The organism is Fusibacter sp. 3D3 (assembly GCF_001748365.1).
Classification (GTDB): domain Bacteria; phylum Bacillota; class Clostridia; order Peptostreptococcales; family Acidaminobacteraceae; genus Fusibacter_A.
On record NZ_BDHH01000007.1, the window covers coordinates 57,672 to 115,342 of the forward strand.

General features: G+C 37.1%; 57 protein-coding genes and 2 tRNA genes (2 of these 59 cut by a window edge). 56 read left to right on the forward strand and 3 right to left on the reverse strand.

Annotation, left to right across the window (positions count from 1 at the left end; translation table 11 throughout):
- From F3D3_RS09745 to F3D3_RS09805, 13 genes are all read left to right on the forward strand, one after another.
- A protein-coding gene (locus F3D3_RS09745) for a chemotaxis protein CheW (protein ID WP_069873439.1) crosses the window boundary here: on the forward strand, positions 1–197 show its 3' end. Its footprint begins 253 nt before the window's first position; the window shows 197 of its 450 coding nt (coding positions 254–450); its start codon lies off the left edge, out of view; it ends in the stop codon at positions 195–197.
- 112 nt (positions 198–309) lie between these two features.
- Positions 310–1,443: a sensor histidine kinase gene (locus F3D3_RS09750; RefSeq protein ID WP_069873441.1), complete on the forward strand. Its 1,134-nt coding sequence runs from the start codon at positions 310–312 to the stop codon at positions 1,441–1,443.
- A 25-nt stretch (positions 1,444–1,468) separates the two neighbouring features.
- On the forward strand, positions 1,469–2,119 hold the full coding sequence (locus tag F3D3_RS09755) for a response regulator transcription factor (RefSeq protein WP_069873443.1): 651 nt from the start codon (positions 1,469–1,471) through the stop codon (positions 2,117–2,119).
- Between the two features lie 81 nt (positions 2,120–2,200).
- On the forward strand, positions 2,201–3,628 hold the full coding sequence (locus tag F3D3_RS09760; protein ID WP_069873445.1) for an aminopeptidase: 1,428 nt from the start codon (positions 2,201–2,203) through the stop codon (positions 3,626–3,628).
- A gap of 194 nt (positions 3,629–3,822) precedes the next feature.
- Positions 3,823–4,509, forward strand: coding sequence for a response regulator transcription factor (locus F3D3_RS09765; RefSeq protein WP_069873447.1), 687 nt, complete (start codon positions 3,823–3,825; stop codon positions 4,507–4,509).
- 15 nt (positions 4,510–4,524) lie between these two features.
- The gene (locus F3D3_RS09770; RefSeq protein WP_069873449.1) at positions 4,525–5,940 is read left to right on the forward strand and encodes a HAMP domain-containing sensor histidine kinase; all 1,416 of its coding nucleotides are present in this window, start codon (positions 4,525–4,527) and stop codon (positions 5,938–5,940) included.
- 135 nt (positions 5,941–6,075) lie between these two features.
- Entirely contained in the window at positions 6,076–6,477 is a 402-nt protein-coding gene (locus tag F3D3_RS09775; protein WP_069873450.1) for an Hsp20/alpha crystallin family protein, read from the forward strand.
- 22 nt (positions 6,478–6,499) lie between these two features.
- Complete coding sequence (locus F3D3_RS09780) at positions 6,500–7,942, forward strand: S1C family serine protease (protein ID WP_069873452.1); 1,443 nt, start codon at positions 6,500–6,502, stop codon at positions 7,940–7,942.
- 112 nt (positions 7,943–8,054) lie between these two features.
- Positions 8,055–9,509: an AmmeMemoRadiSam system protein A gene (amrA, locus tag F3D3_RS09785; protein ID WP_069873454.1), complete on the forward strand. Its 1,455-nt coding sequence runs from the start codon at positions 8,055–8,057 to the stop codon at positions 9,507–9,509.
- Positions 9,510–9,728: 219 nt separating this feature from the next.
- Positions 9,729–12,131: a WG repeat-containing protein gene (locus tag F3D3_RS09790; protein ID WP_069873456.1), complete on the forward strand. Its 2,403-nt coding sequence runs from the start codon at positions 9,729–9,731 to the stop codon at positions 12,129–12,131.
- A 246-nt stretch (positions 12,132–12,377) separates the two neighbouring features.
- Positions 12,378–13,256 carry a chemotaxis protein CheX gene (locus tag F3D3_RS09795; protein WP_069873457.1) on the forward strand — a complete coding sequence of 293 codons (879 nt, stop codon included), beginning with the start codon at positions 12,378–12,380 and terminating at the stop codon, positions 13,254–13,256.
- 17 nt (positions 13,257–13,273) lie between these two features.
- Complete coding sequence (locus F3D3_RS09800; protein WP_069873702.1) at positions 13,274–13,639, forward strand: response regulator; 366 nt, start codon at positions 13,274–13,276, stop codon at positions 13,637–13,639.
- A 25-nt stretch (positions 13,640–13,664) separates the two neighbouring features.
- A complete protein-coding gene (locus F3D3_RS09805; RefSeq protein WP_069873459.1) occupies positions 13,665–15,626 on the forward strand; it encodes an ATP-binding protein in 1,962 nt (653 codons plus the stop codon).
- Between the two features lie 170 nt (positions 15,627–15,796).
- On the opposite strand, the gene F3D3_RS09810 is transcribed toward F3D3_RS09805, so the two are convergent.
- Positions 15,797–15,883 (reverse strand) — tRNA-Leu (locus tag F3D3_RS09810).
- Positions 15,884–16,058: 175 nt separating this feature from the next.
- Between F3D3_RS09810 and F3D3_RS09815 the strand changes: the two genes are divergently transcribed.
- The 7 genes from F3D3_RS09815 to F3D3_RS09845 all read left to right on the forward strand — a co-directional run bounded on the left by F3D3_RS09815 (position 16,059) and on the right by F3D3_RS09845 (position 24,534).
- The gene (locus F3D3_RS09815; RefSeq protein WP_069873461.1) at positions 16,059–17,171 is read left to right on the forward strand and encodes a Xaa-Pro peptidase family protein; all 1,113 of its coding nucleotides are present in this window, start codon (positions 16,059–16,061) and stop codon (positions 17,169–17,171) included.
- A 159-nt stretch (positions 17,172–17,330) separates the two neighbouring features.
- Entirely contained in the window at positions 17,331–17,894 is a 564-nt protein-coding gene (locus F3D3_RS09820; protein WP_069873463.1) for an RNA polymerase sigma factor, read from the forward strand.
- A 15-nt stretch (positions 17,895–17,909) separates the two neighbouring features.
- Positions 17,910–19,229 (forward strand): DUF4349 domain-containing protein, encoded by a 1,320-nt coding sequence (locus F3D3_RS09825; RefSeq protein ID WP_069873465.1) that lies wholly within the window; start codon positions 17,910–17,912, stop codon positions 19,227–19,229.
- Positions 19,230–19,305: 76 nt separating this feature from the next.
- The gene (locus F3D3_RS09830; protein ID WP_069873467.1) at positions 19,306–20,040 is read left to right on the forward strand and encodes an SIMPL domain-containing protein; all 735 of its coding nucleotides are present in this window, start codon (positions 19,306–19,308) and stop codon (positions 20,038–20,040) included.
- 162 nt (positions 20,041–20,202) lie between these two features.
- Complete coding sequence (polA, locus tag F3D3_RS09835) at positions 20,203–22,830, forward strand: DNA polymerase I (protein ID WP_175438340.1); 2,628 nt, start codon at positions 20,203–20,205, stop codon at positions 22,828–22,830.
- Positions 22,820–23,422 carry a dephospho-CoA kinase gene (gene coaE / locus F3D3_RS09840; RefSeq protein WP_084388936.1) on the forward strand — a complete coding sequence of 201 codons (603 nt, stop codon included), beginning with the start codon at positions 22,820–22,822 and terminating at the stop codon, positions 23,420–23,422. The genes polA and coaE overlap by 11 nt, the downstream gene beginning before the upstream one ends.
- 68 nt (positions 23,423–23,490) lie before the next feature.
- The gene (locus F3D3_RS09845) at positions 23,491–24,534 is read left to right on the forward strand and encodes a nicotinate phosphoribosyltransferase (protein ID WP_069873469.1); all 1,044 of its coding nucleotides are present in this window, start codon (positions 23,491–23,493) and stop codon (positions 24,532–24,534) included.
- A 93-nt stretch (positions 24,535–24,627) separates the two neighbouring features.
- On the opposite strand, the gene F3D3_RS09850 is transcribed toward F3D3_RS09845, so the two are convergent.
- A tRNA-Leu gene (locus F3D3_RS09850) sits at positions 24,628–24,712 on the reverse strand.
- A gap of 428 nt (positions 24,713–25,140) precedes the next feature.
- On the opposite strand from F3D3_RS09850, the gene F3D3_RS09855 reads away from it, so the two are divergent.
- From F3D3_RS09855 to F3D3_RS10030, 36 genes are all read left to right on the forward strand, one after another.
- Complete coding sequence (locus F3D3_RS09855; protein ID WP_069873471.1) at positions 25,141–26,553, forward strand: glycoside hydrolase family 1 protein; 1,413 nt, start codon at positions 25,141–25,143, stop codon at positions 26,551–26,553.
- A gap of 70 nt (positions 26,554–26,623) precedes the next feature.
- Positions 26,624–28,525: a beta-glucoside-specific PTS transporter subunit IIABC gene (locus tag F3D3_RS09860; protein ID WP_069873473.1), complete on the forward strand. Its 1,902-nt coding sequence runs from the start codon at positions 26,624–26,626 to the stop codon at positions 28,523–28,525.
- A gap of 160 nt (positions 28,526–28,685) precedes the next feature.
- Positions 28,686–29,525, forward strand: coding sequence for a BglG family transcription antiterminator LicT (gene licT, locus F3D3_RS09865; RefSeq protein WP_069873475.1), 840 nt, complete (start codon positions 28,686–28,688; stop codon positions 29,523–29,525).
- 73 nt (positions 29,526–29,598) lie between these two features.
- On the forward strand, positions 29,599–31,038 hold the full coding sequence (locus tag F3D3_RS09870) for a 6-phospho-beta-glucosidase (RefSeq protein ID WP_069873477.1): 1,440 nt from the start codon (positions 29,599–29,601) through the stop codon (positions 31,036–31,038).
- Between the two features lie 19 nt (positions 31,039–31,057).
- Positions 31,058–31,312, forward strand: a complete 255-nt coding sequence (locus F3D3_RS09875) for an HPr family phosphocarrier protein (RefSeq protein WP_069873479.1) — start codon at positions 31,058–31,060, stop codon at positions 31,310–31,312.
- A gap of 320 nt (positions 31,313–31,632) precedes the next feature.
- Positions 31,633–31,995 carry a response regulator gene (locus F3D3_RS09880; protein WP_069873481.1) on the forward strand — a complete coding sequence of 121 codons (363 nt, stop codon included), beginning with the start codon at positions 31,633–31,635 and terminating at the stop codon, positions 31,993–31,995.
- 432 nt (positions 31,996–32,427) lie between these two features.
- On the forward strand, positions 32,428–33,741 hold the full coding sequence (gene rsxC, locus F3D3_RS09885; protein WP_069873483.1) for an electron transport complex subunit RsxC: 1,314 nt from the start codon (positions 32,428–32,430) through the stop codon (positions 33,739–33,741).
- A gap of 13 nt (positions 33,742–33,754) precedes the next feature.
- On the forward strand, positions 33,755–34,690 hold the full coding sequence (locus tag F3D3_RS09890; RefSeq protein WP_069873485.1) for an RnfABCDGE type electron transport complex subunit D: 936 nt from the start codon (positions 33,755–33,757) through the stop codon (positions 34,688–34,690).
- The gene (locus F3D3_RS09895; protein WP_069873487.1) at positions 34,690–35,268 is read left to right on the forward strand and encodes an RnfABCDGE type electron transport complex subunit G; all 579 of its coding nucleotides are present in this window, start codon (positions 34,690–34,692) and stop codon (positions 35,266–35,268) included. Before F3D3_RS09890 ends, F3D3_RS09895 begins: the two co-directional genes overlap by 1 nt.
- Before the next feature lie 11 nt (positions 35,269–35,279).
- On the forward strand, positions 35,280–35,873 hold the full coding sequence (rsxE, locus tag F3D3_RS09900; protein WP_069873489.1) for an electron transport complex subunit RsxE: 594 nt from the start codon (positions 35,280–35,282) through the stop codon (positions 35,871–35,873).
- Between the two features lie 12 nt (positions 35,874–35,885).
- Positions 35,886–36,467, forward strand: a complete 582-nt coding sequence (gene rsxA / locus F3D3_RS09905; RefSeq protein ID WP_069873490.1) for an electron transport complex subunit RsxA — start codon at positions 35,886–35,888, stop codon at positions 36,465–36,467.
- A gap of 16 nt (positions 36,468–36,483) precedes the next feature.
- A complete protein-coding gene (locus F3D3_RS09910) occupies positions 36,484–37,467 on the forward strand; it encodes an RnfABCDGE type electron transport complex subunit B (RefSeq protein WP_139132061.1) in 984 nt (327 codons plus the stop codon).
- Positions 37,468–37,703: 236 nt separating this feature from the next.
- Positions 37,704–37,952: a DUF4321 domain-containing protein gene (locus F3D3_RS09915; RefSeq protein ID WP_069873492.1), complete on the forward strand. Its 249-nt coding sequence runs from the start codon at positions 37,704–37,706 to the stop codon at positions 37,950–37,952.
- Positions 37,949–38,536: a nucleoside triphosphate pyrophosphatase gene (locus tag F3D3_RS09920; protein ID WP_069873494.1), complete on the forward strand. Its 588-nt coding sequence runs from the start codon at positions 37,949–37,951 to the stop codon at positions 38,534–38,536. The genes F3D3_RS09915 and F3D3_RS09920 overlap by 4 nt, the downstream gene beginning before the upstream one ends.
- A gap of 3 nt (positions 38,537–38,539) precedes the next feature.
- Positions 38,540–39,214: a DNA repair protein RadC gene (gene radC, locus F3D3_RS09925; RefSeq protein ID WP_069873496.1), complete on the forward strand. Its 675-nt coding sequence runs from the start codon at positions 38,540–38,542 to the stop codon at positions 39,212–39,214.
- A gap of 38 nt (positions 39,215–39,252) precedes the next feature.
- Complete coding sequence (locus F3D3_RS09930; RefSeq protein WP_069873499.1) at positions 39,253–40,278, forward strand: rod shape-determining protein; 1,026 nt, start codon at positions 39,253–39,255, stop codon at positions 40,276–40,278.
- A 17-nt stretch (positions 40,279–40,295) separates the two neighbouring features.
- Positions 40,296–41,216, forward strand: a complete 921-nt coding sequence (mreC, locus tag F3D3_RS09935) for a rod shape-determining protein MreC (RefSeq protein ID WP_069873500.1) — start codon at positions 40,296–40,298, stop codon at positions 41,214–41,216.
- The gene (gene mreD / locus F3D3_RS09940) at positions 41,217–41,714 is read left to right on the forward strand and encodes a rod shape-determining protein MreD (protein WP_069873502.1); all 498 of its coding nucleotides are present in this window, start codon (positions 41,217–41,219) and stop codon (positions 41,712–41,714) included.
- Complete coding sequence (locus F3D3_RS09945) at positions 41,707–44,556, forward strand: penicillin-binding transpeptidase domain-containing protein (protein WP_069873504.1); 2,850 nt, start codon at positions 41,707–41,709, stop codon at positions 44,554–44,556. The genes mreD and F3D3_RS09945 overlap by 8 nt, the downstream gene beginning before the upstream one ends.
- Before the next feature lie 92 nt (positions 44,557–44,648).
- Positions 44,649–45,395: a septum site-determining protein MinC gene (gene minC / locus F3D3_RS09950; protein WP_069873506.1), complete on the forward strand. Its 747-nt coding sequence runs from the start codon at positions 44,649–44,651 to the stop codon at positions 45,393–45,395.
- 36 nt (positions 45,396–45,431) lie between these two features.
- Entirely contained in the window at positions 45,432–46,229 is a 798-nt protein-coding gene (gene minD, locus F3D3_RS09955) for a septum site-determining protein MinD (protein ID WP_069873508.1), read from the forward strand.
- A gap of 12 nt (positions 46,230–46,241) precedes the next feature.
- Positions 46,242–46,508 carry a cell division topological specificity factor MinE gene (gene minE / locus F3D3_RS09960; RefSeq protein ID WP_069873510.1) on the forward strand — a complete coding sequence of 89 codons (267 nt, stop codon included), beginning with the start codon at positions 46,242–46,244 and terminating at the stop codon, positions 46,506–46,508.
- A gap of 71 nt (positions 46,509–46,579) precedes the next feature.
- On the forward strand, positions 46,580–47,689 hold the full coding sequence (gene rodA / locus F3D3_RS09965) for a rod shape-determining protein RodA (protein WP_084388937.1): 1,110 nt from the start codon (positions 46,580–46,582) through the stop codon (positions 47,687–47,689).
- A 46-nt stretch (positions 47,690–47,735) separates the two neighbouring features.
- Positions 47,736–49,562: a TIGR03960 family B12-binding radical SAM protein gene (locus tag F3D3_RS09970; protein ID WP_069873512.1), complete on the forward strand. Its 1,827-nt coding sequence runs from the start codon at positions 47,736–47,738 to the stop codon at positions 49,560–49,562.
- The gene (locus F3D3_RS09975) at positions 49,562–50,254 is read left to right on the forward strand and encodes a TIGR03936 family radical SAM-associated protein (RefSeq protein ID WP_069873514.1); all 693 of its coding nucleotides are present in this window, start codon (positions 49,562–49,564) and stop codon (positions 50,252–50,254) included. Before F3D3_RS09970 ends, F3D3_RS09975 begins: the two co-directional genes overlap by 1 nt.
- Positions 50,255–50,261: 7 nt before the next feature.
- Positions 50,262–51,659: a ribonuclease E/G gene (locus F3D3_RS09980; RefSeq protein ID WP_069873516.1), complete on the forward strand. Its 1,398-nt coding sequence runs from the start codon at positions 50,262–50,264 to the stop codon at positions 51,657–51,659.
- A gap of 128 nt (positions 51,660–51,787) precedes the next feature.
- Complete coding sequence (gene rplU, locus F3D3_RS09985) at positions 51,788–52,096, forward strand: 50S ribosomal protein L21 (RefSeq protein WP_069873519.1); 309 nt, start codon at positions 51,788–51,790, stop codon at positions 52,094–52,096.
- 5 nt (positions 52,097–52,101) lie between these two features.
- Positions 52,102–52,431, forward strand: a complete 330-nt coding sequence (locus F3D3_RS09990; RefSeq protein WP_069873521.1) for a ribosomal-processing cysteine protease Prp — start codon at positions 52,102–52,104, stop codon at positions 52,429–52,431.
- 4 nt (positions 52,432–52,435) lie between these two features.
- On the forward strand, positions 52,436–52,717 hold the full coding sequence (rpmA, locus tag F3D3_RS09995; RefSeq protein ID WP_069873522.1) for a 50S ribosomal protein L27: 282 nt from the start codon (positions 52,436–52,438) through the stop codon (positions 52,715–52,717).
- 394 nt (positions 52,718–53,111) lie between these two features.
- Positions 53,112–54,389: a GTPase ObgE gene (gene obgE / locus F3D3_RS10000; protein WP_069873523.1), complete on the forward strand. Its 1,278-nt coding sequence runs from the start codon at positions 53,112–53,114 to the stop codon at positions 54,387–54,389.
- Positions 54,390–54,398: 9 nt separating this feature from the next.
- Positions 54,399–54,827, forward strand: a complete 429-nt coding sequence (gene yhbY / locus F3D3_RS10005; RefSeq protein WP_069873524.1) for a ribosome assembly RNA-binding protein YhbY — start codon at positions 54,399–54,401, stop codon at positions 54,825–54,827.
- A 116-nt stretch (positions 54,828–54,943) separates the two neighbouring features.
- On the forward strand, positions 54,944–55,561 hold the full coding sequence (gene nadD, locus F3D3_RS10010) for a nicotinate-nucleotide adenylyltransferase (RefSeq protein ID WP_069873525.1): 618 nt from the start codon (positions 54,944–54,946) through the stop codon (positions 55,559–55,561).
- Positions 55,555–56,124: a bis(5'-nucleosyl)-tetraphosphatase (symmetrical) YqeK gene (gene yqeK / locus F3D3_RS10015; protein WP_069873526.1), complete on the forward strand. Its 570-nt coding sequence runs from the start codon at positions 55,555–55,557 to the stop codon at positions 56,122–56,124. Before nadD ends, yqeK begins: the two co-directional genes overlap by 7 nt.
- Before the next feature lie 93 nt (positions 56,125–56,217).
- Positions 56,218–56,550, forward strand: a complete 333-nt coding sequence (gene rsfS / locus F3D3_RS10020) for a ribosome silencing factor (protein ID WP_069873527.1) — start codon at positions 56,218–56,220, stop codon at positions 56,548–56,550.
- An 11-nt stretch (positions 56,551–56,561) separates the two neighbouring features.
- Positions 56,562–57,194 (forward strand): transcriptional regulator, encoded by a 633-nt coding sequence (locus F3D3_RS10025; protein WP_069873529.1) that lies wholly within the window; start codon positions 56,562–56,564, stop codon positions 57,192–57,194.
- A gap of 9 nt (positions 57,195–57,203) precedes the next feature.
- Complete coding sequence (locus tag F3D3_RS10030; protein ID WP_069873531.1) at positions 57,204–57,584, forward strand: RidA family protein; 381 nt, start codon at positions 57,204–57,206, stop codon at positions 57,582–57,584.
- A gap of 70 nt (positions 57,585–57,654) precedes the next feature.
- On the opposite strand, the gene F3D3_RS10035 is transcribed toward F3D3_RS10030, so the two are convergent.
- Positions 57,655–57,671: the end of a D-alanyl-D-alanine carboxypeptidase family protein gene (locus tag F3D3_RS10035; protein ID WP_069873533.1), read on the reverse strand. It continues 1,360 nt past the right edge of the window; the window shows 17 of its 1,377 coding nt (coding positions 1,361–1,377); the start codon falls outside the window, past its right edge; it ends in the stop codon at positions 57,655–57,657.

Here is a 57,671-nt window from a genome sequence, read left to right on the forward strand (position 1 = left end):
GATTTTTAGTGGACGATGCCTCTCAGTCTATGTCTGTAGATGAAAAAGACGTGCTACCGCCTCCTAAAATTGCAATTAAAAAGGAGAATGCTTATATCTCAGAAGTGTGCATTCATAATAATGAATTGATAATCGTCATCGACCTAGATAAAGTCTTATCAGAAGATGAAATTAGTGAAATATTGGAAATCAATTAGTTAACAAATGTAAATTAAATAGGACCTATTTACTAAAAAAGCTCGCGTTATGTATATACGTGAGCTTTTATGATATAATAATCATTAGTCAAAACGTAGTGGAGTGTGTATTTTGAAGAATTTCATCGAGATAAAAGAATTGGATCAGATTATTAATAAAACAGCCGTCTCCATAGAAGACGGGAAGAAGGAGATTTTTGAGATCTCTGAGAAATCAAGACAAGATTACAATCACTATGAACAGGAACTTTTAAATATAAAAACGAAATTGACTTTAATTGTTAATGAGATTGACAAACTCGAAATTCGAGCTAAAATGGCCAAAAATATGATTGCTACGATTAACGCACATTTTGATGAATTTACAGAAAAGGACATCAAAGATGCCTATGAACTCTCTCAAAAAGTTCAAATTGAACTCTCTGTAAAGCGGCAAGAGGAAAGAGAGCTCCAAGATCGTAAAACAGAACTGGAAAGGCTTCTGATTGCCTCTAAAGATGTTATGAAGCGTTCTGAAGCACTTGAGACTAAAGTGAGTGTAGCTTTAGATTATTTGACCAATAGTATCTTTGAACAGTTAGAGGACCATAAACATAAAAAAGAAGTGAGCATAAAAATTATAGAAGCTCAAGAAAATGAAAAAAAGCGCATCTCTAGAGATATTCATGATGGGCCGGCCCAATCACTTGCCAATATCATTTTTAAAGCAGAGTATTTATCTAAGATTATTGATGTGGCACCTCATAAGGCTAAAAAAGAAATTTCAGAATTACAAGAAGATATTAGAGATACTCTGAAAGATATTCGGAAAATTATATATGATTTAATGCCTATGTCGCTCGATGATTTGGGTCTTATTCCAACACTCAATAAATTGATTTCAAATTTGATGGAAAGCCATCCCTTACAAATTGAAATGAAAATTAAAAATCTAGCACCCATTAACGATCCCCTGATCAACCTTACGGTTTTCAGAGTGGTGCAGGAGAGTTTTAACAACATCGTCAAGCATTCCAAATGTAAAAATGCATTATTATTGATAGATTGTACTGAGAAAAAAATTGAGGTGGAAATTATTGACGATGGTATTGGGTTTGATGCTAATGGGATGCTTAAGAAACCTAGCGGTTATGGCCTATACAATATGAGAGAAAGGATTGAGATGCTCAGTGGTATTTTTTCATTAAAGTCTCAAAATGGCAATGGCACCAAAATAAAAATTGTAATACCTAATAAAATATCTTGATGAGAGATGAATTTGGAGGAACTATATGAAGCCAATAAAAGTTGCAATTGTCGATGACCACGCACTAATTCGTGAAGGTATTAAAAAATTGCTTGAACTTGAGGAGAGCTTGGAAATTGTATTTTTAGCAGGTGATGGAGAAGAAGCTATAGCAATGCTTGATAAGCATATGCCAGATGTTATACTTCTTGATATCAATATGCCCAATTTGAACGGCATCGATACACTGCGTATTTTAAAAGATCAATTTAGTGAAATTAAGGTTATTATGCTCACGATTCATGAAGATGCGCAATACTTAATTGAGACCATCAATATTGGCGCAGAAGGTTATGTACTTAAAGATGCGGATGTGTCGTCACTCGTTAAAGCGATTCATAAAGTCACATTGGGTGAACTTTACATCCACCCAACACTTTCTGGTATTTTAGTAAAAGAATACAAGAAGAAGGATAAATCCATCGATGAAATGATTGGAACGAATTTGACAAAGCGTGAATATGAAGTCATTAGATTGATTTCTCAGGGGTACAATAACAAGGAAATTGCAACGGAACTGTTTATCAGCGAAAAAACTGTAAAAAATCACGTTTCCAATATTTTTAAAAAAATTAAAGTAACGGATCGTACTCAAGCGGCGCTTTATGCAATTAAGCACAATATTACAAAAATTTAATTCACTTGAACCTCAAATAATATTTCGGTATCCTATATATGTTAACTAAAGTATATTAACTGTAGTTGAAAGGGGATATTTATGGAAAACAATACAAATTTCGAAGCGTTATCCGAGGCACTGACACATAATTTCAGAAATGCTTGGGAAGCACTTGATGAATCTGAGACGAAGGCATGTTTTGAACTCAGTGAAAAGTATAAGGTGTTTTTGGATTTGGGGAAAACGGAAAGAGAAAGTGCAAGAGAGATTTTAAAACAAGCGGTATCTAAGGGTTATAAATCTGTTGAAGATTTTATTTCTGGAAAAGAAAGTTTAAAGGCGGGTTCAAAAGTTTATGCGATGAACCGTGATAAGTCGATTATACTCTTTGTGATTGGCAAAAAACCTTTAAAAGAGGGAATGAACGTTGTAGGAGCTCACATAGATGTGCCCAGAATTGATTTGAAACCATTTCCTTTATATGAAGAGAGCGATATGGCGTTTTTTAAAACACATTATTATGGTGGCATTAAAAAATACCAGTGGACGGCAATACCACTTGCTTTACATGGTGTTGTTTTTAATAAGCATAATGAAAAAATAGAGGTTGTAATCGGCGAAGATGATCAAGACCCCGTTTTGGCAATTACAGATTTGTTACCGCATTTAGCGAAAGATCAAACGAGTAAAACTTTAGCAGAAGGCATTGCAGGAGAGACGCTCAACGTTCTTGTGGGCAATATGCCCATTGGCGATGATAAGACGAAAAACAAAGTCAAACTCAATGTCCTTAAAATTTTAGATGAAAAATATGGCATCAAAGAAGAGGATTTTTTATCCGCTGAGTTCGAAATTGTACCAGCAGGTAAAGCAAAAGACTTAGGCTTTGATAGAAGTATGATATCCGCTTATGGTCATGATGACAGAGTTTGTTCGTATGCAGGACTGGCTTCAATACTGGAACTCTCTGATGTGGAAATGACTGCATGTGCTATGTTTATGGATAAAGAAGAAGTGGGGAGTCAGGGCAATACCGGTTCTCAATCCAGATATTTTGAAAATATGGTATCAGAACTTATCGCTTTACAAGAACCCAACTTTAGTGATTTGTACATTAAGAGATGTATTTCAAACACTGCTGTTTTATCAGGCGATGTGGGTGCAGCTTTTGATCCTAATTATGCTGGCGCTTATGATAAAAGCAATTCAGCACATATTGGTAAAGGTGTGCAACTTGTTAAATACACAGGTGCTAGAGGCAAATCTGGCTGTAATGATGCCAATGCAGAGTTCTTAGGTTCTGTTAGAAAACTCTTTAACGATAATAATATCGTTTGGCAAATCGGCGAACTTGGAAAAGTAGATCAAGGCGGTGGAGGCACAATTGCTTATATTCTTGCAAATTCAAATGCAGAGGTAGTGGATTGTGGTGTGCCAGTCTTGAGTATGCATGCCCCTTATGAGATTGTCAGTAAAGTTGACGTCTATATGACTTATAAAGCTTATAAAGCGTTTTTGAAGCGTTAAATGTGGTGTAGATTAATAAAGCTATAGTGACATAAACTGTTTACAACTGATTCACAAAGAGCATTGGAATAGTATTTCAAAATGTTGTATAATAAATGATAGAGTATGTAAAAGAGCATTCGTTTAATGCTCTTTTTTTTTAAAAATTTAAGGTATGAAAGATCCGTGAGGATGATTTAAATGGGAGGTCACTTATGAATAAAAAGGTTTTTATTGTAGATGATGAAGAAAATATAAGAGAGTTGATCTCGTTATATTTGACAAAAGAAGGTTATTCAGTTGAAACTTATGGTTCTGGCGAAGCTTGTCTTGAAGCTTTTAAATCCAATATACCAGATTTGGTATTGCTTGACATTATGATGCCAGGAATTGATGGCTATGACACTTTAAAAGAAATCAGAAAACTGGGTACGGTACCTGTCATTATGATTACTGCAAAAGAAGAAACTTTTGATAAAGTGCTTGGACTTGAACTTGGCGCTGACGACTATATTGTTAAACCGTTTGATCCTAAAGAATTAACAGCTCGGGTAAAAGCGGTTATAAGAAGATTTCAAAATACAGATAAGGCAGATACGGAAGGCATTGTATCAGTGCCGAATTTAACGATAAATATGGTGGATTATAACATTATTTACTTTGGAAATACTTTAGAGTTACCCCCAAAGGAAATTGAACTCTTGAATTATCTTGTGAATCATCCAAATCGTGTGTTCACAAGAGAGCAGCTTTTGGATCACATTTGGGGTTATGACTTCTTTGGTGAAACGAGAACAGTGGATGTGCATATTAAACGCCTTAGAGAAAAGTTTGAAAAACCGGATAATGGTTGGGAAATCAAAACGGTTTGGGGTGTTGGCTATAAATTTAAATTGGATTAGAGTTGAGGTGTATTCATGAAAACAATTTTTCATAAATTTGCCTTTATCTATATTTTAATTTTTTTGATATCCTTTATATTGATTATCATTGGCGTGAGGAGTGTTCTGGATTATTATTTTGTCAGCAATGAATCCGATCTGATCACTCAAAGAGCACAGAACTTTGAAAAAATTGTCAATAGTAAGTATGTCAATAGTATTAGTTTAGATCTTTTACAAGAACAGATTATGCTCCTCGATGGTTATACAGGTGCTAACATATGGCTGTTTACTGAAGAGGGTGCTTTTTATTCGACGTCTAATTCGACTTATGATATGCAGCTTGGTAAGTATCCTTATCTGGCGGATGATATTAAGTCTGTTTTTGAAGGGCGAGAAACAAGTCGAGAAGTCTTGTATGAAGGTATTTCGCAAGATCGCGTTTTAAGAGTGGGCTACCCCTTTCATGTGGGGGATAAGATTTATGCCATGTTCATAAATGTACCAATGCCTGAACTTGAAGATACCATTTCAAAAGTTTCAGTCATTATTTTTATATCTTTGTCAATATCGGGGTTTTTAGCGGTGACTTTGATTTTTATGATCACAAGAAGAATGGGACATGAAATCAAGGTTATTAATGATGCCGCTAAGTTCATCGCACAAGGGAACTTTGAAAAGAAGATTATTATTAACCGAAAAGATGAACTTGGTGAGCTCGCCGAAAGTTTTAATGCCATGGCAGCGGAACTCAATAAGCAAGAAAATACGAAGAGGATGTTTATCTCTAGTCTGTCTCATGATTTAAGAACACCACTTACAACCATTAAAGGATATACACATGGAATGCTTGATGGGACCATAGAGGCAGATAAACAGGAAAGATATCTTAAAATTGTATCTACGGAAAGCGATCGATTAATTAAAATGATTAATGATTTACTGGATTTATCTAAGATGGAAAGTGGTGCTTTGATCCTCAATAAAACAGACTTTGATATGAATGATGTGATTGTAAATGTTTTAGATAGTTTTGAGCAAAAAATAATTGATAAGCGTATTAAGTTGACCATAGATTTAACGAAAGAAAAAATATTGGCGCATGGAGATATGGCTTCAATCCAAAGGGTAATTTACAATCTCATGGATAATGCGACTAAATTTGTGAATATGGACGGTGAGATCAGCATTAGAACTGAACTTAAAAATGATAAGTTTTATGTCGGCATTAGTAATTCAGGCAATGTACTCAGTCCTAAAGAATTGAGTGTCATATGGGATCGGTTTACGAAACTGGACAAATCAAGAGGCCTTGAAAAAAAATCTTCTGGGTTAGGGCTTTCAATTGTCAAGGAAATCGTCAAAGCACATCATGAAAAGATAGAAGTATATAGCAATGAAGACATTGGTGTTGCCTTTATTTTCACTGTTGCAACACAGATTTTTAAATAGGCACGAATTAATAGGTGTACGGTGTACCTCGTGTCATGCGCATTATAGATCCCAAAGTTTTTTATAAGTTTTCAAAATTGTTCACAAAAACTTAAAAATGATATTGTAAGATAGCATAGTGGGAGGTGTATAGAATTGTTCAAAATCAATCCTGAAAAAAGACATAAGAATGCACTAGACCAACTTTTTTATGACGTTATGGAAGAAAAAGTAAGTTGTGCCGTGAAAAAAGGTGAAAATGTGATCAATACTTTTGATGTAGATGTCAGTGAGACTGACAGAGGTTACATCATTGAAGCAGAACTACCGGGGTTTTCAATTGATCAGATCACCATTATTTACGAAGATAATTATTTGAGCATTATTGCTCAAAAACAGGAATCCAATAAAAGTGATTTTATACGCCGCGAAAGAAGAAATGGTTTGTTTAGACGTAATTTTTTTGTTGAAGATGTTGAAAGAGAAAATATAAAAGCGACTCTTAAACATGGCGTTTTGACAATTGAACTTCCAAAAAGCACACATACAGTTTTTTAAATTTTTAGTGAGGTGATGACGAATGAATGAAAAAAAAGAGTCTAATATTCATGAGACAAATGCAGACTCATCAAAGGACCCGAAAACACTGGAAAATATGTATGTTGAAACTGAGGGCAATGTAGAAGGCAGTGAAGCTGAAATAAGCTTAGACGCAGGTGATGCAAAGCAAGAGCCAAGTGAAGTTCTCGAGCTGCAGGCGGAATTAAGTGAAAAAAGTGTATTCGTTGGTGGTGCTGAGTCACATATCATCAACGTGACTCAACAGGGTGCTTCGGAGAAAGTTAAAGTTAAGACTGCGCCTAAAGTCAAAAATGTATTAGCGGTATTACTTGCAATTGTGTTAGTGGGTTCAACTACTTTTACGGTAGGTTACTACCAAGGACAGATTAATCTTCAAGATGAAAAGATTAATGATCGTGTCAATGAGATTCTCGACAAAAATATCAATGATAAGGTCTATAATTCGGTTGTTAAGTATTTAGATGAGAAAGGTAATCCGATTACAGTAGGCGATGTGAACATTGCGAGTATTTTCAAAAATGTAAGTCATTCTGTAGTGGGACTAACCAGTAAATTGAAATATTTTGATTGGTTTAACAACGAACGCTATACAGAGGGTACAGGATCGGGTGTTATCGTCAAAGAAGAATCAGATCGTTATTATATTGTTACTAATTTTCATGTTGTTGACGGTGCCACAGAGGTTGTTGCTGAAATTGTAAGTGAGCAAATCGTACCCGCAACTCTGATTGGTTACGATGAAGATTCTGATTTAGCAGTGGTTTCTATCCTAAAATCGGACATTCCAGATGCCTATAAGAATCTGATTAAACCCATTCAGGTGGGGTCATCAAGTGATTTAGATGTTGGCGAACCCGCAATAGCGATCGGCAATCCACTGGGTTATAACAACACTGTAACTTATGGTGTCGTAAGTGCTCTTGAGCGCAAAGTGACGTCGGATCAATCCAATGCGTATATTCAGACAGATGCTGCGATCAATCCAGGAAATTCTGGTGGTGCACTGGTCAATAAAAAAGGTGAACTTATCGGCATTAATACGTCTAAGATTTCTGAAACGAGTGTTGAAGGCATTGGCTTTGCAATTCCAACGGATACGATAATGCCAATTGTTGCAGAGCTCATAAAAAATGGTTATATATCAAAGCCTTATATGGGCATCGGTGGTGTCGATATTGATGAAGAGACTTCCAAATTATACGAGATGCCTATCGGCGTACTGGTAAAATATATTTATGAGGATTCGCCTGCACTTAAAGCAGGATTGAAAGAAATGGACGTGATCATAGGCATAGATGATCAAAAGATCTTTACGATGGATGATCTTACGACCACTTTATCAAGTTATAAGCCTGGAGACACCGTTACAATAAAAGTCATTAGAGAAGGCAAAGATAAACTTGAATTACCGCTTGTCTTGGGCGATCGCAATAAAAAATAAAGGATAGAATGAATTCAACCCATATAACAAAAAGTGTATAATTTATTTATACACTTTTTTGACGTATAATAGGATTAATAAATGGAGCAGAGTCAAAAGGAGGCGTTAAACGATGGCTATCCAAAATATATATTTTGTACCTCATCCTCCCATTATTATGCAAGAGATTGGTGGGAGAGATGTTGAAAAAGTTGAGGAGACTGTATCGGCATATCACAAGGTAGCAAAGCAGATTGCTGAAGATAAACCCAAAACAATCGTATTTATCTCCCCACATGGACTATCTTTTGATAATGGCACTTGTCTCTACGACGCGATTTCTCTCAAAGGCGATTTTGAAATGTTCGGCGAATCTACAATAATTTTTCAAAAAAATATAGATCAAGAGCTGACAAGGTCTATCGAATCTTTTATGGATGAAAGTGATTTTACGAGTATTTTGATGACGCATGAACTTGTGAAAAGCTACAATCGATCTTTAAAATTAGATCATGGCGTCATGGTGCCAATGTATTTTATAGATCAGTACTATAGGGACTATCGGGTGGTTCATATAACACCGGGCGGAACATCTTTGTTAGAAAATTACAGAATAGGAATGCAGATTCGAAAGGCAACAGAACAAGCAAATGACTGCGTGCTTGTGTGCAGTGGGGATTTATCGCATGCACTCAAAAATTCTGGACCCTATGCTTTTCATAAAGAGGGACCGATATTGGATCGTGCGATATGTAATGCTGTAAAAAATCAGGATGTCGAGACGTTGCTTACCATAGAAGATACATGCCTTGAAAATGCAGCTCAATGTGGTCTTAAATCATTTTTAATGGGTTTTGGTGCACTTGATGGCTACGCGTATGAATCTGCCTTATACAGCTATGAGGGGCCTTTTGGAGTGGGATATATGGTGGCAAGGCTGACGCCACTTGCAAAATCGGATTCTTTTTATGGCACTTTTACTACAAAAAGAGCGCAACTGTTTGATGAACGCGTTGGTAGAGAAAGCTTATATGTATCTCTTGCCAGATTAACGATAGCGCATTATTTTAAAACAAGGCGAATGCTTAAGCAAGCCGAGTTTAAAAAGATAATTTTAGAATCAGATTTGTATCCTTTTACGGTAGAAGATGTCGCGACTTTTTTAGAGGCTCTATCAGATGAGCGCAAAGGCAGTTTTGTTTCGATTCATAAAAAGCATGCTCTCAGAGGGTGTATGGGCACGATTGAACCGGCGTTTTCGGATCTATACGATGAAATCACATACAATGCGATCGTTGCCGCCACAGAAGATCCAAGATTTAATGAAATTGGTCTGGATGAGATGGCAGATTTAGAGATTACAGTAGATGTGCTCATGCCAAAAGAGTCGGTTCAAAGCCTAGAGGCATTCGATGTTAAGCGCTATGGCATGATCGTTGAAAAAGGCCGTAAACAGGGGTTGTTGCTCCCCAATATAGACACCGTGACCAATGTCAAAGAACAATATCGGATTTGTCTTGATAAAGCGGGGATTTATATGGATCAAGAGGTAAAGCTCTATAGATTTGAAGTGATTCGATTTGAGTAGAAGGCAAGTCAAACAAAATGGCCTTTTCGGATAAATTAATAAAAATGAGAATATAGACCTAGTGGTGTTCAATGCTTTGAAATTACAAGGGTATGATGATTTGATTCAAATTGCCAACAGCCCAGAATCTTAAAAAAATCTAAACTGAATGTAATTTGGTCAAGAATAGTGTAAAATATTAGGTATACAGTCTACAAGTAACTTATAAGGAGCGTAATTGTGAAAGCAAAAATTAAATCGATGTTTAAAGTGGTAATAGTATTACAAATCGTTTCTATGATGATTTTTGGATCTTTTTTGAGTCAACCACTATTTGCAGCAAGTGAAGGGATACATGTTGTTGAAAATGAAGTGTTTGATCGTGTAACACTTATGTCAGCTTCTGAGGGCAGAATTCTGTTTTCAGATGATGCGGGTTATGGCTACCTTGATTATGAAGGGCATATTGTAATTCCTGCACAGTTTGAAGAGGCTGAAGCTTTTAATTCTGGTATCGCTCGAGTGACAACAGCAGAGGGCGTAGCTTACATTGATTCATTGGGTAAGACGGTCTTTACGCTGAAGGCACTTGCGACAGAACTGGATGTCAATATTGAAGATTTTTATATCTATGAATTCAGTAATGGTTTGGCTATGGTTGATAATTATGAGAGCATTGGATATATCAATACAACTGGAAAAATGGTAATTCCTTTTGGAACTTACTACGATGGCAATGTTTTTGGCAATCCTTTAGCACTGGTTTACAACGATGATTATGATCACTTTTTTATAAAAGCGGATGGTAGTAAAGCGTTTGAGACCAAAGCGGACTATGATTATTATGCATTTTCAAGTGGCAGAGCTGTGGTTTATGATTCTGCTAGTAGCCAATATGGTTATGTGGATGAATTAGGAAAGTTAGTGGTGCCCTTTACTTTAGACGATGCCTTTGATTATATAGGAGATATCGCGATTTTTGAAGAAGATGGCAGATATGGTGTTCTTAATAAAAAAGGAACGGTTATTATCAAGCCGACTTTTAAAAGTGCTCAGATTTCGGATGATGGCTATTTAATTGGTGATGACGGTTTTTTTACAATGATTTTAAGTGACCAAATGAAACCCATTGGCAAATTTTTAAGCGATTTGAACCCTGATTTTTATGAAAATCTCTATGTTGAAGATGAGGGCATCCATTATGTGTTTAAGGATTTTTCGGGTAATGCATTGACCACTTGCACTGAATATGCGTATTTAGGCGATCATATTTTTTCAGTGGACGGCGGTAAAATAATAGATACACATGATGTAAAAGCTAATCCTACACAAGCAAATGCTTTTAATGTAAATGTGGATTATGATTTTAAGTTCGTTGATAATACAGGCAAAGTTGTTCTGGATCTATCTGATTATGATAGTGTTGAACCTTTTAGTGAAGGCCGTGCAGTTGTTGAAAAGGATGGAAAATATGGTTATATCGATAAAACAGGAACAGTTGTTATCTCCATTCAGTACGAAAGTGCGGGCAATTTTAGTGCGGGTAAAGCATCAGTCTACCATAATGACAACAGTTATACTCTAGATTTAAATGGAAATATAATAAGTGATGAAGATGACTATGGGAATGGCAATTCTAACCCTGCTTTCTATACGATTTCAAAAGAGGGCGATGGCTATGTAGGGATTGCAAGTACTGAAACTGATCAAATTGTGTTGCAACCTAAGTATTCCAGTATTGAAGATATGGGAAACGATGTGTTTTTATTAGAATCTGATGGACTCTATGGCTATTACGATGCCCAAAAGAACAGATTAGTGGATCCAGCTTATGAAGATATGGCTATTTTTCCAACAGATAATGTGATTATAGCAGAGTCTAAAGCGCATTTATATGGTATGACAGATTTGAGCGGTAATGTGCTCGTCGAGTCAAAATATGAGTACATCAGTGCCCTAGATAATGGTTTATATGAAATATCAGATGAAAATCAGCTGTCGGGTGTGGTGGATCATAAAGGCAATGTGATCGTTGATGCTGCATACGATTATGTTGAGGCTTACGTTACAGATCAGGTGCTCGTTTTGGGATTAGAAAAGGGGATTGTTTATTCTACCTTGATCTATGATATGAAGCGTAAGACGGTGATCAATCGGAATTTAAGTGGTTACCCAATGGCATTAGGAGATCATAGTGTCGTTTTAGAATCAGAAGATGGCGAAGTGAATGTAGTGGGTTTTAATGGCAATGTTATTTATAGAACGACAGATGTTTTTGTAGAGACTTATGGGGATTACCATCAGTTCATGGATGAGCATGATGTGTACTACATTGTCGATAAAGCTGGAAAAACTTATCTTGAAAATAATACTTTTGATGATCTATACCTACCAGTGGATTCAGATCATATGATCTTTATGGAAGCGGATAAATTTGGGATAGTGGCGCTGGATGGTACAGTAAAGACAAAGGCTTTATACAGTCAAGTCAGTTATTTAAATGATGGTGTTATGGCTGTTTTAGATAATGGTCAATTCGGATATATCCATGTTGACGGTCAATACATTGTCAAACTGGGTGAATACGACTATCTTTATAATTTTACCGATGGATTGGGGCTTGTGATTAAAGTGAATGATTAGTCAACGATTAACGGGATGAGTTCAAATCTATATTCTATTTAAAATGTAAGAGGTTTCTTAGATCATGCGTATCTTCCTTATCTAAGAAACCTCTTTTTTTATGTAGCGGATGAGTTTGATGCGCACAATTTATTGAGAATTTAACGTTGACTTAACAACAATTTGTTCTTAAAGTGATAGAATCCAGAGTATGGTAGCCTTATATATAAAATTTGACTTTGCTTAGGGCAATGGAGGAGATTGAAGATGTTTAATAAATATTTTGGCCATTATTTACTTTCAAAACATATTATCACGAAAGAACAACTGATCATTGTGTTATCGGACAAAAACAAGTCGCGTGTAAAATTGGGCGTGTTGGCAATTGACGCGGGTTATATGACTGCAGCTCAAGTTACTGAAGTTCATAATCTTCAGGCTAAAAAGGATCGTCGATTTGGGGATCTCGCTATTGAAAATGGATTTCTTACAGAAGAACAACTTGAAGTCCTGTTATCTAAACAGCAAGAATCTCATACGACTCTTGGTCAGGTTTTAATGGATGAGCAAATAATGAGTTATGATGATTATGAGCAATTGCTTGTTCAATATAAGATAGACTCAGGTTTTTCAGATGATGAGATAGAGATTCTTAAATCCAATGACACGGATGCCATTTTGGAATTGTTTCTGGACATGGGGAATACTGAAGAAGTCAAATTGTTTAAGGCGTACGTTGAGCTTTTCATTAGGAATATAATTCGATTTGTCGATAGAGATGTGGTGATCGGGAAACCTTATTTGACTGAAGTATATGCCTATCAAAACTACGCTTCTCAAGATATCGTGGGCTCTTATTCGATGGAAACAGGCTTGTCCGCAAGTGATGATGTCATTATAAAATTTGCAATGGCATATACGAATATGTCTATAACAGAAGTTAATGCGATGGCTAAAGATGCAATCGGTGAATTTATGAATTGTCAAAATGGACTGTTTATTTCAAACTTATATCATAAAGGCATAAACTGTAATATCGAACCACAAGTGTTTAGAGAAAAAGGCGAAATAACAGCGCAGATGAAACTGTTCGTGTTGCCGTGTGATCTACCGTTTGGGAACGTCGATATTTTATTTAGTATATAGAGGGAGTGGTGAAAGGTATGGCTAGAATTTTAATTGTGGATGATTCGGCAATCTCACGGATAAAACTTAAAGATATTTTCGAATTAGATTGTCATGAAATCGTTGGTATGGCAGAAGATGGTTTAGAAGGTGTTGAAAAATTTAAAGCCTTAAAACCAGATCTCGTAACACTAGATGTCACAATGCCTAAGATGAAAGGGCTCGATTGTTTAAAAGAAATTATGACTCTTGATCAAAACGCAAATGTAGTCATGATTTCTGCACTGGGTAAAGGCGATACGATATTAGAAGCATTAAATGCGGGTGCATTGAATTATATTACAAAACCTTTTGAAGAAAAGCAGGTCCTTAAAACAATTCGTGAGGCATTAGAGGAGCTGTAGAGCATTTTATTGCTTGGAGAGGATTATGAGCGAAACCGTTTTAAATTTAGTAGAAGATGCTGAAGTCGTTTTGAATACTGTAAAAGCAAGTCGTATAAGCACATATTTTGAAGAATATCCTTCGTGTAAAGGCATCGTCGTACAGGACGAAAGTGAGAGGCCTGTTGGATTGGTGATGAGAAATCATTTTTACCAGAAGATTGGTACTCAGTTTGGATACTCATTATATATGAACAGACCTATTGAGCTTCTTATGAAAACTGAAATTATTAAGGTGGACAAAGATTGTGATTTAGCTACTTTTGGGCTAAAAGCAATGAACCGACACGAAAATGATGTTTACGATCTGGTCATCGTCATGGATGCGGAAATATGCGTTGGTGTCATCAGCATTTCGAACTTTTTAGCGGTGATGTCTGAGATCAAACAACGTGAGATCGAATTGCTCAATAACCAGCAGCGCATCTTAAAAGAGGCTAATGAGCAGGAAAAGAAATATCGACTGGAAATTGAGCAAAAAAATCAGTCTATTAAAAGTTTGTTAAATAATGCAGATCAGGGCTTTTTAAGCTTCACTGAACCGTTGCTTATCTCGGAAGAAGTGAGTAGTGTCTGCGAGTCTATCTTTGGAAAACCGATTTCGGGATTGCATTTTGGCGATCTCATGCGTTCCTTTTTAAGACATGACACTTATGAAATGCTTTTGGATTCTTTAGAAAGTTTGTTTCAACAAACGAAAAAATCAAGGGCGAAAGCTTATCTTAAATTGTTGCCAGAAACCTTTAAAACAGACAAACGCGATATACAAATCGATTACAAACTGATTGCTTTTAATGAAGATAAAAAGCTCATGGTCATTTTAACGGATATCACAGACAAAATTGCTCTAGAACAAAAGCAACAAGACGAAAAAAATAATATGAAGTTAGTGCTCGCTGCACTGAATAATAAAACAGAGATTCTCGAAGCGGTTGAAGATGCGCGTCTGTTCTTCAAGGCAAAGTATAAAGAAATCTTAAAAGAGTCGAGCAGTGTTTTGGAAGGTCTCAGCGAAGTGTTTCGCAGGGTTCATACGATGAAGGGCGATTTTGCTTTATATGCTTTTCACAACACGGCAGTGGGATTGCATGTGATCGAAGATCAGTTAGCGGCATATTTAAATGCTGTAGAGCCTATAGACCCCACAGAGCGTATAGCCGGTCTTGAGTTAGAAACCTACTTAGATACGTTAAATTTTGAAAATATCATCAGCAAAGATATTGAAATTATTGAAAATTTCCTTGGGAAGGGGTACTGTGAATCTGAAAAGAAAATGACTGTAAACCTAGAGCAGGTTGAACTTTTTATAAAAGCAATAGAAGCGCGATTTGAAAAAGACGATAGAACCTATCTCGTCGGAAAGATTCGCGATTTGACGAATCCAACACTAAACGAGATTCTATTGAGCTACAGCGATTATGTCAAAATACTTGCGCTCAAACTCAATAAGTCGATTTCAGAATTTCAGGTCACGGGCTCCACGGTGCCTATTAACCGAAAGTATTATGCTGGATTTTTAAAAAGTTTGATTCATATCTTTAGAAATATTGTGGATCACGGCATTGAGTCGCCAGAGGAAAGGGTGGAAGGGGGTAAGCCAGAAGGTGGTGCAATTCGATGTGATCTTCGTGTGGATCACCATGCCATTAGAATGATGATTTCAGATGATGGGAAGGGAATTGATCCAGAACAAATTCGCCTAAAAGCTATAGAAAAGAACCTCTATACACCGGCGTCTGCAGCGCTTTTTTCTGATAAGGAAATGATTCAAACGGTATTTAATGCCGATTTCTCGACACAGAGCAAGGTGAGTATGCTGTCTGGGCGCGGTGTTGGTCTCTATGCCGTTAAAACGGAAGTGGAAACTCTGGGGGGAAAAGTAGAAGTGGATTCTGTGAGGGGTGAGGGGACTCAGTTTCGTATGGTGTTGCCTTTAGAGCGGATTTAGAGGATTTAGAGGACAAAAGGGGATTGAATATCAAAAAAAGAAATGGATCTGTTGCAATTGCAATAGGTCCATTAGTTTTTATCCCTTCACGTAAAACAGACGGCTTAAAGAAACCTTAATCCAAAAAAGGAAAAACCCGAAACATTTAAATATAAACGTTTCGGGAATATTGGTGCCGAAGGCGGGGGTCGAACCCGCACGAGTGTTACCTCTCCGGATTTTGAGTCCGGCGCGTCTGCCAATTCCACCACTTCGGCGCGGAACTTCTCTATAATAACATAGGTTTAGTTGTGATGCAATACCCTTTTGAAAAAATATTATATTTCTTTTTTGTTATAATAATTTAATCCTTGAAATCTTAAAATATGGTAAACTGAAATTAATAGTGAAAGTTAGACAGTAAGCCATTTTAATGGAATATGAGGAGGTATTATGTATAGCGAAAGACTTAAAAAAGTAAGATCACATATGAGCCTGAATCAAATCAATGCCATGATTGTAACCGCTACAGATTCGATCTTTTATTTACTTGGTGTGGAGATTCATCCTGGAGAGAGATTGCTGGCACTCTTAATTGAAGAACACAGTGCGGTCCTCTTTTTAAATGCATTATTTCCACTTAAGGAGACCTTGCCTGTGGCAGTGAGATATTATAAGGATACAGATAGACCGATTGAAATGATTTCAAAAGAAATTGAGGATCAACTTACAGTCGGCATAGATAAAGAATGGCCAAGTCGATTTCTGCTAGAATTAATGGGGCTCAAACCATCGTGTCATTTCGTGAATGGGTCCATAACGGTTGATACTGCAAGACTTATCAAGACCAAAGACGAAGGCCAATGGATGCAGAATGCATCGAGCATAAATGATGAGGTCATGCGACGTGTTTATGCATACATTCAGGATAATGTGGGGATAAAGACAATCACAGAGAGCGCGTTGCAAGAGCAAGTCAAAATATTTAATTCAGAATTAGGGGTTCATGAGCTTTCATTCACACCACTGATCTGTTTCGGTGAGAATGGTGCAGAGCCACATCATGACAGCGATGAGACCCTATTAAATGAAAATCAAGCCATTATTATAGATATTGGTGGCAGAAAAGAAGGGTATTGCTCTGATATGACCAGAAGCTTTTTTTATGGGACACCATCGGATGAATACATCAAAGTATATGAACTCGTTCGAAAGGCAAATCTTGCTGCGATAGAAGCGGTTAAACCGGGGGTTCGCTTTAAAGAGATTGACGAGGCCGCTAGGCATGTGATTGAAGAAGCGGGCTATGGTGAATTTTTCACGCATAGGACCGGCCATGGTATTGGGATCAATGTTCATGAATATCCGGACGTTTCAGCTGTTAACGAGATGATTTGTGAAGCGGGGATGACTTTCTCCATTGAACCGGGCATTTATCTCACTGGGAAATTTGGCGTAAGAATTGAGGATCTTGTTTGCGTTACAGATGAAGGGTGTGTCGTTCTAAATCAATATCCGAAGGCGCTTATGACGATTAATGTGCCTAAACTGGAATGTAAAATCTAGTGTATATCATGTTGTGAATTGGATCAAGTTGCCTTGGTCCTTTTACATATTACAGAATAGGGTATGAATGAAATGTCGTAAAAAATTGATGAACTGATGGAACTTTTTGAAACTGGCAGACGTCCTAAACATATAACCTCTTAAGAAGGGAGTGAGACCATGGAAACGAAGCTACTTGAACGCGCGATTCAAGGAGATGTAGAAAGCTTTGAACAACTGATTAAAACTTATAATCGGTATGCTTACAACATTGCCTATAGAATGATGGGCAATGAAGAAGATGCAAAAGATATGTCTCAAGAAGCTTTAATAAAAGCCTATAAGAGCATAAAAAAATTTAAAATGGAATCTAGTTTTTCCACATGGTTATACAGAATTGTAATTAATACCTGCAAAGATGAACTTAGAAAGAGAAAAGAAGCAACTTATTCGCTTGATGAAACCTTTGGTGAGGACGATGGCTTAAAACATGAAATGAGTGATGAACAATCGGATCCGATACTTATTTATGAAAAGGCTGAGCTCAAAGCTAACATTGAAAGCGCGTTAAATCGATTGTCAGATGATGGTAAATCGGTGGTGGTTTTAAAGGATATTATGGGATATTCCTATGATGAAATTGGTGAAATCTTACAAATTCCGATTGGAACTGTAAGGTCAAGGTTAAATCGTAGTAGGTTGGCTCTTAAGGAAATACTTAGGGTACAAATTGCAGAAAGCTAGAAAGGAGTGAGTTAAATGAAATGTGATGATGCACGTTTGCTGATGAATTTGGCAATAGATGATGAAATTAATCATGAAGACCTATCTCAACTCAATGCTCATTTAGACCACTGCGAGCAATGTACTGTAGAGTATGAAGAGCTTAAATATCTAAAAGAGTTGATGGGTGAAATGGAGATGAAAGAGCTCCCAAATGATTTTGAGAAAGAATTACATGTTAGATTATTAGAAGCTAATTTTTTAAATCGGCGTGATAAAATGCCAGAGCAGAAAACAAAAATGCTCGGCAAACTTAAAGATTGGGTCACTGGTCACGGTCAGTATGTAGTGGCAGCCGCCGCGATTGCGTTAATCGTATTGATCAGCAACAATCCAATACGACTTGGAGGCTATAAAAGTGCTGAAAGTATGGATGGTCAAGCGCCTTTGTTTGCAGCCGGCAAAATGGAAGAAAATGCTAGTGCCTATGGTATGGATGCATCAGCGCCACAAGCGGCTGAAATGGCAACCGAAACGGCAGATGAGCGTGGCATTGGTGGTGGTGCTTTAGATGACAAAACAACTTCTGCACCACAAGAAAAACCTAGCGCTTCAAATAGAGCGATCAATAATGATTCATATAGAACAGATCGCATGATTATAAAGTCAGGTAACATCAATCTAGAAATTGTAGATTACGATGGTATCCTTGATGATATCAAGCAAAATGTCATCACTTGGGGAGGCTATATTGAAAATGAAAGTACCTCAAAGAGCAGTTATAATGCTAGAAATCCTCAAGATGATCTAAAGTACGGTTCTGTCATAGTGCGTATTCCAAATGACAAATTTGAAGAAATGATGTCCCTGTTAAAAAGTTATGGCAATGTCATCTATGATAACGTTTATGCACAAGATGTGACAAAAGAGTACAGAGACACCGCACAAGAAGTCGAAAATTTAAAATTGACCGAAACGCGTTTTAGAGAACTTTTGTTAACCGCAACGGATATGGAAGATGTACTTGCGATTGAAAATGAGTTGACGCGCATTAGGAGTCAAATCAATCAATATGAGCGCAGATTAAAAGATTGGGAAGTACTTGTGGACCTTTCAAGCATCAGCGTTGAATTGAATGAAGTGAAGAGCTTGGAACCTGTCTTTGAACCCATTGATGATTCACTCTTTGGCAAGGCTAAATCCGAGTTGATTAAGACGATAAATAACATCAGAAAATGGCTTGAAAACATCTTTATATGGGTGATCGCCAATTCGCCAATACTCGTTTTAATAGGTATTGTTGCTGTTATATGGCGCATTAGAAGCAATAGAAAGAACAAACAAATGAAGTCATAATGATCCAAAAAAATATATGACAATTGGAATCCCTATACACACCGTATAAGTGGACTAGCTCGAAAGGAGAATTTTTATGAAAAACAAAATAATGATGATGGTAGCGTTAATGATGGTGGGCTTTTTAACCATAGGCGCAGTCAATTCGGCACCGATTTCGACGGCAGATGTACAATCAGAAACCAACCAAAGAATTGTAACGGTTACTGGTGAAGGTGAAATTGTGGTGTCTCCAGATTTAGCCTATATTGATTTAGGTGTACAAACCAAAAATGTAGATGCTCAAAAAGCGCAACAGGAAAATACAACTAAAATGAATGCAGTGATCGAAGCGATTAAAAAAGCGGGCATTAAAGCAGAAAACATTAAGACAACAGGTTATAGTATTTATCAAAATTACGATTATATGCCAAATGGTGAAGTAAAGAGCGAATATTATCAAGTGAATAATATTGTCAATTTGAAAATTAATGATATTGATGCTGTAGGCAAACTTATTGATATTGCAACTGCTGCAGGTGCAAACAATGTAAACAGCATTAGATTTACTGTATCAGATGATTCAAAATACTATGCAGATGCCTTAAAACTTGCGATGACAAACGCCAATTCAAAAGCAACGTCAATCATGGGCACATTTAATAAAAAACCAGGTTTACCAATGAGCGTTTCTGAAGTGAGCTATGGTGGTGGCGTTGTCTACGAAGCAAGCAATGTAAGAATGGCAATGGACACTGGAGCGTCCTCTACACCGATTGAATCTGGAGAAATTACGATTACAGCAACCGTTAGTGTAGGTTATGATTATTAAAAACAAATGACACCTGAGTTGTAAATGAATTAGACTCTTTTAAGGGACGCTATGTGAAGTTATAGCGTCCTTTTAGTATGCAAATTAGTATGCAAACTGGATTTTGACACTCTAACTAAACATGTTATAATAAGCTATATGACTAAAATCAAGGAGATGACTATGAACCGGATCGTAATAGTAGATGGGAATAGCTTAATTAATAGAGCATTTTTTGCAATGTCAGAGCTTAAAACCAGTAAAGGGGTTTATACAGGTGGCGCACTCGGTCTTACGACCATGATATTTGGCTTAATAGATGAATTTGAGCCAGATTATTTTTGTGTCGCTTTTGATATGAAGGGGCCCACCTTTAGACATAAAACTTACGCGCAATATAAAGGCACTCGAAAGGGAATGCCAAATGAACTTGCGATGCAAATGCCCATTGTCAAGGACATATTAGATGCTTTAAAAATACCTAGAGTAGAATTATCAGGCTACGAGGCGGATGATTTAATCGGTACGATTGCACATTACTTTGCAGACCGTGATATAGAGGCACATGTTATAACAGGCGATAAAGATGCCTTACAACTGGTCAGAACGCATATACATGTGCACATTACGAAGAAGGGGATTACACAGCTCAAAGAATATAAAAATGAAGATATTATAGAGGAACTGGGCGTAGATGCTCATCACGTGATCGATTATAAAGGGCTCAGTGGTGATGCGTCGGATAATATTCCTGGAATTCCAAGCGTGGGGCCCAAAACAGCAGCGAAGCTTCTTTCTGAATTTGGCACTGTTGAGAATTTGATCATGAACGTCGAGCAAGTGAGCAACAAGAGATGGAGAGAATTGGTGATTGACTTTGCAGATCAAGCAATGCTCTCAAAGCGACTAGCGACCATTATGATCAATGTGCCTGTTGAACTTGATACAGAAATGTTTAAATTAAAAGAGCCGGACACTGAAACTGCCATAAATCTTTTTAAGCAGTATGAAATGAACGGTTTATTAAGTCGTTTAAAAGTTAAAACTGAGGTCGTTGAGCACAGATCAGAAATTGAAATGATAGATGTGGATGCGCTTATAAAATTAATTGAAATTGAAAAGACATTTGCATTTAAAATGATTTACAATAAAGTGGATTTGAGAAATGATGCTCTAATTTGTGCAGTTTTCAAGGTGAAAGATCAGATTTGTATCGTTGATGATGTCGTGGTACTTGAAAAAATGACTGCTATTTTTGAAGATGAGAAAATTTATAAAATAGGCTTTGATGTAAAGAATGAGTATCTTTTTCTAATGCAAAAAGGCGTTGATTTAAAAGGCGTCAAATTTGATGGGTATATTGCAGCCTATCTCATTGAACCCAGTAGAAGGGGTTATGATCTAAGTGAACTCGTCTTTGAACAGGCAACCCTTAAGATTGCATCCGAAGAAGAAACTTTGGGCAAAGGTGCTAAAAAGATAACGCCAGATCAATTGGATATAGTGGACCTTCACCAGTATGCTCGAGGTCTAGTTATTGGCATCGATATTTTAGCAGAAAAACTGGATGAAAAGCTGGCATTAAATCATTTTAAGAAGCTCTTTGATGAAGTTGAAGTGCCTCTTGTGAAAATACTATCGGATATTGAATTCACTGGATTTAACGTGGATTGTAAAGCAATAGACCACATCGATGAGTTGCTCACTGGACAAATCGCAGAAATTGAAAAAGAAATATATGTGCAATCAGGCGAAGCCTTCAATATCAATTCGCCAAAGCAATTAGGTGTTATACTGTTTGAAAAATTGGGTTTGACGTCGATTAAGAAGACAAAGACGGGTTATTCTACATCACATGACATTCTCGAAAAACTCGCATCTAAACATGCCATTGTATCTGAAATAATTGAATACAGAACATATACCAAATTAAAATCAACCTATATTGATGGTCTTAGAGCTGCGATCAATCCTGTCACGGGGAGGGTTCATACCTCTTTAAATCAAACGATTGCCGTTACAGGTCGATTGAGTTCCACGGAACCCAATCTTCAAAACATACCCATCAGATTGCCTATGGGACGCAAAATTAGAAAGTTTTTTATTCCAGATGAAGGGTGTATTTTACTGGGTGCAGACTATTCGCAAATCGAGCTCAGAGTATTGGCGCATTTATCAAAAGATCCTAATTTAATTGAAGCGTTCACACAAAACTTGGACATTCATACGAAAACGGCTTCACAAGTTTTTGGCATAGAAGAAGCAGAAGTCACCTCATTACAGCGGAGCCATGCAAAAGAAGTGAATTTCGGAATCGTCTACGGGATGGGGGACTTTGGGCTAGGAGAGAGCTTAGGCATTTCACGGAAAGATGCTAAGACTTATATTGAAAATTATTTTATAAGTTATCCAAATGTTCAAGGCTTTATGGATCATGTCATTGAGGTTTGTAAGCAAGAGGGCTATGTTGAAACCCTTCTCGGCAGAAGACGTGATATAGCGGATATATCGAATAGTAATTTTATGCTTAGATCTGCAGCTGAGAGAACTGCAAGGAATACGCCAATTCAAGGGTCCGCGGCAGATATCATCAAGATAGCGATGATTAAAGTTTTTGAACGTCTGGAAGTGGAGCAGCTCAAGTCCAAATTGATCTTACAGGTGCACGATGAACTGATTCTCAATGTACCGTTTGATGAACTGGAAAAAGTAAAAGTGTTACTCAAAGAGAGCATGGAGTCTGCATATGAACTTCTGGTCCCTCTGAAAGTAGATATGAATACAGGAGAGAGTTGGTACGATGCAAAGTAAAAAAATGCTCGTGGGGATCACAGGGGGGATAGGGAGTGGCAAAAGTGCCGCTTCAAGCATTATTAAGAAACTGGGGTATCCCGTGGTAGATGCGGACGTCATATCAAGACAAATTCTTGAAAAAGGAACAATGGCCTATAAAAAAGTAGTTGAGGCTTTTGGAACTCAAATTTTATTAGAAGAGGGACAGATCAACAGAACCTATTTAGGTGAAATGATTTTCAATAATGCCTTAGAGCGTCAAAAGCTTAATGCAATCGTTCATCCAGCCGTTTATGAAGCTATTAAGAGTGAAATTAATCGTTTATCAGAGGCACATCAGTTGATCTTTGTAGATGTGCCATTGCTCTTTGAAAATGGCAGAGCGGATGACTATGATGAAGTTTGGGTTATTAATGCAAGTGATGCTATTCGCATTGAGCGCATCTGCAAACGGGATCATGTGGATGAGGCTTATGCCATTTTAAAGATAAAGGCTCAGATGTCACTTGCTGAGAAGGCAAAACTTGCAACAAGAGTGATTGAAAATGAGGGGGCGCTAGAATCTTTGGAAAAAAGCGTAGTAGCACTGTTAAATTCGATAAAAAAATAACGAAAGTTGCCTTGAAGAGTTTAATTGTTTATAATGAAATTGACTAATTTTTAGGAAGGTAATCCAGTATGAATGAAATGAAAAGTTTAGCAGATATAGATAATATCCAAATTGCAGAAGATCGTAAGTTGTTTTCAGCAACACATGACGAGATCGTTAATGGGTTAACAACTGATGTCTATTTTTTAAGAACTTTGGATATTCTTAACGCACTTGAACTTGCAGATGCAGAAGTAATCGCAGAAATATTTCCACGAAAGCCAGGTGTTTTTGTTGGAATAGCAGAAGTTCTAGCATTGCTAGAAGGAAAAAATTTGCAGATAGATGCTATTTCTGAAGGCGAATCGTTCGCTGAAAAAGATACCGTGATTAGGATCAAGGGGAAATACAGTGATTTCGCTATATTTGAAACGACGATTCTAGGCATGTTGGCAAGCAGTTCTGGATGGGCCACCGCTTCTAGAGAGGTTAAGGAAGCTTGTGGGGATAAGTTTTTCTTGTGCTTTGGCGCAAGACATGTACATCCTGCTGTGGCCCCAGTTATGGAGAGAGCGGCGGTTATCGGTGGTGCAGGTGGTGCAAGTTGTATTTTAGCAGCACTACTCAGTGACATCAAACCATCGGGGACAGTGCCGCACAGTGCAATGCTCATTGCGGGAGATACATTAACGGTTGCAAAAAAATACGATGAAATCGCAGCGCCAGAGCATAATCGGATCGTCTTAGTAGATACTTTTAAGGATGAAGTAGAAGAAGCTATAAGAATTGCAAGAGGCCTTAACGGGAAGCTCTATGGCATTAGGCTAGACACCCCAAGTGAAAGAGGGGGTGTAACTGTAGGTTTGGTAAAAGAGATGAGAGCTAAACTTGATCTTGAAGGTTTTAAAGACGTTAAGATTTTTGTATCAGGTGGCTTGTATCCTGAAAAAATTAAACTACTGAGTGCTGCTGGAGCCGATTCCTTTGGCGTAGGCAGTTACATTTCGGCAGCATCGCCAATTGATATGACGATGGATATCAAAATGGTCAACGGGAAAGCGGTTGCAAAACGCGGCAGGATCCCAGGTATGGTTGAAAACCCGAAATTGAAGCGCATAAGAGATTTTAAGTAATAGGAAAAAGGCTGTTTCAATATGAATATTGAGACAGCCTTTGTTTTTTATAACAAAACAAGAGCCTTGCAATTTCAAGGCCCTTGTTTCAATTGGTGCGGATGGCGGGATTTGAACCCGCACGAGCATTGCTCACTACCCCCTCAAGATAGCGTGTCTGCCGTTCCACCACATCCGCACGTTACTTTATTCATTATAGTGACATTACATATACAAGTCAATAGGAAAAATGAAAAAAATTTGTATTTTCAAAGGGTAAAGGAGATGTGAAGTTGAAAGTCAATCATTTCAATGGCTATGTAAATTGTCTGAATATAACAACATTTTAAAAAGTAAAATGAAATTGCCTATTAAGTGTGCACTCAAAAAAATACAAAAACATTTGACGAAGAATAAGTCTTATGTTACGATATTGATACAAAGATCTTAATATAAATGATGGATTGTGACTGATGACGCAGGCAAGACCAAAATAGTTGTTTATGGATAAAACCATAGCGCAACTTTTTGGTCTTTTTTTTATCACAAAAGCGTTACAGAACACGATATTGTTCGGCCGAACAAGTAATAGATCCAAATTCATAATTTTGATTACAGGAGGTGGCCATGAAAAATAGATTTCCAGAAAACTTTCTTTGGGGTGGTGCGACGGCAGCAAATCAAATGGAAGGCGCCTATAATGAAGATGGCAAAGGCTTAAGTGTGCAAGATGTGACCCCAAAAGGGGGTTTTGGACCTGTGACGGAAGGCCCCACAGAAGACAATATGAAACTGGTGGGCATTGATTTTTATCACCGTTACAAAGCAGATATAAAATTACTTGCAGAAATGGGGTTTAAAGTTTTTAGAATTTCAATCGCATGGACGAGAATCTTTCCACTTGGAGATGAATTAACACCAAATGAAAAGGGATTAAAGTTTTATGATGATGTTTTTGATGAATGTTTAAAGTATAAAATTGAACCCCTAGTGACGATTTCGCATTATGAAACGCCGCTTCATTTAGCCAAAGTCTATGACGGGTGGAAAAATCGAAAAATGATTGATTTTTATGAGCGTTATGTGACAACACTTTTTGACAGATACAAAGATAAAGTCAAATATTGGTTAACTTTTAATGAGATCAATTCCATATTACATGCGCCCTTTATGAGTGGTGGTATTATAACACCTAAGGAAGCGTTATCAAAACAAGATTTATACCAAGCGATTCATCACGAACTGGTGGCAAGCGCACTTGCCACTAAAATAGCACATGAAATTAATCCGAGCATGCAGATCGGTTGTATGGTTTTGGCGATGCCAGTATACCCGATGACACCCAAACCTGAAGATGTCATGAAAACACTTGAACTGGATAGAAGTAATCTTTTGTTTAGTGATATTTATGTAAGAGGGTATTATCCTTCTTATGCAAAACGGTTATTCAAAGAGAATGATGTTGTGATTCATATGGAAGATGGCGATGAAGCGTTGCTTCGAAATACAGTTGATTTTATCTCTTTCAGTTACTATATGAGTATTTGTGAGACCAGTGAAGAAACAAAAGCGCTTGGGGCAGGCAATATCTTTCCAGGTGTGAAAAACCCATACTTAAAGGCAAGTGAATGGGGCTGGCAAATAGATCCATTGGGTCTTAGATATGTTTTAAACACACTTTATGACCGATATCAGAAACCGCTCTTTATCGTAGAAAATGGTCTTGGCGCAGTGGATGAACTCATAACAGATGCACATGATCATAAGACGGTTAATGATGATTATCGCATTCAATATCTCAACGATCACCTCGTTCAAGTCGGCGAAGCCATAGAGGACGGTGTTGAAATTATGGGCTACACATCATGGGGGTGCATAGATCTTGTAAGTGCCTCTACAGCAGAGCTTAAGAAGAGATATGGCTTTATATATGTGGATCGACATGATGACGGGTCAGGCACTTTAGAACGCTATAAGAAAAAATCTTTTTACTGGTATAAAGAAGTTATTGCGACACAGGGTGGCATTTTAAAAAAATAAGGGGAAAAATAGGGTTAATGCGAAACTGACTTTTGACACCCTAACCGAATATCAAATTTGGAGGATTATTATGGCAAGTAAATATGATGCTTTAGCAAAAATAATTATTAATAATGTCGGCGGAAAGTCTAATGTGATCAGCGTTACACATTGTATTACACGATTGAGATTTAAGCTCAAAGATGAGCGTAAAGCAAATACAGATTTATTAAAGGGTACAGACGGAATCGTTACGGTCATGCAAAGTGGGGGTCAATACCAAGTGGTCATTGGGAATCACGTACCAGATGTTTATGAAGTGGTCACAAAATTAGGCGGTTTTTCTTCAGAAACCAATGATGAAAGTGAACATAAAAAAATGAGTCCTGGTGCAGCCTTTATAGATACTATTTCAGGCATATTTCAACCTGCTTTAGGCGTATTGGCAGCAACAGGTATGATTAAAGGGTTTTTAGCACTATTTGTATTTTTTAAAATTTTATCGCCAGCGAGTGGCGTGTATCAAATTCTATATTCTGTAGCAGATGGCTTTTTTCACTATATGCCTATCTTTTTAGGTTTTACTGCAGCTAAGAAATTTAAAGTGAATCAGTTTACTGGGATGGCTTTAGGCGCATCACTTATGTACATCAACGACGTTACTGCCATGGCATCTGGAGAAGCGATATCCACCATGTTTGCGGGAACTCAATTTGCCTCAAATGTCTACGCGACTTTCTTCGGGCTTCCAATCACAATACCAATGGCAGGGTACGCCTCATCGGTTGTGCCGATTGTGTTAGCAGTGTACATGGCTTCAAAAGTCGAAAAGTTCTTTAAAAATATAATTCCTGATGTCGTAAAAACATTTTTAGTGCCCATGTTCACTTTAATGGTGTGTGCCCCCCTTACATTCTTAATTGTAGGCCCTATTGCATCTATATTGACTTCTGCAATAGGTATTGTTACAAGTAGTGCGTATGCGTTTAGCCCGATTATTGCAGGTGTATTCTTAGGCGCTATATGGCAAATATTGGTTATATTTGGATTGCATTGGGGTGTCGTTCCTTTGGCGTTTCTCAACTTTGGTAGTTTAGGCTATGACTATATTTTGGCGCTTGTCTTTACGGCTTCCTTTGCACAAACAGCTGTCGTTATGGCGATTGCTCTTAAAACAAAGGATGAGAAGCTTCGTTCCCTTAGTATCCCAGCAATCATTTCAGGGTTTTTCGGTGTAACTGAACCTGCGATCTACGGGATCACATTACCGCGTAAAAAACCATTTTGGATTTCATGTATCGCAGCTGCCATTGGAGGCGGTATTATTGGATTAACGGGTTTGAAAACATTTATGTTAGGTGGACTTGGTGTATTTGGTTTCCCATCGTATATTAACCCAGCTACGAATGAAATTGGTGGGATGATTGGGGCAATAACCGCAGTTGTTATTGCAATGGCAATTGGCTTTGTACTCACGATGATCACTTATAAAGAAGACGTGAAATCAGAGTCAAATTCAGCGCTCACAAATGACATCATGAAAGAAAATGTTGTGATAAGTCCTTTAAGTGGTTCTGTAATGGCGCTTTCAGATATAGAAGATGCTGCTTTTTCAACAGGGGCACTTGGCAATGGTGTGGCTATTTTACCGTCAGAAGGCAAACTGGTTTCTCCTGTAGATGGTGAAATTGTGACTTTATTCAAAACGAAACATGCGATTGGTATAAAATCAGATTCTGGAATAGAAATATTAATTCACGTGGGCATGGACACGGTTAAACTGGACGGCAAACACTTTAATGCGTTGGTAAATCAGGGCGATCGCGTAAAAAAAGGAGATGTTCTTTTGGAATTTGATATTGATGCGATTAAGGCTGAGGGCTATTCTATGTTGACGCCAGTCGTGGTTACGAATTCGGATCATTATGCAGATCTTGCATTTGAAGTCGGCAAAAATATTGTCATGAACGAGGCTTTGATGGTACTTATCTAATCTTAAAACAACGCAATTAAGAGCCTTTGTTATGGGGGTTCTATCATGAGCTGGGGGAATACCTCAACTCATGATTTTTAATATCATCCAATAAATAACAATGGTGATAGGGGATTGAGTAATTTCTAACGACTTAACGTGGAGATGAAAAGGTGGTTGCATGAAAATTAAGAAGATATTAAATAACAATGCGGTGATTGCTGTTGGCCATGATTCAGAAGATATTGTCATAACAGGATTGGGATTGGCTTTTAAAAAAAGAGTTGGGGATGTTCTTGAACAAGAAAAAATTGAACGCGTCTTCAGGATGGAGAGCAAGGAAGTTTCAAAAAAACTGCAAGATCTAATCAGTGAAATTCCGCTGGAATATGTTGAGCTCTCAGAAGAAATTGTGGTTGCAACTCAGCGTATTTTAAACAAGAAATTAAATGAAAATATTTACTTAACACTTACAGATCATATTCATTTCGCTATGGAAAGGCTAAAAAAAGGATTCGCAATCAGCAATCCAATGGTCTGGGAAATCAGACGATTTTATAAAGCAGAGTATAAGGCTGGCATTGAAGCCCTTGACATCATTAAGTTGCGATTAGGGGTAGAATTTCCATTAGATGAAGCCGCATCCATTGCCATGCATATTGTCAACGCAGAATTGGATCAAGAAATGCCTAATGCAGTGGCACTGATCAAGATACTACAAGATGAGCTCAACATCATAAAATATCATTATGGGATCGAACTAGATGAAGATTCGTTATATTATCAGCGGTTGGTAACACATCTTAAATTTTTTGCACAGAGAATCTTAAACAGCGTTAAGGATTCTGTTGAGGAAGAGCAGCTTTTTAGTATTGTTTCAGCGCAATATCCAAATGCTTATGAATGTGCTCTAAAAATTAAAAAATATGCACTTGAAAAACACGATTTTGAAGTGAGCAAAGCAGAACTAACTTATCTAATCGTTCATATAGAAAAAGTGATTCAGAGCAGTAGAAAATAGTGGTGATGAAGGTCTTTATATTGTATTGATAAAGATGCTTGAAAGAGAAGCATTTTAAAGCGAGGAGAAAAAAATGAAAATTGAAAACAAACCATTTCCAAAAGATTTTTTATGGGGCGGTGCAACTGCTGCGAATCAGTGTGAAGGTGCTTACCTTGAAGCGGGTAAAGGGCTATCCACAGTGGATGTCATCCCTGCTGGTGAAGACCGCTTTCCCGTTATGCTTGGCAATTTAAAAATGCTCACTTGTGACGACTCACATCAGTATCCAAGTCACGAAGCGATTGATTTTTATCATAAGTATAAAGAAGATATTGCACTTTTCGCAGAAATGGGTTTTAAAACCTTTAGATTATCGATTTCATGGACGAGAATATTTCCAAACGGAGACGATGAAAAGCCTAATGAGGCTGGATTAAAATTTTATGATGCTGTTTTTGATGAGTGCCTGAAGTATGACATAGAACCTCTGGTAACCATCACGCACTTTGACGTTCCAATTCATTTGGTTAAAACAATTGGTTCTTGGAGAAGCCGAGAAATGATTGGTCATTATGAAAGACTTTGTGAAGTCCTCTTTGACCGTTATAAAGATAAGGTGACATATTGGTTGACTTTTAATGAAATTAATATGTTGCTACATCTACCTTTTATAGGCGCGGGTTTGCTCTTTGATGAAGGTGACGACGTTTTGAGCGTCAAGTATCAAGCTGCTCATCATCAGTTAGTGGCGAGTGCGCTTGCAACTAAAATTGCGAAAAGGATAAATCCAAATTTCAAAATAGGGTGTATGTTAGCGGCTGGCGTAACATATGCGAATACTTGTGCTCCAGAAGATGTCTTTAAAGCTTTGACAAAAGACCGTGAGAATTATTTTTTTATAGATGTTCAGTCGAGGGGTTCCTATCCTAATTATGCGCTTAAAATGATGGAAAACGCGGGTATAAGCTTGAATATTGAGCCTGATGATCTTGAAATTTTAAAAGAAAATACGGTGGATTTTATCTCTTTTAGTTATTATGCTTCCAGACTTACAAGTGCTGATCCAAAAGTATCTGCTCAAACAGAAGGCAATGTCTTTGCGAGTCTTAAAAATCCGTATTTAAAGGCAAGTGAATGGGGCTGGCAAATTGATCCCATCGGTTTGAGAACAACGCTGAATACACTTTATGATCGATATCAAAAACCGCTTTTTATTGTGGAAAATGGTTTAGGGGCAGTGGATGAGCCTGATGAAAAGGGCTATGTAGAAGATGACTATCGCATAGAATACCTGAGAGCACATATTAAGGCAATGAGAGATGCCGTTGTTGAAGATGGTGTTGAACTTATGGGATATACCACATGGGGCTGCATTGACCTTGTGAGTGCTTCAACAGGTGAAATGAAAAAAAGATATGGCTTTATCTACGTGGATAAAGACAATGAAGGTGTTGGAACGCTTAAGAGAACAAAGAAAAAGAGTTTCGAGTGGTATAAAAATGTAATTAAATCAAATGGTACAATTTTATAATTGACGTCTGGAGGATATCATGAAAAAGTTAACAGCAACATGTCTTTTTAAAGAGGGCATACACGCAAGACCTGCATCAGAATTAGTGAAACTGTGTCAACCCTCAAAATCAGAAATCATCATTAGAAAGGATTCATCCGAAGGCAATCCCAAGAGTATACTGAGTCTAATGTCCCTAGGCATCAGTTATAATGATGTTCTCACAATAGAAATCTCTGGTGACGATGAAAGTACGGTTGCTTCAAGCATAGAATCTTTTTTTAAACAAAAGTAAGTCGTTAAAACCTATTGTGGCGCTGTTGACAAATAGCCACCCCAAACGGTTAAGAAAAGCAGATTACGGGTTAAATGCTTGCCATTAGTCTGCTTTTTCTTTGCCCGAATGATGAACTATTACGGACCAATTTCCCTTTTTTATTGACTGAAACGTTTATTGAATCAAAAATAGGGCATATAATGGACGAGGAGAAATTCGACAAAGGGTATTGTATTTACGCATCATAATGGATATAATGAATTTGTTTTAAAAAAATGGGCATAAAGTACTAATTTTTTAAAATACTGATTTGAATAGATCGAGAGAGGGGCATAAAAATGGGCAAAAGAATTTTAATCGTTGATGATGCTATGTTTATGAGAAAATTGATGAGTGATATTTTACAAAAGGCTGGATATGAGATCGTGGCTGAAGCTGGTAACGGCGAAGAAGCGTTTAATAAATATAAAGAATTTAAACCAGATCTCGTCACAATGGATATCACTATGCCTGATGTCAATGGCATTGAAGGTGTTAAAATGATCACCGCTAAGTTTCCAGATGCAAAAGTTTTAATGTGTAGTGCTATGGGTCAAGAGGGTATGGTCATTGATTCTGTTAAAGCGGGTGCAAGGGGCTTTATTGTAAAACCGTTTGTTGCTGAAAAAGTAATTGCTGAAGTTCAAAAATTAATTGGATAGAGGTTAGGGTAAAACATAAATGGAGTCGATTGATAATCTTAGAGATTGTTGATCGATTTTTTTTGTATCAAGGATTAGGCGTTAGATTTTGTTATAATTTTTAAAATATAAGTGCAGTTTTTTAAAATAGAATAAGATATACTGATAGAAATTGTCCCAACTATTGAGATTTCTAATAGTTTAATGGATGCAGCTTGTATAACTGTACTGAAACCAGAGCGCAACTGTGCGGGACATGATTGCTAAAAAATTAACTTTCGAATTTTCTGATATAAGTAATTTCAATAGTTGAGGCATTGACCTTCATACTGATTTATAGTAAAATTGTTATTGGTTATGAAAGAAATTGTATACTGTATAATTTCTTTATTAATAAAATGTAATATTTATTAGTAATGAGTAACACAAATCTTTGTTAAGGGGTGAGATTATATGGGTCTTCTATCCTTCAAAGGTGGCATACACCCACCGCATTCTAAAAAGTTGACGGAGCATTTACCAATCGTTGATTATTTAGAACCTAAGATAGTAGAAATTCCACTAAGACAACACATTGGAGCACCATGTGAACCTGTGGTAGAAAAAGGGGAACTGGTCAAAGTTGGTCAATTAATTGGAAAAGCAGGATCGTTTGTATCTGCAAACATTCACAGTTCGGTATCGGGAACGGTACTTGATGTCAAAAAACGGTTTACAGCATATGGTTTCGATGTTTGTATCATCATTGAAAATGATATGAAAAACGAAAATCATGAATCTGTAAAACCAAAGGCGGATTACAACACATTATCAGGCAAGGAGATCATCGACATCATAAAAGATGCGGGTCTTGTTGGCATGGGCGGCGCAGGCTTCCCGACACATGTTAAGCTTTCACCACCACCAGAAAAGACGATCGACACAGTCGTTTTAAATGGTGCTGAATGTGAACCGTATTTAACTTGTGATCATCGGTTAATGCTTGAAGAACCCCAAAAGGTCGTTTTAGGGCTTCAAATTTTAATGAAAGCCTTAAATGTATCTAATGGTGTTATTGGGATTGAAAGCAATAAACCGGATGCCATTGAGACGATGACAACAGCAGCAAAAGGCACTCCTGTTAAAGTCGTAGGTTTGAAAACAAAATATCCTCAAGGTGCTGAAAAGCAACTTATATTTGCATGTACAGGTAAAGAAGTGCCCTCTGGTGGCTTGCCAATGGATGTAGGTGTTGTTGTGAACAATGTGGCAACTGCGGCTACGATCGCAAATGTCTTTACGACTGGGATGCCTTTAATTGAAAGAATCTGTACAGTCACAGGTGGGGCCATTAAGACGCCTAAAAATATTCGATTTAAAATGGGGACTTCTTTAAGAGAGCTTATTCAGTTTTGTGGCGGCTTCAACGGAACACCTGAAAAGATTCTATTAGGTGGACCAATGATGGGTGTTGCTCAAATGACAGATGATTTGCCTGCAATGAAGAACACCTCTGGCATTTTATGTTTCACACCTGAAGAGGCAAAAATACCAGAACCATCAGCATGTATAAAATGTGGAAAATGTGTCAGTACTTGTCCAGCGTTTTTAGAACCCATTCAAATCAGTGCTTATGCACTTTTACACAACTACGATAAGGCAGCTTCTTTTAAAGCGCTTGATTGTATAGAATGTGGATCGTGTTCATTTGTTTGTCCATCTAAGAGACCGCTTTTGGCATCTATTAGAGTGGCGAAGCGAGAAATTATCGCAAGAAAGAAAAAATAGGGGAGGATTAGATATGGAAGCAAGATTAAAAGTCTCTTCATCACCTCATATTCGTTCAAATGATACGACTCAAAAAATAATGAGGGATGTGGCAATTGCACTTTTGCCTGCAGCGGCATATGGTGTATATAACTTTGGTATGAGTGCCTTGGTTATATTGATTGTTTCTGTGGCATCAGCAATGCTTACAGAATTTGCTGTACAAAAGGTTAGAAAAGTAACTGTAACGGTGACAGATTTCAGTGCAGTTGTAACAGGGTTATTATTAGGCATGAATTTGCCATCAACAGTGCCCATTTGGATTCCTGTTGTCGGGAGTGTTTTTGCAATTGGCATCGTTAAACAAGCCTTTGGTGGCCTAGGGCACAACTGGATGAACCCTGCACTTGCTGCTAGAGCAATGCTCGTTGCATCTTGGCCAGTTCAAATGACCACTTGGGTAGCGGTTAAAGCGGATGCTGTAACGACGGCGACACCTCTTGGCATCATCAAAGAGGGCTTAGAGGTTCAATTGCCAAGCATGACAGATGCACTTATAGGGCGTATTGGCGGTTGTATTGGCGAGACTTCAGCACTTTTACTACTCATTGGTGGCGCTTATCTCGTCTATAGACAAGTCATTAGTGTCAGAATTCCGCTCTTTTATATGGGAACTGTTGCTGTGCTCACCTTTTTACTTGGGGGATTTGATCTTCAATATACACTTTTTAGTGTTTTAGCAGGTGGTTTAGTCCTCGGAGCTGTGTTCATGGCGACAGATTATGCCTCGTCTCCAATAACGGTTAAAGGTCAAATTATTTATGCTGTTGGGTGTGGTCTGTTAACAACGGTTATTCGTTTATATGGTGGTTATCCTGAAGGGGTGTCTTATTCAATTCTACTGATGAATGTGGCGGCACCGTTGATTGATAAATACACTCAACCTCGAGTCTTTGGAGGTGCAAAATAATGAGAGATATAATAAAAACGGGTCTTATTCTATTGGTTATATGTGCTGTGGCGGCATTTGCACTTGCCATGACAAATGAAGTGACAAAAGATCAAATTGCGATGCAACGTCAACTTGCAAATGATGCTGCTAAGGCAGCGGTTCTGCCTGTTGCAACGACCTTTGAAGATTTAGATAAAGCTCAAAACAAAGAAATCAGCGAAAAATTCACATCAGTAGCAGAAGGTTACATTGGGTATGATGCGGATCACAACATTGTCGGTTATGTATTTAAATCACTACCCACTGGATTTGGTGGTGCTGTTGAAGTTGTAACCGGCATTGATGTAGAAGGCACCGTTACGGGGATGAGAATGGGAAACCATCAAGAGACTCCAGGTCTTGGCGCCCGAGCAAAAGAACCTGCTTATTACGAACAATATAATGGTAAATCTGCATCGGGACCAATCGGTGTGGCAAAGTCAAATCCAACTGAAACAGATATTCAAGCGATTACGGGCGCGACAATCTCTTCAGCTGCAATCACTAGTGGCGTTAATGCATCTATTGACGCATACCACTTTATCATGGGAAACTAGGGGGGATTTAGATGAATATTAAAAATTTTACAAATGGGTTGTTTAAAGAAAACCCAATATTTGTTCAGTTGTTGGGCATGTGTCCAACACTTGCAGTGACAACGTCATCGATTAATGGTGTGGGTATGGGACTTGCGACAACAGCGGTTCTTGTTTGTTCCAATATGGCGATCTCACTGCTCAGAAATGTGATTCCTGCTAAAGTGAGGATTCCTGCATTTGTTGTTACGATTGCTACGTTTGTTTCAATAGTGGGGATGCTTATGGAGGGTTTTGTACCCGCATTATTCAATTCGCTGGGTCTATTTATTCCGTTGATCGTCGTTAACTGTATTATTTTAGCAAGAGCAGAATCTTTTGCATCTAAAAATGGTGTAGCAGATTCAATGTTAGATGGTTTAGGCATGGGCTTAGGCTTTACGCTTGCTTTGACTGTATTAGGGAGTGTTAGGGAATTATTTGGAAATGGAAGTATCTTTGGATTAACCATTTTCGGGGCGGCTTATAAACCAGCATTAATTATGATATTGCCTCCTGGTGCTTTCTTAGCACTTGGAATATTACTTGCAATTTATAATCAAGTGCAAATGAAAAAGGCGAGATAAGGAGGGGTTGTCATGGAACATGCAAGTTTATTTGTCATAATGGTCAGTGCGATCCTAGTGAACAACTTTGTCCTTTCAAGATTTTTAGGAATCTGTCCATTTTTAGGGGTTTCTAAGCAAGTTGAGACGGCTTTTGGTATGGGTATGGCGGTGACATTCGTTATGACCTTAGCTGGGATATTGACCTACTTTGTGCAATATTTTATTTTAGTGCCACTACACTATGAGTATTTACAAACAGTGGCTTTTATTTTGGTAATTGCATCACTTGTACAATTTGTTGAGATCGTTTTGCAGAAGATGAGTCCAACACTTTATCAAGCACTGGGTGTATTCTTACCACTGATTACAACGAATTGTGCGGTTCTTGGACTTGCACTTTTAAACATTCAGTACAAATTTGGTTTAATTCAAACTGTTGTCCATTCGTTTTTTGCCGCTATCGGTTTTTCTTTAGCAATTGTACTGTTTGCAGGGATTAGAGAAAAAATCGAAATTTCAGACGTACCGTTGCCTTTTAAAGGGTTCCCAGTTGCATTAATAACAGCAAGTTTAATGTCAATTGCCTTTTTAGGGTTTACGGGTTTGGTTTAGGAAAGGGTGAATGACAATGGATATAATGAGTATATTAGTTGCCGCAGGTATATTGGGCGTTATGGGGCTTTTATTTGGAATAGGGCTTGCATTTGCCTCCCAAAAATTTGCTGTTGAGATTGATCCAAGAGTTGTCGCTGTAAGAGAAGTGGTTCCAGGTGCAAACTGCGGTGCTTGTGGTTACCCAGGTTGTGATGGCTTTTCAAATGCAGTCGTCAAAGGCATTGCACCTGTGAATGGTTGTCCTGTAGGTGGTGCTGAATGTGCTAAAAACATTGCAAGTATCATGGGACTTGATGCAGGAGACTCTATAAAGCAAGTAGCAAAGGTGCTTTGTAAAGGTGATGAAGATAAGTGTTCTAATAGATTCGATTATGAAGGTTTTGATAGTTGTGTCGCTGCAAACATGTTAAACGGCGGACCTAAAAGTTGTCTATATGGTTGTATGGGGCTTGGTACCTGTGTTCAGGTATGTCCTTTCGATGCGATTCATATCAATAGCAAGGGCCTTGCAGAAGTAGATCCAGAAAAATGTACAGCATGTAATAAATGTATTGATGCCTGTCCAAAAGATGTGATTACGCTTGTGCCATATGGTCAGCTTACAGTGGTGGATTGTAACAATAAAGATAAAGGCCCTATGGTTAAGAAAAACTGTAGTGTCGCTTGTATCGCATGTGGCATTTGTGAAAAGAATTGTCCTTTTGATGCGATTCATGTGGTTAACAATTTAGCGGTTATCGATTATGACAAATGTACAAACTGTATGGTATGTGTTGAAAAATGCCCAACAAAAGCAATTGAAGGCGATTTATCAAAGCGTAAAAAGGCATCTATTATTGATGATAAATGTATCGGCTGTACAATTTGTGCCAAAAATTGCCCAGTGGATGCGATCACAGGTGAACTTAAAAAAGTACACGAAATTGATCAGTCCAAGTGTATTGGCTGTGGTGTTTGTGAAGCAAAATGTCCGAAGGATGCTATTGAAATGAAATAGACATCTATAGGACCTCATCGAAATGAATAATAAGCTGGCTCGCAAATGAGTCAGCTTATTTTATGGGCAAAATATGACTTTTAAGGGTTAACGGATATGATCTTAAATCATTGAATATTTAATAAAAGTCATTTTTATAAGTGGGCATTTATCTTGTATTTATTTTCACATAATGCTAAACTAAAATAGAAATATGCTAGATACAAATGTAAAAATATGGTATACTAGAGGTGACTATGAAAGTTAAAAGTAATGATGGTTTAATTCTACTTCTGTTAATATTGACAGGTGCAATAATTGGAAGTATCATCGGATCAGCATTAGGTGATGTTTTCCCCATTTTAAATTATGGAAAAGCTATAGGCGTTGAGCCGTTTTTATTAGATTTAAGTGTTATAACACTTACTTTTGGGTTTAAGCTGACTCTAAATATATCGGGTATAATTGGCATAGTCTTAGCCTTTATATTATACAGAAAATTATGAGGCTCATATTAGCTTCTTCATCACCTAGGCGTTCTGAATTATTAGAGATGTTAAAAGTCTCCTTTGAAATAATGCCTAGTAGTATGGATGAAAAAACCACATTTTACGAAAAACCAGAACAAATCGTCATGGGTTTATCCTTTGAAAAAACCTATCAAGTGGCTCAGCTAGAACCAGATGCGATTATCATTGGGAGTGACACAATTGTCTATCTCAATGAAGTTTTGGGAAAACCAGAAGATAAAGCGGAAGCCTATAGGATGTTGCGAAAACTCAGTGGAAAGACACATGATGTTTATACCGGAATTGCAGTGATCTGTGAGTCCCAAAAAATTAAGCGTGTAGATTATGTGAAGACAAAAGTTGATTTTAAAGACTTAAGTGAAGCTGAGATTAATGCATATATTGAAACGGGTGAGCCACTGGATAAAGCAGGTGCTTATGCAATTCAAGGGCAAGGCGCTTTATTAGTAAATCAGATACAAGGGGATTATTTCAGTGTGATGGGATTGCCGCTCTCAAAGTTAAATCAGATCATGATCGATGATTTTCGAATAAATCTATTGACGAAAGAGGGGCTATAGCATATGATTAAGGAATTGCCTTTGGAAGAAAGACCAAGAGAGAAAATGATGATGTATGGTGAGCAAGCGCTGTCTAACGCAGAACTAATCGCCATTATACTCAGAACGGGTACGGCTAAAAAATCCGCCATTGACATTGCACACAAACTCATAGAGCGGTGCACAGTGGATTTTTCAGATTTAAACCAATTATCTTTAGAAGAACTTTGCGAGATTGAGGGCATTGGTCCTTCTAAAGCTTGTCAGATTTTATCCAGTTTGGAGCTTGGACGTCGCATACAAAGGTCAAATTTCAAATCGAAGACAAAAGTGACTTCACCTGATACGATTTATACTTTTTTTAAAAGTGAAATTGGGCATGAAAAGGTTGAAAAATTTATAGTGGTGCTTTTGAATACTAAAAACGAAATCATTAAATGGGAAATTATTTCTGTTGGAAGTTTAAATGCTTCAATTGTACATCCAAGAGAAGTTTTCAATAAAGCGATTAAAAAAAATGCTGCTGCAATCATTGCTGTTCACAATCATCCCTCGGGACATGTATCGCCGAGTCAAGAAGATTTGAATATTACATTGAGACTTAAAGAAGCGGGCAGAATAGTAGGAATAAATTTAATTGATCATATCATCATTGGGCATGAAACTTATTATAGCTTTAAAGAAAATGATCAATTGTAATTGCGCTGAAATTATGAAATGTGAAAGGAAATTTAAAAATGAGATTTGGATTATTTTATAAGCAGTTAGGAATTGATTTAGGGACAGCAAATACTTTAGTATGTGTTAAAGGCAAAGGGATTGTCGTTAGAGAGTCTTCTGTTGTTGCCATTAATGACAAAGGGCAAGTGCTGGCAGTAGGTAAAGAAGCAAAGGACATGATTGGTAAAACACCTGGGCAGATCAGAGCGATACGACCTCTTAAAGATGGTGTTATTGCAGATTTTGATATTACACAAAAAATGATCAGATACTTTATCAATAAAGCGGTTCCCAATATGAATTTTCTTACAGGTGCTAAAGTCGTTGTGGGAATTCCATCACAAGTTACTGAAGTTGAAAAGAGAGCCGTTTATGAGGCATCATTATCTGCTGGTGCAAAAGATGCTTTCTTGATAGAAGAACCAATGGCTGCAGCTATTGGCGCGGACCTTCCAATCACTGAACCAACGGGCAGTATGATCGTGGATATCGGCGGTGGTACAACTGAAATTGCCGTTATTTCTCTAGGGGGCATTGTTACAAGTCGGTCTATTAGAATTGCCGGAGATGAGCTTGATGACTCCATTATCAATTATGTGCGTAAAAAATACAGTTTAATGATTGGTGAAAGAACTGCTGAAAATATAAAAATGAGTATAGCCTGTGCGCTTATTCCTGCAATTGAACGCACAATAGAAGTAACGGGTAGAAATTTAGTAACAGGACTTCCGAATACTTTGATTTTGCATTCAAGTGAAATATACGAAGCGATTAGAGAACCCATTCAAGCAATCGTTGAAGGTGTTAAATCAACCCTTGAAAAGACACCACCTGAACTTGCATCTGATATCTATCAATCTGGTATTGTTTTGGCTGGTGGCGGTGCACTCCTTACGGATTTGGATAAACTTATCAAAAAAGAAACGGGAATGCCTGTTAGAATTGCTGAAAATCCTTTAGATTGTGTTGCAATTGGTACAAGCAAGGCAGTTGAAAGTTTTAATGAGTTAAAAGAAGTTTTTATATCCTCTAGATCTCTTTAATCCATATTGGTGATCTCATGAATGAACGATATAAAAAAGTGATTGTTGTTTTAATGGGCATCATTCTACTCGTTCTGATGGCAATTTCTTTTGGCGGCAGAGAACGCATAACTTTTATAGAAAGTCAGTTAGGCACTGTTCTTTCTCCTATACAAAGATTTCTGAGTGGAATCGGAAATTTTGTAGATGAGAAGACAGAGCCTATTATTAATGTTCTAAACTACAAGACTTTGAATGAAGATTTAACGCTTGAAAATGAAAGTTTAAAAGAGCAAATCGTGACTTTGACACTTCAGCAGAAAGAACTCAAAGAACTTGAGGATTTGAGTCAATCAATGAATTATATCAATCGATTTGGGATAGAGGACTATGTGGCGTGTAATGTGACTTCAAAGGACATTGGCAATTGGTTTAATATGTTTACCATTGATGCGGGTTCTAATCAAGGAATCAAAAAGAATAGTACGGTGATCAACGGCAGTGGTCTTGTGGGACTGGTATATGAAGTCGGTGACAATTGGTCCAAAGTTATATCTATTATTGATCACAAATCTGCGGTAGGGTTTGAAATGCTAAGGGTTACAGATGATTATGATGGTATATTAAATGGAACTTCAAATTATGAACTTGTTGGTGAATTATATGATCCTAAAGCAGTTGTCAATGTAAATGATTATATTGTCACATCGGGATTAGGGATGTACCCAAAAGGAATTTTAATTGGAAGAATTTACGAAGTAATGGATGATAAAGATTTGTTTTTGAAAAAAATAAAAGTCGTTCCAGCCGTTAATTTTAAAAAGATCAATAAAGTTATGATCATTCCTTATCATGAACAGACTGAAACTACTGAACAGACTGAACCCCCTGAACAGACTGAACCCCCTGAACAGACTGAACCCCCTGAAACTACCGAAACAGACGGAGTGAATGAATAGATGAAATACCGATATGTAATCTTAATTGGCCTAGCAAACTTTATATTGATGAGTACAATATTTCAAATTTTTAGAATAAATGATGCGTTGCCTAATTTTTGTATTATTTTATCTATTGTTTTTGTAGCGCTGGTCTCGGATAAACATGCCTATGTTTATGTGGTGACTTATGGGGCGTTACAGGATATTTTCCTTGGAAAAATTCTTGGGATCAATATTTTAATTTATATTTTGATTGTATTTCTTATCATTCGACTTGAACGTGTGATGTTTAAAGGCAATTTTTTAACGCCAGTTTTTTTAATTGCATTTGGAACGATTTTTTATCACATGGTTTTTTATATAATGATGTTTTTCCTACAATCTACCATTCCACTTTCGCTTTTAATTGTAAAAATAGCAACCGAGATTGTTTACAATAGTATTTTAGGGTTGATTTTTTATGCAGTGATCTTCAAGAAATTAAACGGGTATAAATTAGGTGATTTTAATGCTTAAGCTTATTTTTAATCGAAAAAATCAAATTATAATTTTTTTCGTCATTGTCTTTTCGCTACTGGGTTATAGGCTCTATATGCTCACGATAGTTGACGGTGAAATGTACTATAGTAAGTCTATTAATAACCGCATTAAGCAGATTGAAACCTATGCCAAAAGAGGCGATATATACGATCGAAATGGTGAAGTTTTAGCGACGAGCAATGTTGGATTTGTTTTAAAGCTCAATAGCGGTGTTATTCCAGCAGAGGATTTTACCACTTATGCGATCGGGTTATATGATTTTTTAGAAGAGGCTGAGGAAAGCCATATTGAGTTTCCTATTATATTTAAAAATGGGGAATATCGATATGTTTATGACGATAACATTAAAAAGTGGAAAGAAGTCAACGGCTATGATCAAAGTATGACCGCTGCTGATATTTTTAGAGAAGTTAGAAGTCGAAATTATTTGGACACAAGCTTAAGTGATTATGAAGCTTTTAAAATCTTATACAATCAAGGGAAATACGTGCCAATTTCAACTTCTAAAATGAAATTTTTGGATGAAATATATAAGAGTACGTTTTTAAAAATGTATGGGGTTGATGAGGGCGCCACTGCAAAAGAGGCATTTGAGCGCATCAGAAAACGAACGGATTTTAAAATTTCGGCTGAATTGCCCGATGAGGATGCTTATAAAGTTTTGGTGTTTAGGCATGCCATAAAGGAAAAAGGCTATTATAAGTATGAACCTATTGTTATTGCGCCTTCTATTAAGCATGAAACGACTGTGAAAATTCAAGAAAAAGGATTTGAGTTTCCTGGGACATCAGTTTCATACGAATCCATAAGAACTTATCCAAACGGTTCAACTGCAGCTCATATATTGGGTTATATGGGGAAAATATCAACGGAATCAGAAACCTCAAAATTTGTGACTCAAAACAAATACAACCCAAATCAAGTGATTGGAAAAGTTGGCATCGAAGGCAACTATGAACTTGATTTGCATGGCGAAAATGGTTATAAATACATTGAAGTAGATGTCTATGGGAAGTATGTACAAGATGTAGATGAGAAAGCTTATGGTCTTGAAGCTAAAAACGCTACTTCTGGAGATGAAATTTATTTGACAATTGATCTCAGTTTGCAGAAGACTTTAGAAGCAAGCCTAGAGAAAGCTTTAAAAGGAATTCAAAAAGGTGGTAAATTTGAAAGTCCGTGGGGAGACTATGATTATGGTGACGCATTTCCACAGGCTGAAACAGGTGCCGCAGTTGCTGTCAATGTCAATACTGGAGAAATTCTTGCCATGGCAAGTTACCCTTCTTATGATATCAATTTGTTTTCAACGGGCATTAGTCAAGAGGATTGGAATTCTTTAAACCCAGTCAACACGAGAAATCCTCTTGCAGCTCGGCCACTGTTTAACACGGCAACAATGATGGCTACACAACCAGGTTCCATCTATAAAATGATCACTGGATTCGCAGCCATGGAGCAAGGTCTAGATCCGTATCTAAAATTATATGATAACGGCTATGTAGAAGTTGGAAATCAAAGATATGCTTGTTGGATGTGGAATGATTACAGAGCAAGGCATGGATTGGTTGACATGCTTAGAGCAATTGAGGTTTCCTGTAACTACTATTTTTTTGATGTTGCCACAGGAAAGGATTTTTATAAAAACAAACCTTTAAATTACACGATTACACCACAAATTATTGTGGACGAATCTAAAAAATTCGGATTGGATGAACCCACAGGTATAGAAATTGGCGAATCTTCTTTTGGTATTCCAGATCCGGATAAGAAAAAAAGAACGATTAAAATTCTGTTGAGCCGTCATCTGAAAAATATTTCTAAAAATTATTTTTCAGATGATATTTCGAAAGATCCAGAAAAATTGCAGGCAGTAATAGATGAAATTGTATCGTGGGCGGATGAAAATCCCTCTAGAGGTGATATCATTCAAAAATTGATTGATATGGGTGCAAATTCAGATTACTATGTTACTGAAAAATTGGCAGATATCATCAAATATGATTATTTTAATTTAATGAAATGGTATGAAGGGGATACACTCAACCTTTCCATAGGACAGGGAGATCATACCTATACGCCAGTTCAAATGGCAAGGTATATTGCAGCGCTTGCCAACGGCGGGTATTTGAAAGAATTATCTGTTGTTAAAAAAGTGGGCGACGAAAGTATTGTTAAAAATCGAGAGGAACAAGTTTCCTTTGATACTCATGGGTATATTGATATCTTGCAAGAGGGCATGTTGAGAGTTTCCAAAGGTTCTGAAGGGACAGCTCGAAAGATATTTGGCACATTCCCAATTGATGTTGCTGCGAAGACCGGAACGGCTGAAAAGGAAGGTTTAATTCCACCACTGGATGAAATTCAATATTTATCTGAGTATTTGTCAGCCTTTGCACCGCGTCTTGAGCTAGCAGATGTTGAAAATCGAACCATTGAAATCATTAAAGAGAGAAGTGAAGAACTTTCAAAACTCGAAAAATCAAAAGATGAAGAAACCGATGAAGCGATCAGACTTGAAAAAGAAGAAAAGCTCAATTTGCTCATTGCGAGAGATTATCTCAATAAAGGAGATGCCATGAGAGCTGCTATTAAAGAGCTTTCTGGTGATATGTTAACGGATGAAGAAATCAACCAATATAGATTGCCTTATGATAACTATTCTTGGTTTGTTTCTTTTGCCCCTTTTGACGATCCTGAACTCGCAGTGGTGGTCGTAATTCCTCAAGGGGGCCATGGTGCGTACGGTGCCCCTGTTGCGCGAGATGTTTTTGCAGATTATTTTAAATTATCAGTGCCTGAAGAACCAGAAAAATAAGGGAATAGGCATATATTTTATTTAATTTATTGAAGTAAATGTTAAAATGCTATAAAATATAAGTTGATATAGTCTGGTGGTGATAGATATTTATGAAAGGCCCTGTCGAATTTAAAGGCAAATTAAATGGTCTATTTATGGTTGTAGACGAAAATGCTGATTTTGATAAAGTATTGATTTATTTAAAACAGCTTCTCGTCAAAAAAGGTGATTTTTATAAAGGGACAAGAATCATTGGTTTGAATGGTGTGGTTTATAGTTATAAACAAAAATCTGCTATTGAAGATGTTATTCTTGAAGCAGGCCTTTATGTTGAAAGTTTAGAACCTTATGATGATCAAAAGAAACGTCAGAAACCATCTATTATCGTCAATGAAGCTGATCTGGATAAAATGGAAACCCCAAAAGTGGAAGTACAAGAGTTTGAAGAAAAGCCCGAGGTCCCTAAACGGGTTGCTGAGGAGATTGTTCAAACGATTAATAACAGCAATCTGACGCCTAATGTGAAATGCGATACCAAATTCGTCTATGGCACTCTAAGATCGGGTAGAAGTGTGGAATTTCCAGGTAATGTTATTGTTATAGGAGATGTAAATCCTGGGGCAGAAATTGTTGCAGAGGGCAATGTGGTGGTTATGGGCAAATTGCTAGGTTTTGTGCATGCTGGTTCTGCGGGTAATGATGAGGCGATCGTTATTTCGAATATACTCAAACCCACACAAATAAGAATTTCAAAATTCATTTCGGTACCACCGAATGATGATGAATCTGCTTATAGCATGATTCCAGAAAAGGCTTATGTCAGTGAAGGTCTCATTAAAATAGAGAAGTGTCATTAAGGGTTAGGATCTTAAACTAGATTTGGAGGGTTATATATGGGAGAATCAATCGTTATTACTTCTGGTAAAGGTGGCGTTGGTAAAACAACGACTACTGCGAATATTGGTGCAGCGCTTGCACTAGAAGGTAAGAAAGTCTGTGTTATTGATGCAGATATCGGTCTTCGAAACTTAGATATTGTTTTAGGATTAGAAAATAGAATTGTATACGATATAGTAGATGTTGTAACAGGTGTTTGTCGCGCAAAACAAGCATTGATAAAAGACAAAAGGTTTGATAATTTATGTCTTTTACCAGCGGCACAGACTAAAGATAAAAATTCTGTTACGCCAGCACAAATGAAAGAACTCATCGATGATTTGAAGAAAACTTTTGATTTTGTCATCGTTGACTGCCCAGCAGGTATTGAACAAGGGTTTAAAAATGCCATCGCAGGTGCAGATCGTGCAATCGTTGTAACGACTCCAGAAGTATCTGCTGTTAGAGATGCGGATCGAATTATTGGACTTTTGGAAGCTGCTGAAGTTCATGATCCTAGATTGATTGTCAACAGACTTAGAGTAGATATGGTCAAACGCGGTGAAATGATGACTGTTGAAGATATTGAAGATATACTTGCTATAGAACTTATCGGCGTTGTCCCTGACGATGAAGAAGTTGTCATGAGTACCAACAGAGGTGAACCTACCGTCTTTAAAAACAATTCGCTTTCAGGAACGGCTTTCAAAAATGTTGCAAAGAGAATTATTGGAGAAGAAGTCCCATTTTTACAATTTGACGTTCAAGAAAACTTTTTTGAAAAATTAAAAAGAGCATTCTCATTTGGAAAGTAAGGAGGGGAAGACATGTTTGACTTATTTGGATTCTTAAATACTAAAGCAACAAGCAAGGATGTGGCAAAAGAAAGACTAAAGCTTGTATTAGTGCATGATAGAACGAATTGTTCACCTGAACTTTTAGAACTTTTAAAAGCAGACATACTTTCTTCTATATCTGAACATGTGGAGTACGATCTTTCAACTTTAGATATTAAAATTACGAGAACAAGAGATGATTCATCTGGCAGACCTGTTCTAGTTGCAAGTATTCCGATCAAAAATATGAAAAGATAAGATTTGGGTCCTTTTTAGGACCTTTTTTTCAGTTGTAAATTCACTTGGTTTATAAATCTCAGAGGTGCAAATTGAATTTAAAAAAAGCCATTACAAACTTCGATTATTTACTGATGGCCATTATTTTGATCATTTTTTCAATTGGAGTAGTTGCTATTGCAAGTGCTACTAATGTTCAAATAGATGGCATTACACGACAATTTAAAATGCAGCTTATATCATTTGCCATAGGCATTGTGATTGTCATCTTAATGCAGCTTATCGACTATGAGATTTTTGGAGAATTTTATTTAAGTCTATTCTTTATATCGATCGCTGTTTTGCTTCTCGTCTATGTACCTGGCCTTGGTGTTATCCGTAACGGTGCAAGAAGTTGGATTCAAATTGGGCCTATAGACATTCAAACGAGCGAACTTGCAAAGATCGGATATATCATCTTTTTCTCAAAATTTCTCGAAAAAAATCACGGTGTGAGAACTTTTGTAGATATTGTGAAATGTGGTCTAATCTTATCCCCGTTCCTTGTATTGGTGCTCAAGCAACCTGATCTTGGCTCGGGACTCGTTTTTGTACTTATTACTTTTGGAATGATGTTTGTCAACGGCTTAAAGTACAGATACATCGCACTAGGCGGGGCACTTTCTGCTGTGGCATTACCAGTGATCTATAAATTACTCAAGTCGCATCAAAAAGAGAGGATAGATGCTTTTTTGAATCCTGAGGATTTAACATTGCCTGGAAATTATCATGTGATGCAATCTAAAATAACAATAGGTTCTGGCCAAATGTATGGTAAAGGCATTTTTCAGGGCGTCTATCATAGGCTGGACTATTTGCCCGTTCAAGAGAGCGACTTCATATTTGCTGTTTTCACAGAAGAAGCTGGATTTGTCGGCGGACTTGGACTTATATTTTTGTATTTTATGTTTTTGATCCGGCTTTTGATTTTAAGTTATAAAGCAAAAGATGAATTCGGTTCCAATATAATTGTGGGTATTATCTTTATGTTTGCCTTTCAAATCATTGAAAATATTGGGATGACCATGGGTGTAATGCCTGTTACAGGTATAACATTGCCGTTTTTCAGCTATGGCGCCTCGTCCATCGTAACCAGTATGATTGCGATCGGATTAGTAGAAACCATTTATGTTAGACGTAAAAAGGGAACCTTTATGTATTAATTTATAAGGCCTTAGTATAAATATTTATAAGTTCTAGGAGGAAATAATGAAATTAGAAGCAATGCTTCAAAAAGTAGAGAAACCGTCACGCTATATCGGTGGTGAACTCAATACTTTCAATAAGGAAATCACAAATGAGATGATTCGATTTGCATTTTGTTTTCCAGATGTTTATGAAGTTGGCATGAGCTATTTGGGACTTCAAATCATCTACAGTTTGCTCAATAAAGAAGAAGATGTATTTTGTGAACGCGTTTTTTCACCGTGGAGAGACATGGAAGAACTCATAAGAGCAAACAATCAGACCACAGTGACTTTAGAGACAAAATCTAAGTTGTTGGATATGGATATTTTAGCGTTTACATTACAATATGAACTCAGTTATACTAATATTCTCAATATGTTAGATTTATCCCATATTCCATTCTATTCTAAGGACCGCTCTTCGAATCATCCTATAATTGTTGCGGGAGGACCCTGTGCTTATAATCCAGAGCCCATAGCAGACTTTGTAGATGTGTTTTTGATCGGCGAGGGAGAGGAACAGCTGATTGACTTTATTGAGGCGTATAGGCCTTATAAAGCGGGTAAAATCACTAAGGATGAATTTCTTTTAGCAGCAGCACAAATTGGTGGCGTGTATGTGCCTAAATTTTATGAGCCTGTTTACAATGAAAATCGCATATTAGTTGATGTTAAGCGTACTGAAAATGTACCTGAAAAAATAAAGAAGAGAATTGTGAGAGATTTTGATAAGGGGTTCCAATTGGAAACGATGATCGTCCCCTTGGCGGATGTTGTTCATGACCGAGCGGTGATTGAAATATTCAGAGGCTGCACCAAAGGCTGTCGTTTTTGTCAAGCGGGTATGCTCTATAGACCGGTCAGAGAAAAGTCACCGGAAACCATAAAATCCAATATAGAAAAAATTCTTGAATCCACTGGATTTGAAGAACTTTCATTGACATCGCTGAGTACCATGGATTACAGTTCAATAGAAACACTTGTAAAAGATCTTGTGGATCGATATGAAAAAGAGAGTATTGGTGTGTCATTACCTTCTCTTAGATTGGATAGCTTCTCAGTGGATGTCGTCAAAGAAATTCAAAAGATAAGAAAGACTGGGCTGACTTTTGCGCCTGAAGCGGGAACTCAAAGATTGAGAGATGTTATCAATAAAGGCGTTTCTGCAGAAAATATTGAAACGACTTTTAAGAGCATTTTTTCGCTGGGGTGGTCACGCGTTAAACTCTATTTCATGATTGGATTACCAACTGAGAATTTTGAGGATCTTGAGGGGATTAACGACATTGCGAATCTAGGCGCTTATATCTTCAGACAAGTTAAACCAGAAGATATGAAAAAATCGGTTCAAGTGACTGTGAGTACATCCTGTTTTGTCCCTAAACCCTTTACACCGTTTCAATGGATGCCACAAAACACCGTTGAAGAATTTTATGAGAAAATTGACTTTTTGAAGTCGAAATTGATCAATAAGAAAGTGGTTTATAATTATCATGATCCGAAAACCAGTGTTTTAGAGGGTGTGTTTGCCAGAGGAGACAGAAATTTATCCAAAGTGCTTGTGAAGGCTTTTGAAATGGGTGCAAAATTTGATGGCTGGCAAGAATACTTTGATTATAAGGTTTGGATGGAAGCCTTTAAAGCTTGTGATGTGGATCCTGATTTTTATACGGTGCGTGAGAGAGCCTATGATGAGCTATTCCCTTGGGACATTATTGATCCAGGTGTTTCAAAAGCCTATTTGATTTCTGAAAATAAGAAGGCAGAACAGGGTGTTACAACTGCAGATTGTAGAGATGGCTGCACAGCTTGTGGCGTAAATGTGAATATTATAGGTGGTGCGTGCTAATGGAGACCTTGAGAATTGTATATAAAAAACAAAAGTATATGAAATTTTTATCTCATCTTGAACTTATGAAACTCTTTGAACGCGTTTTTAGATTTCATAAATTACCGCTTAAATTTTCAGAGGGCTTCAATCCTCATCCTAAAATGACTTTTGCTTCACCGTTATCGGTTGGCTTTTCAAGTCAATCGGAGATTATGGAAGTGCAAATAAATCATAAAATAGATATAGAGACCATAACACAAATGCAATTTCCAGAGGGCATAGAAATTCTCAAAGCGAAGTATGTGACAAACGAGAAATCACTAATGGCGAGTATTGATTTTTCAGAGTATATTATTCGAATTGATTTCAAATCTACTCTTGAGTTTAATGCTTATGAAGAAAAAGTGGAGAGCTTTTTAAATCAATCCGAAGTAAATTACGAGAAGAAAACAAAAAAAGGCACAATGAAAACGGTAAATGCTTTAGAGCTCATAAAAGGATTTAGCGTCGTCTTTAAAGAGGCAAATGAACTTATTTTAAGGGCCACACTGGCTTCAAGTAGTAGTGCTGGGAGTCTGAATCCAGAGCTCTTTGCAGAGTTGTTTTTAAATTTTTGCAAAAATGAAAAAGAGATTGATCATATTGAAGTGGAACGCATCAATATGTTTATGGATCAAAATAGCAGTCTTGTATCGCTTTATGAATTGTAGGTGTTAAATGAAAGCAATTGTTATAGATCAAAGCCCTATTTTAGATATTGCGGTTTCATACGATGCAGCGACTAAAGAAATACAAAACGTTATTGTTGAGAATCACCATAGGCAAAATAGTCTCGGCAATATTTATTTTGGAAAAGTGGTTCAGTTTTCGGATGAAATTGAAGGTGCGTTTGTGGACATTGGAACCTCGATGAATGGATTCTTACCTAAAAAAGAGATCTTAAGGCGTATTCCAAAAGAACAAAAGAATCTACCCCTTAATAAGTTGATTTCCAAAAATCAACTTATATCTGTTCAAGTGAGCAAAGAAGCATATCAAACTAAAGGGCCTCAGCTTACGACTGATATCTCCTTGGCTGGAAAATATGTTGTTCTATTACCTTATTCAAGAGGCGTAAAGTATTCTAAAAAAATCACAGAGAATATTCCTAAAAGCGAGATAGAAACTCAAATTTCAAGCATTGATCAGGATGACTGTGGTTGGATTGTGAGGAGCATTGTCAACGAAATTTCGGATGTAGTCCTGATTAAAAGAGATGTTGAACGCATGCATGCACTTTGGAAAAGGCTTGAGAAAATAGGGCATTTGTCAAGCAAAGTCCTCAAGGTATACGAAGCCAATGGCTTTGTAGAAAATTTATATCGACAGCTTTATGGCATAGATGTAACTTCTGTTCAGTACACGAATGCGGATCTGAAACAAGAATTACTCGATATTGGCTTTACCAAAAGTTCGATTCAGTATATAAAATCTAAAAATGCACTTTATAAAGAGATCGGGCTTAACGTTAGGGCATTTCTATTTGAAACTGTATTTAAAACAAAAGCGGGTTTTACTTTTACCTTGGATGAGCTTGAAGCCTTTACGATAATCGATGTGAATTCGGCACAGTACAGAGCACTTTCTAAAGTTGAAATGACACGTGAAGTCAATCAACAATCCGCAATAGCCATTAAGGCAAAATTAATTGCTCGAGATATCAGTGGCGTCATACTCATAGATTTTATCGATATGTTGGGTAAAGAAGAGGCTCTCTTTCTAAAGACATTAAGTGATCATATCTTTACAAAAGAAGATGATTTTCACATATTAGGCATTACAAAATTAGGTCTACTTGAAATGACGAGAAAACGTGTTAAGCCGTCTTTGCTAGATGCACTCAGTATAGATTTTAGAGAAAAGGATCTTCTGTATTGGACAATCAATGAACTGTATTTTGAACTGTTGAGACTTTCAGAGCATACGAGTACAAAGCAGGTGACTTTAGAAGTGGTTCCAGAGCTTTACTTGATTTTAGCTCAAAAACCACTTTTTAATGAAATTCCCCTTAAAGTTAAATTGATAAAAAACAACCAAAAAAAGAGTTCATATAAAATTTCTACAATATGCGAGTAATAATCTATAATAAAAGTTGACATTTCAACGTCTGTATGATAATATTATTCGGGTAGCCGCATGAAACGGGTTAACAGAAACACTTTGGTGTACCTAGTTTTGGCGAGAAAGGATAGAGGAGGTGCGATATGTACGCAATTATTCAAACTGGTGGTAAGCAATATAAGGTTCAACAAGGTGATGAGATCTTCGTAGAAAAATTAGATGTAAACGAAGGGGATTCTTACGTGTTCGAACAAGTTTTGGCAGTTTCTGGAGATGCTGGCTTAGAAGTTGGCGAAGCTGTTTCTTCTGCAAAAGTTACTGGAACTGTTGTCAAAAATGGTAAAGGCCCTAAAGTAATCATTTTTAAATACAAAAGTAAAAAAGATTACAGAAAAAAACAAGGCCACAGACAACCTTATACAAAAGTTAAAATTGAAAACATCACTTTATAGTTAAAATGATTAAAGTAGATGTAACAAAGACAAATGGATACTATTATAAGTTGAGATTGTCAGGGCATGCAAATTCCGATGAATATGGAAAAGATTTGGTATGCAGTGCGGTATCAACATTGGCTCAGACGGTAGCGAATGCTATTGAACAAATCGGGAAAGTACCGGAGAAGTCGTTGGGTCTTAAAGTTAATAATGGGCATTTGTCACTTAGTATTGAACAGGCATATCGATCTGAAACAACAAATATCATATTTGAAACTTTCATAGTCGGTATAGAAGGTATAGAAGGAACGTACCCAGAGTACGTGAAACTTAGAATAGAGGAGGTGTAAGAAGATGTTAAAAACTTTTAACTTACAGTTATTCGCAAGTAAAAAAGGTGTTGGTTCTTCTAAAAACGGTCGTGAATCTCACTCAAAGAGACTTGGCGTAAAAAGAGCTGATGGACAAACAGTAAGTGCTGGAAGCATCTTAGTTAGACAAAGAGGTACCAAGTTTCATCCTGGTAATAACGTTGGCATCGGTGGCGATGATACATTATTCGCTAAAGTAGAAGGCGTTGTTAAGTTTGAAAGAAAAGGTAGAGATAAAAAACAAATAAGCGTATACGAAGCTTAGTCTAAGATGTCCATCAGCCATGATGGACATTTTTAATATAACCCTTGAGGAGATGCCCCCCCACTTCTCAAAGTGGGGGGGGCATATGCCTAGTTCAGTGGGAGTCCAAACGCCCACTGAATGCAATCCGATAGGATTGTGCAAGTGTTACGAAGGTAGCGAAGCGGACTGAGTATACGCTTTGATCTTTTTGGGAGACTTCTTAAAGTGGGGGGGTCATCTTCCCAATTCAGCGCTCCCGCTGAGTGCAATCCGATAGGATTGCAAGGGGGTTACGAAGGTGCGAAGCGGACTGAGTATATGCTTTGATTAACTTGATAATTTGGTTTGATAAATGATAAATAATGGGTAGAATAAGAGTATGGTTCATAACCTTGCGTAGAAGAGGTGTAAAATGTTTGTTGATTTAGCAAAAATATATATTAAAGCAGGCGATGGCGGCAACGGTAAAGTCAGCTTTAGACGAGAAAAATATGTACCAGATGGTGGTCCAGATGGTGGTGATGGCGGTCGTGGTGGTAATGTTGTCGCTGTTGTAGATGACGGTATGAGAACACTCATGGATTTTAGATACAAGCGAAAATATGTCTGTGAAAACGGCGAAGATGGTGGCAAAAAGAAAATGTCTGGCAAATATGCTGAAGATTTGATCATAAAAGTGCCGCAGGGAACAATCATCAGGGATGCTGAAACTGGGAAAGTGATCGTAGATCTAAAAGAAAAAGACCAAAGTGCCATCCTCGTAAAAGGTGGCCGCGGCGGGAAAGGCAATACGCATTTTACGACTTCAACGCGTCAAGCGCCAACATTTGCAGAAAAGGGTGGCAAAGGACATGAACGCAATATTGTTTTAGAGTTAAAGATGCTTGCAGATGTGGGTTTATTGGGATATCCCAATGTTGGAAAATCTACTTTTTTAGCTGCAACCACTAAAGCTAGACCTAAGATTGCCAATTATCACTTTACAACGCTTCAACCTAATTTAGGCGTTGTAGAAGCTGTTAAAGGAAAGAGCTTTGTCATTGCTGATATTCCAGGCCTCATTGAAGGCGCGAAGGAAGGGATTGGCTTAGGACTCGAGTTTTTGAGACATGTTGAAAGAACGAAGATATTAATCCACGTAGTTGATATTTCAGGTATTGAAGGTAGAGATCCATATGAAGATTTCTGTACGATTAACAGAGAAGTGTTTGGGTACAACGCGCGGTTATCAGACCGTGCTCAAGTTGTCGCGGCAAATAAAATGGATTTGCTATTTGATGATGAAATATTGTCAACTTTTACTGAAAAAATAGAAGCAGATGGTTATAAAGTGTTCCCAATCTCTGCGGCAACAGGATTAGGTGTCGATGCGCTTTTAAACTATGTAACAGAGCTTTTAGATGTAACTCCAGATACGCCTTTAGTCGATGAAGATGATTATTTTGTTGAAGCACTAGATTTATCAAATGATAATGAAATCAAGTACTTCATGGATGATGATGTTTATTGTATTGAGGGAGATTATCTTGAAAGATTGCTTTTTTCCACTAATCTTAGTGATATTGAATCCTTGAGAAGATTCCAAAATGTCCTTAAAAACAAAGGCGTATTTGCTCATCTTAGAGAATTAGGTATAGAAGATGGCGATACGGTAAGAATATTTGATTTAGAATTTGAATTCTATGGTTAGGAGACGTTAATGTTAACTGGAAAACAAAGAAGTTATTTAAAAAGCCTTGCCAATAAATTAAAGCCTATGGCTCAACTTGGAAAAGAAGGCATATCTGAGAGTTTTTTATCGCAAATGAATGCACTGTTAGAACATCATGAAATTGTTAAAGTCAATGTTTTAGATAACAGTTTAGAAGATGCAACAGCTGCAGCTCATGATGTTGGAAAGGCACTTGATGCAGAATTTGTTCAAGCGATTGGCAATAAATTTACGATTTATAGACAATCAAGAGAGAACCCAATATTGGAAATACCAGGGGCGGACAATACAAGAGTGAAGACTAACCTGATGAAAAAAAATCAGAAGCCTTCTGATAAAGTGCGTCTCAGTAAAAAAGGGGGGCGTATTTCTAAACCTCTTAAAGGGAAAAAATCAAGACCTAAAAAGCTTAAGTAATTAATTTAATATTTAATTCTAAATGACTGTTATTTCAAATAGCCTTGTTGGCGTTTTAAAGTAACAGTCATCCTGTTAATAGGGTAAAATTTGAGTCTATAAATCACGAGGTAGATATGATGCAAATCAAAAAAATTGGAATTATGGGAGGCACATTCGATCCCATACACTATGGGCATTTAATGCTCGCTGAGCAAATTAGATCAAGCTATGGTCTGGATCAAATTATTTTTATTCCTGTGGGGAACGCACCTCATAAGCAAAAGAATAAACCGACGGATAAAATGCACAGATATATGATGACAATCCTTGCCACAGCGTCTAATCCTCATTTCACAGTTTCAGATATTGAAATAAAAAAAACAGAGATCACTTATGCGATTGATACTATAAAAGAGCTCAAGACTTTATTGAATACCCCTGTAGAACTTTATTTCATCACAGGAGCGGATGCGATTATCTTACTCGATACATGGAAAAGTTACAAAGAACTTGTTAAATATGTAAAATTTATCGGCGCGTCAAGACCCGGTGTTGATGAGCGGCTCTTAAAAGCTAAAATTGAAGAACTTTCCTTAGAATTAGGGGCTCATATCGAACTCTGTTCTGTGCCTGCCTTGGCCATAAGCTCCACGGATATCCGAGATCGAGTGCGAGAAGGGAAGAGTATCAAGTACTTATTGCCAGAGACTGTTGAAAATTATATTTGCAAAGAAAAGATCTATCTATGTTGAGCACTTATAAGTTGAAACAGTATTTAAAATTACATTTATCCAAAAAGAGGTATAAGCATACCGTTAGAGTGGCAAAACTCGCAAAGGAACTCGCCGTGATCTATAATATCGATCCTTTCAAAGCTGAGTATGCATCTCTTGGTCATGATATTGCCAAGGAGATCAGTGATCTAGAAGCCATGGCTTATATTGACCAATATGGCATCAAATTAGATCCTGTCATTGAGCAGAATCCGAATTTGGCGCACGGGGAAATTGGCGCTATAATGCTAAGAAATCAATTCGGCTGTGAGGACTCTGAAATATTAGAAGCTGTCAAATGGCATACTTATGGTCATAAGAACATGTCTCTTCTCTCAAAGATCATTTATATGGCTGATGTTGTTGAGGCTTCTAGAACTTTCGAAGGCGTTGAAGAACTTCGAGTACTGGTAAGGGTGGATATCGATGCAGCTATTTTGAAATTTTGTGATTTAACGCAAGATTATTTTAAAAAAAACAATCAAGGCATGCATCAAAATACTTATGATATGATTGAGACCATAAAAAAGGCAGATTCATAATGACGTGCGCCAATATTTTGACATTAATTTTATAAATAACTATTGCATAAACTCAACTTTTCGTTTAGGATAGTCATATCTCAGGAGTGTAAAATGGAAAAAATGATTAAAAAAATACATGAATTATTGTTAGATAAGAAAGCGCAAGATATTGTCACCTTATCCCTTAAAGAAGTGACCACAATTGCAGATTACTTTATTGTGGCAACAGGTACTTCGTCAACTCATATCAATGCGCTGAGCGAGCATATAGAAAAAGAACTTGCAAAAGAGCATGTTTATCCTAAGCATAAAGAAGGCAAGCTTCGAGGTGAGTGGGTACTTATGGATTATACGGATATCGTCATCCATATTTTTAATAAAGAATTGAGATCCTATTATGATCTTGAACGGATTTGGAATGATGCAAAGCGCATTGAAATTTAGGGGGACAAAATATGATACATCCGATTCTTGAAAAATTTATACCGGTAGCTAAAGGTGTTGCAGAGACATTTGGTTCTAATTGTGAAGTCGTTATTCATGATTTTAGCAATCTTGACAGTTCTATTATTGCAATTTTCAACGGACATGTCACAGGAAGAACCAATGAGACACAAATGACAGATTCCATTTTAGAAAAAATTAATAAGCATCAAGAAGGCCATGACGTTTATAATTATACTGGCAAAAGCACCTTGGGAAGAGAACTTAAATCCACAACTACTTTTATAAGAGATTTAGATCAGACGATTATTGGCTGTATGTGTATCAACTTTGATATTACAGATATGTTAAGTGCACGAAATGTCATGAATGAACTCTGTAAAGTTGATGAAAACGAACTTGAGGTCATAGGTGAAGTCAACAAAGTGAATGATGTTTTATATGATATTGTCGAAAGCACGATTCATAAATTTGGAAGACCTGTGATTTATTTGACTAAAGACGAAAAAGTAAGTATTGTAAAAGATTTAGAAGAAAAAGGCGTCTTTTTAATTAAAGGGGCAATTGATTATGTTGCAAATGCTTTGCAAGTTTCAAGATATACAATTTATAATTATCTCGATGGTATTCGAGAAACTAAATAGGAGGAATGTATGTTAAAAATTATCGCAACAGAAAAAGCACCAGCAGCTGTAGGTCCATATTCTCAAGCCGTTATGGCAGGTGGATTTGTCTATGTGTCAGGTCAATTACCGCTTATTCCAGGTAAGGGAGAACTCGTAAAAGGGGACATCAAACTTGCAACAAAGCAATCTTTAGAGAATGCAAAAGCCATTTTAGAAGAAGCAGGCGCATCGTTTAAAGATGTTGTTAAGGTAACAGTACTTTTAAATGATATCACTCAGTTTGCAGATATGAATGCTGTGTATGCAGAGTATTTTACAGATCACAAACCCGCTAGAGCCGCTTTTGAAGTTGCAAATTTACCATTAGGTGCGGATGTTGAAATCGAGATGATTGCTTACATCGGATAAGCTGAGATTAACAGTAAAACTAAAAAAGAAATGCTGATGTGTAGTAATTCATGTACATCAGCATTTCTTTTTATATACTTCTATTTT

Coding starts and splice junctions, on each gene's coding strand:
- F3D3_RS09755 (WP_069873443.1), top strand. CDS start 1,469: ATGAAGCCAATAAAAGTTGCAATTGTCGATGACCACGCACTAATTCGT.
- F3D3_RS09760 (WP_069873445.1), top strand. CDS start 2,201: ATGGAAAACAATACAAATTTCGAAGCGTTATCCGAGGCACTGACACAT.
- F3D3_RS09765 (WP_069873447.1), top strand. CDS start 3,823: ATGAATAAAAAGGTTTTTATTGTAGATGATGAAGAAAATATAAGAGAG.
- F3D3_RS09770 (WP_069873449.1), top strand. CDS start 4,525: ATGAAAACAATTTTTCATAAATTTGCCTTTATCTATATTTTAATTTTT.
- F3D3_RS09780 (WP_069873452.1), top strand. CDS start 6,500: ATGAATGAAAAAAAAGAGTCTAATATTCATGAGACAAATGCAGACTCA.
- amrA (WP_069873454.1), top strand. CDS start 8,055: ATGGCTATCCAAAATATATATTTTGTACCTCATCCTCCCATTATTATG.
- F3D3_RS09795 (WP_069873457.1), top strand. CDS start 12,378: ATGTTTAATAAATATTTTGGCCATTATTTACTTTCAAAACATATTATC.
- F3D3_RS09800 (WP_069873702.1), top strand. CDS start 13,274: ATGGCTAGAATTTTAATTGTGGATGATTCGGCAATCTCACGGATAAAA.
- F3D3_RS09805 (WP_069873459.1), top strand. CDS start 13,665: ATGAGCGAAACCGTTTTAAATTTAGTAGAAGATGCTGAAGTCGTTTTG.
- F3D3_RS09815 (WP_069873461.1), top strand. CDS start 16,059: ATGTATAGCGAAAGACTTAAAAAAGTAAGATCACATATGAGCCTGAAT.
- F3D3_RS09820 (WP_069873463.1), top strand. CDS start 17,331: ATGGAAACGAAGCTACTTGAACGCGCGATTCAAGGAGATGTAGAAAGC.
- F3D3_RS09825 (WP_069873465.1), top strand. CDS start 17,910: ATGAAATGTGATGATGCACGTTTGCTGATGAATTTGGCAATAGATGAT.
- F3D3_RS09830 (WP_069873467.1), top strand. CDS start 19,306: ATGAAAAACAAAATAATGATGATGGTAGCGTTAATGATGGTGGGCTTT.
- polA (WP_175438340.1), top strand. CDS start 20,203: ATGAACCGGATCGTAATAGTAGATGGGAATAGCTTAATTAATAGAGCA.
- coaE (WP_084388936.1), top strand. CDS start 22,820: ATGCAAAGTAAAAAAATGCTCGTGGGGATCACAGGGGGGATAGGGAGT.
- F3D3_RS09845 (WP_069873469.1), top strand. CDS start 23,491: ATGAATGAAATGAAAAGTTTAGCAGATATAGATAATATCCAAATTGCA.
- F3D3_RS09855 (WP_069873471.1), top strand. CDS start 25,141: ATGAAAAATAGATTTCCAGAAAACTTTCTTTGGGGTGGTGCGACGGCA.
- F3D3_RS09860 (WP_069873473.1), top strand. CDS start 26,624: ATGGCAAGTAAATATGATGCTTTAGCAAAAATAATTATTAATAATGTC.
- licT (WP_069873475.1), top strand. CDS start 28,686: ATGAAAATTAAGAAGATATTAAATAACAATGCGGTGATTGCTGTTGGC.
- F3D3_RS09870 (WP_069873477.1), top strand. CDS start 29,599: ATGAAAATTGAAAACAAACCATTTCCAAAAGATTTTTTATGGGGCGGT.
- F3D3_RS09875 (WP_069873479.1), top strand. CDS start 31,058: ATGAAAAAGTTAACAGCAACATGTCTTTTTAAAGAGGGCATACACGCA.
- F3D3_RS09880 (WP_069873481.1), top strand. CDS start 31,633: ATGGGCAAAAGAATTTTAATCGTTGATGATGCTATGTTTATGAGAAAA.
- rsxC (WP_069873483.1), top strand. CDS start 32,428: ATGGGTCTTCTATCCTTCAAAGGTGGCATACACCCACCGCATTCTAAA.
- F3D3_RS09890 (WP_069873485.1), top strand. CDS start 33,755: ATGGAAGCAAGATTAAAAGTCTCTTCATCACCTCATATTCGTTCAAAT.
- F3D3_RS09895 (WP_069873487.1), top strand. CDS start 34,690: ATGAGAGATATAATAAAAACGGGTCTTATTCTATTGGTTATATGTGCT.
- rsxE (WP_069873489.1), top strand. CDS start 35,280: ATGAATATTAAAAATTTTACAAATGGGTTGTTTAAAGAAAACCCAATA.
- rsxA (WP_069873490.1), top strand. CDS start 35,886: ATGGAACATGCAAGTTTATTTGTCATAATGGTCAGTGCGATCCTAGTG.
- F3D3_RS09910 (WP_139132061.1), top strand. CDS start 36,484: ATGGATATAATGAGTATATTAGTTGCCGCAGGTATATTGGGCGTTATG.
- F3D3_RS09915 (WP_069873492.1), top strand. CDS start 37,704: ATGAAAGTTAAAAGTAATGATGGTTTAATTCTACTTCTGTTAATATTG.
- F3D3_RS09920 (WP_069873494.1), top strand. CDS start 37,949: ATGAGGCTCATATTAGCTTCTTCATCACCTAGGCGTTCTGAATTATTA.
- radC (WP_069873496.1), top strand. CDS start 38,540: ATGATTAAGGAATTGCCTTTGGAAGAAAGACCAAGAGAGAAAATGATG.
- F3D3_RS09930 (WP_069873499.1), top strand. CDS start 39,253: ATGAGATTTGGATTATTTTATAAGCAGTTAGGAATTGATTTAGGGACA.
- mreC (WP_069873500.1), top strand. CDS start 40,296: ATGAATGAACGATATAAAAAAGTGATTGTTGTTTTAATGGGCATCATT.
- mreD (WP_069873502.1), top strand. CDS start 41,217: ATGAAATACCGATATGTAATCTTAATTGGCCTAGCAAACTTTATATTG.
- F3D3_RS09945 (WP_069873504.1), top strand. CDS start 41,707: ATGCTTAAGCTTATTTTTAATCGAAAAAATCAAATTATAATTTTTTTC.
- minC (WP_069873506.1), top strand. CDS start 44,649: ATGAAAGGCCCTGTCGAATTTAAAGGCAAATTAAATGGTCTATTTATG.
- minD (WP_069873508.1), top strand. CDS start 45,432: ATGGGAGAATCAATCGTTATTACTTCTGGTAAAGGTGGCGTTGGTAAA.
- minE (WP_069873510.1), top strand. CDS start 46,242: ATGTTTGACTTATTTGGATTCTTAAATACTAAAGCAACAAGCAAGGAT.
- F3D3_RS09970 (WP_069873512.1), top strand. CDS start 47,736: ATGAAATTAGAAGCAATGCTTCAAAAAGTAGAGAAACCGTCACGCTAT.
- F3D3_RS09975 (WP_069873514.1), top strand. CDS start 49,562: ATGGAGACCTTGAGAATTGTATATAAAAAACAAAAGTATATGAAATTT.
- F3D3_RS09980 (WP_069873516.1), top strand. CDS start 50,262: ATGAAAGCAATTGTTATAGATCAAAGCCCTATTTTAGATATTGCGGTT.
- rplU (WP_069873519.1), top strand. CDS start 51,788: ATGTACGCAATTATTCAAACTGGTGGTAAGCAATATAAGGTTCAACAA.
- F3D3_RS09990 (WP_069873521.1), top strand. CDS start 52,102: ATGATTAAAGTAGATGTAACAAAGACAAATGGATACTATTATAAGTTG.
- rpmA (WP_069873522.1), top strand. CDS start 52,436: ATGTTAAAAACTTTTAACTTACAGTTATTCGCAAGTAAAAAAGGTGTT.
- obgE (WP_069873523.1), top strand. CDS start 53,112: ATGTTTGTTGATTTAGCAAAAATATATATTAAAGCAGGCGATGGCGGC.
- yhbY (WP_069873524.1), top strand. CDS start 54,399: ATGTTAACTGGAAAACAAAGAAGTTATTTAAAAAGCCTTGCCAATAAA.
- nadD (WP_069873525.1), top strand. CDS start 54,944: ATGATGCAAATCAAAAAAATTGGAATTATGGGAGGCACATTCGATCCC.
- yqeK (WP_069873526.1), top strand. CDS start 55,555: ATGTTGAGCACTTATAAGTTGAAACAGTATTTAAAATTACATTTATCC.
- rsfS (WP_069873527.1), top strand. CDS start 56,218: ATGGAAAAAATGATTAAAAAAATACATGAATTATTGTTAGATAAGAAA.
- F3D3_RS10025 (WP_069873529.1), top strand. CDS start 56,562: ATGATACATCCGATTCTTGAAAAATTTATACCGGTAGCTAAAGGTGTT.
- F3D3_RS10030 (WP_069873531.1), top strand. CDS start 57,204: ATGTTAAAAATTATCGCAACAGAAAAAGCACCAGCAGCTGTAGGTCCA.